The 57,671-nt window shown below is 58.6% G+C and carries 50 protein-coding genes and 1 riboswitch (1 of these 51 running past the window's edge); of the genes, 26 read left to right on the forward strand and 24 right to left on the reverse strand.

Going from position 1 to position 57,671, the window contains the following annotated elements:
- Positions 1-162: 162 nt before the first annotated feature.
- Positions 163-402, reverse strand: a complete 240-nt coding sequence (locus RBT76_09155) for a hypothetical protein (protein ID MDX9857945.1) — start codon at positions 400-402, stop codon at positions 163-165.
- 259 nt (positions 403-661) lie between these two features.
- Between RBT76_09155 and RBT76_09160 the strand changes: the two genes are divergently transcribed.
- Positions 662-2,386: an NAD-dependent malic enzyme gene (locus RBT76_09160; protein ID MDX9857946.1), complete on the forward strand. Its 1,725-nt coding sequence runs from the start codon at positions 662-664 to the stop codon at positions 2,384-2,386.
- Positions 2,387-3,013: 627 nt separating this feature from the next.
- Here RBT76_09160 and RBT76_09165 read toward each other — a convergent pair.
- Together RBT76_09165 and RBT76_09170 are read right to left on the reverse strand one after the other, a co-directional pair.
- Positions 3,014-5,701, reverse strand: a complete 2,688-nt coding sequence (locus RBT76_09165) for a GEVED domain-containing protein (GenBank protein MDX9857947.1) — start codon at positions 5,699-5,701, stop codon at positions 3,014-3,016.
- Positions 5,702-6,206: 505 nt separating this feature from the next.
- Positions 6,207-7,220 carry an NAD-dependent epimerase/dehydratase family protein gene (locus RBT76_09170; GenBank protein ID MDX9857948.1) on the reverse strand — a complete coding sequence of 338 codons (1,014 nt, stop codon included), beginning with the start codon at positions 7,218-7,220 and terminating at the stop codon, positions 6,207-6,209.
- Positions 7,221-7,313: 93 nt separating this feature from the next.
- On the opposite strand from RBT76_09170, the gene RBT76_09175 reads away from it, so the two are divergent.
- From RBT76_09175 to RBT76_09185, 3 genes are read left to right on the forward strand one after another with little or no spacing between them, the layout of a single operon-like run.
- Positions 7,314-7,559 carry an SxtJ family membrane protein gene (locus RBT76_09175; GenBank protein MDX9857949.1) on the forward strand — a complete coding sequence of 82 codons (246 nt, stop codon included), beginning with the start codon at positions 7,314-7,316 and terminating at the stop codon, positions 7,557-7,559.
- Between the two features lie 4 nt (positions 7,560-7,563).
- Entirely contained in the window at positions 7,564-9,300 is a 1,737-nt protein-coding gene (locus tag RBT76_09180; protein ID MDX9857950.1) for a carbamoyltransferase, read from the forward strand.
- Between the two features lie 45 nt (positions 9,301-9,345).
- Entirely contained in the window at positions 9,346-9,504 is a 159-nt protein-coding gene (locus RBT76_09185; GenBank protein MDX9857951.1) for a DUF5989 family protein, read from the forward strand.
- A 21-nt stretch (positions 9,505-9,525) separates the two neighbouring features.
- Here RBT76_09185 and RBT76_09190 read toward each other — a convergent pair whose 3' ends face one another.
- Entirely contained in the window at positions 9,526-10,896 is a 1,371-nt protein-coding gene (locus RBT76_09190; GenBank protein MDX9857952.1) for a DUF418 domain-containing protein, read from the reverse strand.
- A gap of 128 nt (positions 10,897-11,024) precedes the next feature.
- On the opposite strand from RBT76_09190, the gene RBT76_09195 reads away from it, so the two are divergent.
- On the forward strand, positions 11,025-12,068 hold the full coding sequence (locus RBT76_09195; protein ID MDX9857953.1) for an SGNH/GDSL hydrolase family protein: 1,044 nt from the start codon (positions 11,025-11,027) through the stop codon (positions 12,066-12,068).
- Positions 12,069-12,077: 9 nt separating this feature from the next.
- Here RBT76_09195 and RBT76_09200 read toward each other — a convergent pair whose 3' ends face one another.
- The 3 genes from RBT76_09200 to RBT76_09210 are packed head-to-tail and all read right to left on the reverse strand — an operon-like array spanning position 12,078 to position 14,693.
- Positions 12,078-13,247 (reverse strand): aminotransferase class V-fold PLP-dependent enzyme, encoded by a 1,170-nt coding sequence (locus RBT76_09200; protein ID MDX9857954.1) that lies wholly within the window; start codon positions 13,245-13,247, stop codon positions 12,078-12,080.
- Positions 13,248-13,275: 28 nt separating this feature from the next.
- A complete protein-coding gene (locus tag RBT76_09205) occupies positions 13,276-13,695 on the reverse strand; it encodes a hypothetical protein (protein MDX9857955.1) in 420 nt (139 codons plus the stop codon).
- Positions 13,695-14,693 carry an SDR family NAD(P)-dependent oxidoreductase gene (locus RBT76_09210; protein ID MDX9857956.1) on the reverse strand — a complete coding sequence of 333 codons (999 nt, stop codon included), beginning with the start codon at positions 14,691-14,693 and terminating at the stop codon, positions 13,695-13,697. Before RBT76_09210 ends, RBT76_09205 begins: the two co-directional genes overlap by 1 nt.
- 52 nt (positions 14,694-14,745) lie before the next feature.
- On the opposite strand from RBT76_09210, the gene RBT76_09215 reads away from it, so the two are divergent.
- Entirely contained in the window at positions 14,746-15,096 is a 351-nt protein-coding gene (locus RBT76_09215; protein ID MDX9857957.1) for a hypothetical protein, read from the forward strand.
- Between the two features lie 58 nt (positions 15,097-15,154).
- Here RBT76_09215 and bshB1 read toward each other — a convergent pair whose 3' ends face one another.
- The 3 genes from bshB1 to RBT76_09230 all read right to left on the reverse strand — a co-directional run bounded on the left by bshB1 (position 15,155) and on the right by RBT76_09230 (position 18,683).
- Complete coding sequence (gene bshB1 / locus RBT76_09220) at positions 15,155-15,886, reverse strand: bacillithiol biosynthesis deacetylase BshB1 (protein MDX9857958.1); 732 nt, start codon at positions 15,884-15,886, stop codon at positions 15,155-15,157.
- 71 nt (positions 15,887-15,957) lie between these two features.
- On the reverse strand, positions 15,958-17,217 hold the full coding sequence (locus RBT76_09225) for a hypothetical protein (protein ID MDX9857959.1): 1,260 nt from the start codon (positions 17,215-17,217) through the stop codon (positions 15,958-15,960).
- 11 nt (positions 17,218-17,228) lie between these two features.
- A complete protein-coding gene (locus tag RBT76_09230; protein MDX9857960.1) occupies positions 17,229-18,683 on the reverse strand; it encodes an outer membrane protein transport protein in 1,455 nt (484 codons plus the stop codon).
- A gap of 623 nt (positions 18,684-19,306) precedes the next feature.
- On the opposite strand from RBT76_09230, the gene RBT76_09235 reads away from it, so the two are divergent.
- The 5 genes from RBT76_09235 (at position 19,307) to greA (ending at position 26,836) form a co-directional block, all read left to right on the forward strand.
- Positions 19,307-21,652, forward strand: a complete 2,346-nt coding sequence (locus RBT76_09235) for an SLBB domain-containing protein (GenBank protein ID MDX9857961.1) — start codon at positions 19,307-19,309, stop codon at positions 21,650-21,652.
- Between the two features lie 397 nt (positions 21,653-22,049).
- A complete protein-coding gene (locus RBT76_09240; GenBank protein MDX9857962.1) occupies positions 22,050-23,111 on the forward strand; it encodes an aminotransferase class I/II-fold pyridoxal phosphate-dependent enzyme in 1,062 nt (353 codons plus the stop codon).
- A 79-nt stretch (positions 23,112-23,190) separates the two neighbouring features.
- On the forward strand, positions 23,191-24,762 hold the full coding sequence (locus RBT76_09245) for a sugar transferase (GenBank protein ID MDX9857963.1): 1,572 nt from the start codon (positions 23,191-23,193) through the stop codon (positions 24,760-24,762).
- An 11-nt stretch (positions 24,763-24,773) separates the two neighbouring features.
- Positions 24,774-26,237 carry a capsule assembly Wzi family protein gene (locus RBT76_09250; protein MDX9857964.1) on the forward strand — a complete coding sequence of 488 codons (1,464 nt, stop codon included), beginning with the start codon at positions 24,774-24,776 and terminating at the stop codon, positions 26,235-26,237.
- A 122-nt stretch (positions 26,238-26,359) separates the two neighbouring features.
- Entirely contained in the window at positions 26,360-26,836 is a 477-nt protein-coding gene (greA, locus tag RBT76_09255) for a transcription elongation factor GreA (GenBank protein MDX9857965.1), read from the forward strand.
- A 39-nt stretch (positions 26,837-26,875) separates the two neighbouring features.
- On the opposite strand, the gene RBT76_09260 is transcribed toward greA, so the two are convergent.
- A complete protein-coding gene (locus RBT76_09260; GenBank protein MDX9857966.1) occupies positions 26,876-27,046 on the reverse strand; it encodes a hypothetical protein in 171 nt (56 codons plus the stop codon).
- A 185-nt stretch (positions 27,047-27,231) separates the two neighbouring features.
- Here RBT76_09260 and RBT76_09265 point away from each other — a divergent pair, with 185 nt between their 5' ends.
- The gene (locus RBT76_09265) at positions 27,232-28,221 is read left to right on the forward strand and encodes a cysteine synthase family protein (GenBank protein MDX9857967.1); all 990 of its coding nucleotides are present in this window, start codon (positions 27,232-27,234) and stop codon (positions 28,219-28,221) included.
- A gap of 94 nt (positions 28,222-28,315) precedes the next feature.
- Positions 28,316-29,473, forward strand: coding sequence for a PLP-dependent aspartate aminotransferase family protein (locus tag RBT76_09270; GenBank protein MDX9857968.1), 1,158 nt, complete (start codon positions 28,316-28,318; stop codon positions 29,471-29,473).
- Between the two features lie 22 nt (positions 29,474-29,495).
- Here the strand turns inward: RBT76_09270 and RBT76_09275 are convergent, their stop codons facing one another.
- Positions 29,496-30,035, reverse strand: coding sequence for a hypothetical protein (locus tag RBT76_09275; GenBank protein ID MDX9857969.1), 540 nt, complete (start codon positions 30,033-30,035; stop codon positions 29,496-29,498).
- Positions 30,036-30,608: 573 nt separating this feature from the next.
- On the opposite strand from RBT76_09275, the gene rsgA reads away from it, so the two are divergent.
- The 3 genes from rsgA to RBT76_09290 all read left to right on the forward strand — a co-directional run bounded on the left by rsgA (position 30,609) and on the right by RBT76_09290 (position 33,373).
- Complete coding sequence (rsgA, locus tag RBT76_09280; GenBank protein MDX9857970.1) at positions 30,609-31,679, forward strand: ribosome small subunit-dependent GTPase A; 1,071 nt, start codon at positions 30,609-30,611, stop codon at positions 31,677-31,679.
- A 747-nt stretch (positions 31,680-32,426) separates the two neighbouring features.
- Positions 32,427-32,576: a hypothetical protein gene (locus tag RBT76_09285; protein MDX9857971.1), complete on the forward strand. Its 150-nt coding sequence runs from the start codon at positions 32,427-32,429 to the stop codon at positions 32,574-32,576.
- 218 nt (positions 32,577-32,794) lie between these two features.
- The gene (locus RBT76_09290; GenBank protein ID MDX9857972.1) at positions 32,795-33,373 is read left to right on the forward strand and encodes a DUF1579 family protein; all 579 of its coding nucleotides are present in this window, start codon (positions 32,795-32,797) and stop codon (positions 33,371-33,373) included.
- Between the two features lie 145 nt (positions 33,374-33,518).
- On the opposite strand, the gene RBT76_09295 is transcribed toward RBT76_09290, so the two are convergent.
- Positions 33,519-34,139 carry a hypothetical protein gene (locus RBT76_09295; protein ID MDX9857973.1) on the reverse strand — a complete coding sequence of 207 codons (621 nt, stop codon included), beginning with the start codon at positions 34,137-34,139 and terminating at the stop codon, positions 33,519-33,521.
- A 281-nt stretch (positions 34,140-34,420) separates the two neighbouring features.
- The gene (locus RBT76_09300) at positions 34,421-35,686 is read right to left on the reverse strand and encodes a hypothetical protein (GenBank protein ID MDX9857974.1); all 1,266 of its coding nucleotides are present in this window, start codon (positions 35,684-35,686) and stop codon (positions 34,421-34,423) included.
- A gap of 273 nt (positions 35,687-35,959) precedes the next feature.
- On the opposite strand from RBT76_09300, the gene RBT76_09305 reads away from it, so the two are divergent.
- From RBT76_09305 to RBT76_09320, 4 genes are all read left to right on the forward strand, one after another.
- On the forward strand, positions 35,960-38,020 hold the full coding sequence (locus tag RBT76_09305) for a thioredoxin domain-containing protein (protein MDX9857975.1): 2,061 nt from the start codon (positions 35,960-35,962) through the stop codon (positions 38,018-38,020).
- A 49-nt stretch (positions 38,021-38,069) separates the two neighbouring features.
- Positions 38,070-38,489 (forward strand): OsmC family protein, encoded by a 420-nt coding sequence (locus RBT76_09310; GenBank protein ID MDX9857976.1) that lies wholly within the window; start codon positions 38,070-38,072, stop codon positions 38,487-38,489.
- Between the two features lie 60 nt (positions 38,490-38,549).
- Positions 38,550-38,948 carry a DUF302 domain-containing protein gene (locus tag RBT76_09315; GenBank protein ID MDX9857977.1) on the forward strand — a complete coding sequence of 133 codons (399 nt, stop codon included), beginning with the start codon at positions 38,550-38,552 and terminating at the stop codon, positions 38,946-38,948.
- Between the two features lie 235 nt (positions 38,949-39,183).
- Entirely contained in the window at positions 39,184-39,387 is a 204-nt protein-coding gene (locus tag RBT76_09320; GenBank protein MDX9857978.1) for a zinc ribbon domain-containing protein, read from the forward strand.
- Between the two features lie 160 nt (positions 39,388-39,547).
- Here RBT76_09320 and RBT76_09325 read toward each other — a convergent pair whose 3' ends face one another.
- The gene (locus tag RBT76_09325; protein MDX9857979.1) at positions 39,548-40,318 is read right to left on the reverse strand and encodes a class I SAM-dependent methyltransferase; all 771 of its coding nucleotides are present in this window, start codon (positions 40,316-40,318) and stop codon (positions 39,548-39,550) included.
- Between the two features lie 184 nt (positions 40,319-40,502).
- Here RBT76_09325 and RBT76_09330 point away from each other — a divergent pair, with 184 nt between their 5' ends.
- The 4 genes from RBT76_09330 (at position 40,503) to RBT76_09345 (ending at position 46,048) form a co-directional block, all read left to right on the forward strand.
- Positions 40,503-40,931, forward strand: a complete 429-nt coding sequence (locus RBT76_09330; protein MDX9857980.1) for an NfeD family protein — start codon at positions 40,503-40,505, stop codon at positions 40,929-40,931.
- Positions 40,932-40,952: 21 nt separating this feature from the next.
- Positions 40,953-41,894 (forward strand): SPFH domain-containing protein, encoded by a 942-nt coding sequence (locus tag RBT76_09335; GenBank protein MDX9857981.1) that lies wholly within the window; start codon positions 40,953-40,955, stop codon positions 41,892-41,894.
- Positions 41,895-42,101: 207 nt separating this feature from the next.
- A complete protein-coding gene (gene amrB, locus RBT76_09340) occupies positions 42,102-43,553 on the forward strand; it encodes an AmmeMemoRadiSam system protein B (protein MDX9857982.1) in 1,452 nt (483 codons plus the stop codon).
- A 167-nt stretch (positions 43,554-43,720) separates the two neighbouring features.
- Positions 43,721-46,048 carry a hypothetical protein gene (locus RBT76_09345; protein ID MDX9857983.1) on the forward strand — a complete coding sequence of 776 codons (2,328 nt, stop codon included), beginning with the start codon at positions 43,721-43,723 and terminating at the stop codon, positions 46,046-46,048.
- A 19-nt stretch (positions 46,049-46,067) separates the two neighbouring features.
- Here RBT76_09345 and RBT76_09350 read toward each other — a convergent pair whose 3' ends face one another.
- Both RBT76_09350 and RBT76_09355 read right to left on the reverse strand, forming a co-directional pair.
- Positions 46,068-47,465 (reverse strand): sodium:solute symporter family protein, encoded by a 1,398-nt coding sequence (locus RBT76_09350; protein ID MDX9857984.1) that lies wholly within the window; start codon positions 47,463-47,465, stop codon positions 46,068-46,070.
- A gap of 10 nt (positions 47,466-47,475) precedes the next feature.
- Complete coding sequence (locus RBT76_09355) at positions 47,476-49,986, reverse strand: TonB-dependent receptor (GenBank protein MDX9857985.1); 2,511 nt, start codon at positions 49,984-49,986, stop codon at positions 47,476-47,478.
- Between the two features lie 91 nt (positions 49,987-50,077).
- Positions 50,078-50,173: riboswitch (TPP riboswitch) on the reverse strand.
- Positions 50,174-50,339: 166 nt separating this feature from the next.
- On the opposite strand from RBT76_09355, the gene RBT76_09360 reads away from it, so the two are divergent.
- Positions 50,340-50,624: a metalloregulator ArsR/SmtB family transcription factor gene (locus RBT76_09360; GenBank protein ID MDX9857986.1), complete on the forward strand. Its 285-nt coding sequence runs from the start codon at positions 50,340-50,342 to the stop codon at positions 50,622-50,624.
- 23 nt (positions 50,625-50,647) lie between these two features.
- Positions 50,648-51,484 carry an arsenite methyltransferase gene (gene arsM, locus RBT76_09365; GenBank protein MDX9857987.1) on the forward strand — a complete coding sequence of 279 codons (837 nt, stop codon included), beginning with the start codon at positions 50,648-50,650 and terminating at the stop codon, positions 51,482-51,484.
- Positions 51,485-51,561: 77 nt separating this feature from the next.
- On the opposite strand, the gene RBT76_09370 is transcribed toward arsM, so the two are convergent.
- The 7 genes from RBT76_09370 to RBT76_09400 all read right to left on the reverse strand — a co-directional run.
- Positions 51,562-52,350, reverse strand: coding sequence for a GNAT family N-acetyltransferase (locus RBT76_09370; GenBank protein ID MDX9857988.1), 789 nt, complete (start codon positions 52,348-52,350; stop codon positions 51,562-51,564).
- Between the two features lie 19 nt (positions 52,351-52,369).
- Positions 52,370-52,573, reverse strand: coding sequence for a transcriptional coactivator p15/PC4 family protein (locus RBT76_09375; protein ID MDX9857989.1), 204 nt, complete (start codon positions 52,571-52,573; stop codon positions 52,370-52,372).
- Between the two features lie 19 nt (positions 52,574-52,592).
- Positions 52,593-53,090, reverse strand: a complete 498-nt coding sequence (locus RBT76_09380) for an adenosine-specific kinase (protein ID MDX9857990.1) — start codon at positions 53,088-53,090, stop codon at positions 52,593-52,595.
- Complete coding sequence (locus tag RBT76_09385) at positions 53,083-53,904, reverse strand: hypothetical protein (GenBank protein ID MDX9857991.1); 822 nt, start codon at positions 53,902-53,904, stop codon at positions 53,083-53,085. The genes RBT76_09380 and RBT76_09385 overlap by 8 nt, the downstream gene beginning before the upstream one ends.
- Entirely contained in the window at positions 53,901-55,907 is a 2,007-nt protein-coding gene (locus RBT76_09390; GenBank protein ID MDX9857992.1) for a peptidylprolyl isomerase, read from the reverse strand. The genes RBT76_09385 and RBT76_09390 overlap by 4 nt, the downstream gene beginning before the upstream one ends.
- 417 nt (positions 55,908-56,324) lie before the next feature.
- Positions 56,325-57,395 carry an HmuY family protein gene (locus tag RBT76_09395; protein MDX9857993.1) on the reverse strand — a complete coding sequence of 357 codons (1,071 nt, stop codon included), beginning with the start codon at positions 57,393-57,395 and terminating at the stop codon, positions 56,325-56,327.
- A gap of 51 nt (positions 57,396-57,446) precedes the next feature.
- Positions 57,447-57,671, reverse strand: the final stretch of a protein-coding gene (locus RBT76_09400) for a TonB-dependent receptor (protein ID MDX9857994.1). 2,010 nt of this gene lie beyond the right edge of the window; 225 of the gene's 2,235 nt are visible here — the last part of the coding sequence; its start codon lies beyond the right edge, outside the window — the gene reads right to left on this strand; the stop codon is at positions 57,447-57,449.

Here is a 57,671-nt window from a genome sequence, read left to right on the forward strand (position 1 = left end):
AGACGCAGTCTTGTCATTCCCGCGTACGCGGGAATCTATCTTTGACTCGGATGCGGTTGAGTCGCCGTGAGATCACCCTGGGCCAAGACGTCGGATGGATACCCGCTTTCGCGGGTACGACAAATCTGCGATTTGTTAGTAAGTGAAGACAGTCGAAGACTGTCACTCCTTTGTATCCGGGAATCCATCTTCTCCGGTCTCTCCGATTATCGAATACCAGAGATCCTCCTGCTCAGGATTCCTCTCCTCGATCAACTCAATCTTCCACGCGCGGTTCCACTTCCTCAGCTGCTTCTCCCGCGCAATCGCCTCCCTGATTTCCGGGTGCTCCTCCCAGTAGACAAGTTGACGTACCCCGTATTTCTGTGTGAAGCCACGGACGAGGCCGTTGCGGGAGACCATGAATCGGAGACGAAGCGAGTATCGGAAGGACATTGCGAACGGGCAAAGAGTGTCTTGATTTGAGATATCACGTGTCCAGAGATGCTGACGACGCACAGTCAGCTCGTTTTGACCGCCGGTGTCAGCCTGAACCCGATTTCTTGACGTGGTGCCCTCGAAAAACCGGTGTTCGTGCGGGATGTCTTGACATGGACAACTAGCGCCACTATGTTCTGCCCGGGCGGCCCCGGTGGAAGGGCGCCACTAAGGAGTGATTACCATGAAACGCTTCGAAATGCGGGTCGACCCTCTGACGCACGAGATTTACTACGCCGTCCCGCATACTGGCCACTTGCTGGTGTCCGATCCTCTCTTGAACAAAGGATACGCCTTCACCAGAACGGAACGGGCTGAGTTTGAGCTGCTCGGCCTTCTCTCCGAGCAGATCGGTACGCTTGAACAGCAGCGCAGCCGCAACTACAACATTGTCCGATCGCGGACGAACGAACTTGAGAAGTACGATGAGCTGATCGCCCTGCTGGATCGCAACGAGACCGTCTTCTATTCGCTCTTGACTCATCACATCGAGGAGATGCTTCCGATCGTGTACACGCCGACGGTCGGTCAGGCCTGTCTGAAGCGGTCGCATATCATTCGGCGGTGGCGGGGCGTTTATGTTTCGCCGTCGAATGTGGATTCGATCGAGCAGATCCTGGTCAACATCGGTCTGCCAAACATTTCCCTGCTGGTCGCGACTGACGGCGAGCGGATTCTCGGCCTGGGGGATCTTGGTGCCGACGGCATGGGGATTCCGATCGGCAAGATTGCCCTCTATGTCGCGGCGGCGGGCATCCATCCGGCGTCGACCCTCCCGGTTATGATCGATGTCGGTACGAACAATGAGCGACTGCTGGCCGATCCGATGTACACGGGTGTCCGCCATCCGCGTCTGACCGGGAATGAGTACTACAGTGTGATCGAGCGTTTCGTCCAGGGCGTGCGCCGGGTCTTTCCGCGCGCCTTGCTGCAGTGGGAGGATTTTGGCAAGCAGCATGCCGCCACTCTGCTGGAGCGGTACCACGATCGGATCTTGAGTTTCAACGACGATATTCAGGGGACGGGCGCCACCGCGGCGGCCGCGCTGCGTTCCGCGTTCCGAATAGCCGGACGACCGTTGGCGGACGAGCGCATCGCCATTCTCGGTTTCGGCCAGGCCGGCAGTGGTGTGGCCAACGCCCTGGTTACGCTCATGACTCTGGAGGGCGGTCTGTCGACGGCCGAGGCCCGGCGCAAGATCTTCGCCGTCGATCTCAATGGCCTGTTGCTGGAGGGAGACAAAGCCGATCACTACCAGGATCGTTTCCTGCAGCCGCGTGAGGCTGTCGCCGGCTGGCAAGTGCCTGCCGGCCGCAATCCGAACCTCGAGGAGGTCATCCGCCACGCACGCATCACGACACTCATCGGCCTTTCCGGGCAGAAGGGAGCGTTCAACGAGAAGATTCTTGCGGCGCTGGCGGCCAACTGCGAGCGGCCGATCGTGCTCGCCCTCTCCAATCCCACTTCCTGCACTGAGACGACGCCGGAGGCCGTAATGGCCGCTACCGGCGGCCGTGCACTCATGGCTACCGGCAGCCCCTGTGCGCCGGTCGCCGCGCCCGACGGCCGCGAGACGGCCATCTCGCAGTGCAATAACCTCTACGTCTTCCCCGGGATGGGGCTGGGAGCGATCGTCTGCCAGGCCCAGAAGATCACTCATCGGATGTTCCACTCCGCCACGTGCGCCATCTCCGACATGGTTTCGGCCGACCTGCAGTCGAAAGGCTGCCTGCTGCCTCCGCTGCAGAACACCCGGGAGGTGTCCTTCGCCGTCGCGCTCGCCGTGGCGCGGCAGGCGCGCGAGGAGAGTGTCGGCATCATCGCTTCCGATGATCACCTTGCGGAGTTGATCCGCCGCGCCATGTGGAACCCGCACTACTACCCATATCGGCGCGAACGGACGAGCTGACCCGGAGCGTTCAGCGGAGTCGCCCGGTTCCCGACGGCTCCGCTTCCTTCCGATCGAATTCATGATTTGGTGAGCCTGGCGCCGGTCGGGACCGGTTCATGGGAAGCGGGATCTCTCAAACCTGTCCCGGTGGATAGTGCGCCGGCGGTCATGACCTGCCCCCCATGTTTCGGTCCAGATTGAGAGATAGTAGCCCACCCCTCCGGGGTGGGTTCACCGTGGCCGTAGTCGCCCATAGTCTGCTATGGGCTCCCTGATTTGACCCTCCTCCTCTCCGTCATGGCGCGTTTGTTTCACCGGATCAATCCCCCTGCACTTTCGCTACACCATCGATGGAGATAACTTCGCTTCCCCCTATGTAGAGGTACTGCGGCGCCGCATGGCCGCCACGCCACCAAAAGAGGAAAACAAAAAATGGGGGCCCCCTAAAAATGACAAAACGAACCTATTTCGCCATAAGGTCCACCCGATCAAGCTTGTACAATGATTTTTTGGCCGACCGGCGCCCCCACGACTTCTCCGTCGGCCCGCACCCGATTGGGTACCGAGCGGCAACAAAAACCGCCCGCTCTCTGCTGAGAACGGGCGGCCGTATTGTCCTTTACCTATCGCGAATCGACAAACGAACTAAAACGGACAGACCGGCGGGTTTCCACCATGGAAGAGGAAGCTCGCCAGGTACACGACATCGGCGATGTCCACATCGTCATCACCGGTGCAATCACCCGCAAAGTACGGAGCCGGAGTGGGACCGTAGTTGAACAGGTAATTGATCAACAGCATGACATCGGCCATGTCCAGGATCTCGTCGCCGTTGGCGTCGCCGCAGACATAGCTGTCAAGGACCAGCGTGTAGTCTTCGACTTCACCATAGCTGGTGTTGCCGCACGGAGCCGGGGCGTTGTAGTACCCGTCAAACATGCGGACGCGCATACGAGTCGGTGCCTCGACAGAGCCCACCGGTGGAACGAGCGTGGCCGTATAGGGGCCCGCACCCGGTGAACCGGCCATGGCAATCGTCTCTCCAGCGTCGTCGAAGTCGAAGTCGTTGTTCCAGTCGATAAACAGCCAGCCCTCATCGGTCGAGTAGCCGCTGCCGACTTCGACCGTCGCCTGGTAGGTGCGGCCGATGTACAGCGTCGTCTGGAGCGCGGTGAAGTCGCTGTAGTTGCTGGCGCCGGACGCGTTGTCGATATCAACCAGCTCAACACGGCTGATATACTCGTACGCAGCCGAGTTCGACTGAGCCGGGCAGTAGCAGCCGCCCGCATAGTAGTTGACATCGATTGTGATCGTGTACGGTCCGGTCGCGCCGGGCTCCTGCAGAACCGGGTAGTAGTACGTCCCGGCCTTCAGACAGCCCCAGGTGATCTCGACGTTTCCGTCGGGAGCAAACGTGTACGAACCGCCATACGTGAAGCCGTCAGCAAGACCGGTGCACGGGCAATCCAGCGCAAGGTTCAACCAGGCGTTTTCGAACGCCGGGGTGGTCCCCTCGTACGACAGCGTCACGCTTGCGTCACCCGTCAGCGTGAAGGCTTCCCAGACATGGTTGCCCGGGAACGAGGAGCACTGGTTCGAAGCGCCGGTATTGTCGCCGTTGATAACAGCCGGGAAGGTCGTCTGGACGACGGCGTCTTCACAGTTGTCGTTCGGCGGAGGCGTAACGACCGATGTCGAAATCACGCCGGTGCCGAAGTTCGACGAATAGCCGCCGACTTCGATCAGGTACTGCTGACCGCCGATTACGGGCAGAGTGATCTCCGACTGCAATCCGCAGGCGTCATCGTTGCACGCCAGCTCAACCGGCAGCGGACCGCAGCTGTACCCGTCGTACACGGCCATCCTGGTGTCGTACGATGAGCCGCACAGGCTGATCGTCGCCGTACCGGATATGCTCGGCGTGTAGACGTACCAGACGTTCGGCGACGTCATACACACCCCGCCGCCGTCGTTGCCCGCGGCCACGGTCGTGAACGGATAATTGGTGACCTCACCGATCGCTTCCGCGTCGATACAAAGGTCGTTGGCCGGAGCGCCCGCCGCCTCTGCGAACGTGATGTCAAAATCCGGAACGCAGTCCGGGGACGGCCAGGTGTCTACCATGATGTAGTAGGTACCCGCCGCAAGGTTGACGGCATAAATGGACTTCGGCGTGCCGCCCGAACCGGTCACCGTGCCGAGACACGTGGACGCATCAGGCGGACAGGCGTCGTCAATCAACATGCCGGACCAGGTCGTGCCTTTCGGATCGAACGTGATGTCAAGCGTCACGTTTGCCGGTACCTGGATCTCGATAATGATGTCCTCGCCGCCGTCGTAGGAACCCAGACAGGTCTCCGAGTAGGTGTTACCGCGGCCGCAGGTGAACTGGTTGGCAATCGTGTACGGATAGCCGCCGGGAGCCGGCAAAGCCACCGTCAGCGGGGCCGAACATTCATCGCCGACGCCCGCGATCGGGCACGGATCGGTCGAACAGCTCAGGGTTTCATCCCAGGTGCCACCCAGCGCCGCGCAGTCCACCGCAGTCTCGTCGGAGCATGTCGGCGACAGCGGATCACCATAGCAGCACCGACCCACGGGCGGCGGATCATCGTTGACATTCACAAGGTCAATTACCGCCTGCGCGCCGTCGGATCCGACATAACGCCAGGCCAGCACCACATTGCTCTCGCCCGCATACGCCGCCAGCGGCACCGAAACTTCGTACCAGACGAAGCTGGTGAACACGCCGAGCGCGGTCTCATCCCAGAGCATGGTCGGGAAAGTGGCGCCGCCATCGGTCGATATCCACAGCTCGACATCGTAATTGTCGTACGGGCTGACCGACCAGTAATAGCTCGTGAATACGCCAAAGTCGACCCGAAGGTCGGCCGGATTGGTGCCCACAAAGCTCATCACCGGGGTGGCAAGCCACTCATCCTGGGCGGCCAGCGCGGGGTCATACACCACCTCCGCACCGGCAAACCCGCTCAGAGAAGCGCTGAAGGTCTGGTGCCAGGTGTAGTCACCGGAGTTGGTCGAATTCAACGTCCAACCGGCCGGCGGTACTGCCGTCTCAAAGTCTTCGCCGAGGATTGTCGATGCCGGGATGGACCGCTGCACATCGGCCGTCTTCGGCGGGGCGACTTTGCCGTCCTCAGTATACAGATCCAGGTCCTTGATCAAATCACCGGTACCCGGACGCTGAAAGAGAGGATTCACCGACCGAGGGCCGTTATCTGCCGGCTCCTTGTCGGCGTAAACGACAGCTGTCATTCCCAACACCAGCGAGATTGCCAGAAGAAATGTAGCTATCTTTCTACAGTTCGTCATAATTCTACCTCTCGTTCTCGTTCTCTTTCTGTCTACCTGTCATCTTGTCTTTCTAAAATCCGAATTCTTCTGCGAATTACCACGTCTGATTTCGTATGAAAGGCTCGACGCCCACACCCGCACGGGCGATACTTGATCAAGAGTAATTCGTTGCGAATCAATACGTTCCACGTTCTGGCCCAAACGCACACAGGGGAATTCCCGGCTCGAGACAAAGCTCAGCGCCGGCAAATGACCAAAACATTCGCTCAAGTGGAGTACGTAATTCTGAATGAAAGAAGATCCGTTAATCGCTAAGCGTAAAGATAGCCGCCGGTTGTCATATGTCAAGACATCTATTGACAAAATCTCAACTTTTTTGGGGGCGTCTTTTCCTGTCAAAAACCAGGATGCTTCCCCCCCACCAAAAAAAGGGACCTCCCGATCCACGCATTGCAGGAAATCAGTCAGAATGGTAAGGTCGCCACCTGCCAAAGTGACAGTAACAAGTCTCCGTTGCAGCGCCTCACATCGTCTCGGAAAGGTAATCTTCAAGAGATATCAGCAGAGCCCGAGGCCGATAGCCGAGTTCTGCACGGGCCTTCGCGGAAGAGAAACACCAGTCATAATCCAGCAGCCTGACCAGGTCCGGATAGAAGCCTATGCGGCTGCGCCCAGCAAATCGGCACCATAACTCGGCCGCGCGGGCGGCGAACCCGATAATGGTTCGGGGAATGCGGACAAGGTGCGGTGTCCTGCCCAAAACATGGGAAACCTGTAACGCCAGTTCGCGGGCGGGGATGTCGTCCCCGCCAAGAATGTACCGCTCTCCCGGTCGGCCGTGCTCCAGTGCCGCCACAACTCCGGCAGCGACATCGCGAACATCAACAATATTGACAAGGTTGGGAAAATCCGGCAGCCAGAGACGGCGGAAGTGCCGATGTATCCGCAGGTTACCCGGTCCTCCGGTAGCGCCGGAGAGGATTATCGACGGATTGACAATGACCAGACTGGGCGAACCGGCATGAGCGGCCGCTGCAAGCAGCTCCCGCTCAGCCGCCCGCTTCGTCATTATATAGGGGATCCGAAGATGGTCGAGATTGAACTGCTGGTTTTCATTGACGGGGTCCATATCACGTGCTCCCGCCGGAGCATCCTTTCGAGATCGTGCTCCCACCGCCCCCACCGAAGACACGTGGACGAATCGGGGAACGCCGGCGCGCCGGGCCGCCTCGAACATCAGCACGGCCCCCATCGTGTTGATGCCGGCGAACTGCGTCAGCCGATCGGCACGAAAATCGACCCATGCCGCGCTGTGGATGATCGCATCGATACCCTCGGCCGCGCGACACAACGCCGGACCGTCACGTAGATCCGCCAATCTCTTTTCTATCCCAAGCCGGTCCAGGGTATCCGTATCGGATTCTGCGCGAGCGTGGGCGACCGGCTGAGCCCCCCGCGTCAGCAATTCACGGACGACATGGGAACCGAGCGTGCCGGCCGCGCCGGTCACCAACACCTTCTTCCCGGGCAGATTCATCGAACGTGCATCTATCCTTTCGGCAAACCGGGCCCGCCCGCTATATTCGGATAACTCATAGTGATTGGCATGTAGCTACAGAACGATTAAACGATGACGAAGGTTCTTGCTCGACTGTGGAGTGGCTGGAAGCGGGTCGCGCGGGCGATTGGCCGGGCCAATACGATCGTCCTGCTGACGCTGTTTTACTCGCTGATCCTCTCGCCGTTGGGAGCCGTGATGCGGCTGTTCGGCTGGAATCCGCTGGAGTCCGGAAAAGCCGCCAAACGGCGATCCACCAACTGGAAGCCCGTCTCGGACGGCTCGCCCGATCTCGAGTCGCTCCGTCGGCAGAGCTGATGCCATGAAAATCCTCGGTATATCCTGCTTCTACCATGACGCGGCCGCGGCTATTGCGGTCGACGGCAAGCTGGTCGCCGCCGCCTCGGAAGAACGTTTCAGCCGCATCAAACATGACCCCGAACTGCCGGTACAGGCAGTCGGCTACTGCCTCGCACGGGCTGGTCTCCAAATCAACGACCTTGATTACATCGCCTTTTACGACAAACCGTTCACCAAATTCGAACGCATCGTGACCGGCTACATGGCCACGCCCTTTCGGTCGTACCGGGCATTTCTTGCCGCCATGCCGGTGTGGCTCCGACGGAAATTGTTCACCGAACATGTAATCCACAAGGAGCTGGGGTACGACGGCGAAATGTTGTTCGTGCCGCATCATCTCTCACACGCCGCCGGAGCTTTCTTTTCCTCGCCCTTCGAGTCGGCGGCGATACTGACGATCGACGGTGTCGGTGAGTGGGCGACCGCATCGTATGGAATCGGCGACAGAACCGATATCAGGCTGCTGGCGCAGATGAACTATCCGCACTCCGTCGGATTACTCTATTCGGCCTTCACCTACTATCTCGGTTTTCAGGTGAACTCGGCCGAGTACAAGGTGATGGGGCTGGCGCCGTACGGAACACCGAGATTCTCCGACCTGATCGAGCGCGAACTGGTTACAATTCACGACGACGGTTCGATTCACCTTGATCTGAAGTACTTCACGTTTCACCACGGCCTGCGCATGGTCGGACGGCGTTTTGAACAGCTGTTCGGACGACCGCGCCGAAATCCTGAGACCGACACTGATCAGTTCGACGCGGACGTTGCGGCATCGATACAGGCGGTGACGGAAAAGATCGTGCTGCGGATGGCAACCCATGTGCGCACGGTCACCGACATGAGTCGGCTGTGCCTGTCCGGCGGGGTCGCTCTCAACTGCTCGGCCAACGGCATGCTGGAACGGCAGGGACTCTTCGACGACATCTACGTGCAGCCGGCATCCGGTGACGCCGGCGGAGCCGTTGGAGCCTGCCTGTATGCGTCCCACAAGCTCGGTATGGCCCGCACCGTACCCCAGCCGTTCTTCTCACTGGGACCGTCATTTGACAATGCAACGATTGAGAGCTTTCTCGATCGCTGCCGCGTGCCGTATGCTGTGGGGCCGGACGATGAGTTGGTCGATCGTGTGACCGATGCGCTTTGCTCCGGCAGGATCGTGGCGGTCTTTCGCGGCCCAATGGAGTTTGGGCCGCGGGCTCTGGGATTCCGTTCGATACTTGCCGATCCGCGCGATAATGCAATGAAAGCTAAAATCAATGCCGCCGTGAAGTACCGGGAACCGTTCCGTCCGTTTGCGCCCGCCGTGCTCGCCGAATGCGTGTGCGAATATTTCGACTGCACCGGCGAATCCCCCTACATGTTGTTTACGTACGCCGTGCGACAAGAGAAACGATCGGTGATCCCGGCCGTTACCCATATCGACAATTCGTCGCGGATTCAGTCAGTCGCGAAGGAAGACAACCCCCTGCTGCACAAAATACTGACCGACTTCAAGCAAAAGACAGGAGTCGCCGTCCTGCTGAACACGTCGTTTAACCTTCGCGGCCACCCCATTGTCCACACGCCGGAACAAGCGCTTGAGACCTTCTGTTCGGGCGGTATTGACCTGCTGTTGATCGGCCGGTATCTTGTAGATAAGCGGAATATGGAGTCGGCGTTGATCGACTCCTTCCGAATCGAAAAGGGGCTCGACTAAAGGCTTGGCGCAAACAGATCGAGGCGGACGACCGTGACCAGAAAGATGCGAAGACTCCGCATTCTCTCCGAGATGTGGTATTTCCTGAAAACCTCCAAGCGATGGTGGCTGGGACCGATATTCGTGTTTCTAGTGCTGCTGTCCCTGCTCGTTATTTTCACGGAATCATCAGCGCTGGCGCCGTTTATCTATTCGCTGTTCTGACGCAGGCGGTTGAGCCGGCCGTCAGGTCGCAACCGGCCCGACCTCACCGCTGACCAGCCGCATCGGCTGCCGTTTCTTGTACGTCAACGAGCGCCACAACCATTCGAACGGACCAAACCGGAACTTCGACAGCCAGAGCGGGCTGTAGAACAACTGCACACCCCAGATTGCGAACACGAGCAGCCACAACTCGGCACGATTGAATTCTCCAAAGTAGCCAAGTCCCCATCCGTAGAAGAGGAACGTCCCGACAAGCGACTGTATCAGGTAGTTGGAAAGCGCCATTCGACCCACCGCCGCGAGTCGCGCCCGCACGCCAGGCAGCATACCGAGCCGACAGATCAGCATGACCAGCCCGACATGCCCCAGCACTACCAGCAGGCCGGCGATATAATCATAGCTCATCCCGACCGTAAACATATACACGTGATCAAACTCATGCCTCACCAGCATCTCCGAGCCATACCACGAACCGGGAAGACCGATTCCGTAACCTATAATCATGCTCCACAGGTAAAATCTCGTGGATCGCGCCGCTGAGAACACACCCAATTTCATCAGCCCCATGCCGACAAGCATCAGTCCGGCAATACGCCACACGATAAAAAACGGATACGCAAACAAATGCGTCTGAAGCACAACGGGAAACTGCCTTGCGATAATCTCCCCGTAGCCGGATCGCATCGTTTCGATCTCGCGCGCCAGTGTTTCCGGCGACGGGTTGAACCCCTCGGCCATCTCCGCCCAGCTGTCCATCATCTGCCGCTCCATGTCAGTCGGCGTGCCACCGGCATCAAGTGCGGCCTGCCCGCTTTCGGCCAGACCTTTGACCCAACCGATTATGACCCCCGCACCGGTCATTGGAACCAGCCCAAATGACGTCACGATCAAACCGAAAATCACCAGGAAGCGTGCGGACTTGCGCCGAAACAGATAGACGATCATGCCGCAGATGGCGTAGGGAAACAGAATGTCGCCGAACCAGAGAAGGTAGGCATGCAGGGCGCCGAACAGAAGCAACCACCACTGTCGGCGGAAGAAGGCGCTCCGCATGGATTCGCCTCGCGCCTCGGCACGCTGATATATCAATATGATGCCGGCCCCGAACAACATGGAAAACAGCGCGAGAAACTTCATCGAGAACAGCACGTACGACACCCGCCACGAAGCAAAGTCGAGCCCGCTGAACCCGCCCATCACCGGCGGGTTCTGCATGACCGCTACCGACATACTGAACAAATCGATGTTGATGACGAGAATGCCAAGCAGCGCGAAACCACGCAGTACGTCGATCGACGAAATGCGATCGGTCAGCGAAACCGGCTCGGCCAGCGATACCGACGGTGTGGACCCGGCATCGCCATCGCCTGCCGGCATATGATCCGTAGACATAACCATGTCCCCTGTCCCAGACGTTTTACGGCCCCGGTCCGATGGCGCCGACGACCGTCGGTGCCACGATCAAAGCTATGAAAAACTTAAGCCTGACAGCAAGTGTTTGCGATCTCTATATTGCTACCATGAGTACGCGAACTCATTCACCCGCTGTAAAACTCCTGGGCGCCGTGTTGGCCGTGGTCCTGTTTGTCAGCGCTCTTGAAATGATCGTGCGAGCGGTCGGCGTAGAAACGACGTTCCAAAACCGCTTCTTCGTACTCAACCGGGCACTGGACTACCCCGATGTGTTCGAAAAGGACCGCCACCTGTTCTGGCGTTTCCGTCCGGACCGGACAATCACGTCGGAGTTCTTCCAGGGAAAGACGTACAACATCAACAGCCGGGGACTGCGCGGACCGGAACTGACCGCCCCCAATGTGAAACCACGCCTGCTGGCAATCGGCAACAGCTGCACGTTCGGGTGGGGCGTAACCGAAGACAGCATCTATGTCCGGGTACTCGGACGTCTCCTCGACGGTCGGTATGAGATCGTCAACAGCGCGATCCCGGGGTATTCGTCGCTGCAGGGGAAACGGTTCCTCGCCCGTGACCTCCTGCCTCTGGAACCGTCCGTGCTCCTCGTCTTGTTCGCCTGGAACGATCACTGGGCCGCGGCCAATAGCATCGCCGACAAAGACCAGCAATTTGCACCCCAGTGGATTCTCAACATACAAAATCTGCTCTCGAGGCTGGAATCCTACCGGCTGTACAAGAAACTGCTTCTGTCCGCAATCGAACCGAGCCCGGATTCGTTGTTCACTCCCGGTGACGTGACTTACCGCGTAGACCCGGACGATTTCTACACGAACCTGCGCGATATCTGCGCGCTCGGCCACACACATAACATGCGCGTAGTCTTCCTCACATCGCCGATACCGTCCCTGGAGACATACTACGCGCCCGGCATGCGCTCACCGATGCACGCGTTCCATGCGCGATACAATGATGTGATCAGGAAAATCGCCCGCGATACGGGCGCCGAACTGGTCGATATCGCCGCCGTGTTCGATCAACATTCCGACCTCTTCGACGATGCCGCCATGGATCCGATCCATTTCAACGCCAAAGGTCACGCGATCGCGGCACAGGCGATTGCCGATGTATTGCGTACAGACGATGTAAGATAGTCCAGCCGCCTACCAGGCGCCGCGCGCGAAAGCATCGAGGCGATCGATCAATCGATCGATATCGCTGTCGTCGTTAAACAGATGCACCGACACGCGAATGGATCCCTCGCGGTGAACCAGCACGATCCCGTCTTTCACCAGCCGTTTCTGAAGCGTGGCGAAATCGTCGCAGGTGAACGTGAGAATTGACGACCGGTGTTTCGGCTCGAGCGACGAGGTGATACGGTAAAACGAATGTTCCTTCAGCCAGGCGGCGAGACGGTCAATCAACTCGTAGTTGTGCCGCTGGATATTGGCGATGCCGAGCGATTTGAAGATTTCCACCGCCGCCTTCATGCCCATCAGGTTGAGCACGACATAGTAGCCGAGTTCGAATTTGCGCGCCGCCTGATGGTACGGTTTGTCGAAGTAGAACAGATCCGAGAAATTCATCCCCCAGTCAACTCCAAGCCAGCTCATGAACGGCGGCTTGATGGAGTCAAACACGCGGTCCGCGATATAGAAAAAGCCGCATCCCTGCGGAGCAAGCATCCACTTCTGACAACCCGAACTGAACACGTCGATCCCCAGCGCCCGTACGTCGATCGGCTCCGTTCCCATTCCCTGAATACCGTCAACGACGAAATACAGGTTGTGCTTTCGACACAGCCCGGCGAGTTCCGCGAGATCGTATTTGTAGCCGTTGAAAAATTGCACCCACGAAATCGCAAGCATGCGCGACCTCGGACCGATTGCTCTCTCTATGGCCGCGCTGTCGACCCGTCGGTCGGTCGACGGGATCACCTTGATCGATAGATTCCGTCGCTCGGCCGCGGCTCGGGCGACGTATGCGATGGCCGGGAACTCAATATCGCACATCAATATTTCGTCGCCGGGGCTCATCGGCAGTCCAAACATGGCCACGTTCAATCCGTGCGTCGTGTTGAGCCCGATTCCAACCTGCCGCGATTCAGCGCGGATCAGTGCCGCATAGTCGGCACGAAGCTGATCGGCCGTCGAGAAAGCGTCATGGGAATCGTCCTGACGGCAATCGAGTCGAAGTGCGATGTTGTCGTCAATCGCCCTCTGCACCGTAGTGGCGAAGGGGCCGTACGATGCGCTGTTGAAATAGACCGAGTGCTGAGTATGCGGGAAGAGCCGACGGGCATCGGCGAACGTGCGGGCGAGTTCCGGTGTCATGGTTTCTCCGAATGGATCGACAGTGTTCTCACAACGAGTAAAGCCAGGCGATAATCGTCAGCGTACCGGCGATCTTGATCAGGTACGCAAGCAGTTGATACAACAAAAACGGCATGGGCAAACGGACACGCACGGAGAGACCGAGGATAATCGGCGCGGCGCCGATTGTAAACGCATAGAGCGCCCCGGCAAGCCCCGCACGCAGTCCGGAAAACGGCAACGCAAAATAGAAAAACGCGTACGCGAGCAGCGGGATTCCGACATAAAACAACACTTCCATGACGAAATTGATCCCCCACCACACCCAGCCTTCACTCTCCACCAATTCGGCAGGGAGCGTACGGGCGAGTGCCAGCCGCCGCTCGATCAGCTCCAGTATAACCGAAACGACAAACAAGTAGCCGCCCCCGGCGGCCATCGCGTACAACAGCAGTTCATACGACAGCATTACAGCCAACCCTCGCGAAGGTACCATTGGTAGGTTTGCCGCGCCCCCTCGGCGAACGGAATCTCGGACTCGAACCCGAGATCGACCCTGGCGCGCGACGTGTCGACTTCCCACGACGCGAGCAGCTCTGCCGCCTTTTCTCGTGTCAGCATCGGCGCGGCCCCGACAAGCCTGAACAGAAACTCCGAAATCGCGGCAATGACACGAAACAGGAACGCCGGCACAGGCAGCGGTACGGTTCTTCTTCCGCACGCCTCGGACAGGATCGCCGTCAACTCGCGAAATTCGTATGACCGGTTCTCGCTGATGAAATAGACTGCGCCGGACGATGTGTCCGCGACCACCGCGCGATACACGCCGCGACAGAGATCATCGGCGTGAACCAACTGCAGTTTCCGGGAAACATCTCCGATCGCCGGACGAATCCGCCGGTAGACGGTCTGAAAGAAGGTGAATATCTCCTTGTCCCCCGGACCATACACACCCGGCGGCCGTATCGAGACGACATTGAGTCTGTCCGCGAACGACACCACGGCACGCTCGCCGGCCAGTTTCGATCGTCCGTATATCGTGATGGGGTGCGGCTTGTCTTTCTCGCTGACCGGGCGGCCGTCGATCGACGGTCCGGCGGCAGCCAGCGACGAGATGTAAACCACCTTGCGGACGGCTCGGTTGTGCGCCACAATCGCCCTCAACAGGTTCTTCGTGCCGTCCTCGTTGACGATGAAGAATGTGTCCTGGGTTTTCGCCTTCACGACGCCCGCGTTGTGGATGACGTAATCGACACCGGACACCATCGCGGGAAGGCTTTCCGGATGATTGATATCGCCGTAGCGCAGCTCGATATCAAGACCGTGGAGCAGAGTCAAATTCGCGCCGGAGCGCACCCCCGCGATAACCCGGAACTCCTTTTCGAGGAACAGGCGACACATCCGGGAGCCGATGAACCCGTTGGCGCCGGTTATCAGAACCGACAACTGCGGTTGCGGGGCACTCATGCGACGAAGGTAGCGAATTGGACTGGTCGCAACAAGTTCTTATATTGCGGGCATGAATTTCGGATACCGATTGGTGACCGACGCCGACGGGCGAATACAATACAAGCAGCGTCCCGGCGGCAAAAAGCACTTCCATGTCGCCGTGTTCCTCGACGAACCGCCCGAGTTACTGGCGCGCATCCGCATGGTCGAATACCGCCTCCACGAAACGTTTGCCCGGCCGATCCGCCACAATGACGACCGCGAATCCGGCTTTACCGAGTCCTTCTATACGTGGGGGAAATTCGCCGTGGCGGTGGTTGTCCTCTATCTGAGCGGTCAGCGCGAACGCTATGAGTTCTACCTCGACTACTCACTGCCGCCCGACTGGGGACTGAACTATGTCCAGGTGCCGATCGAATGAAGCTCCGCGGACAGTGTGATCGACCCACCGGCGCGTAGGTAGACTTCTCCCCGCCCGGTTACGCCTTGTCCTCGTCCTGCCCTTCGACAAGACACATGAGATCCTTGATCTGCAAAGGCTCGACCGAAACAAACCCCTGACCATACCGGCAACGCGCTGCCAGTCCGAACGATCGTGACATGGCAGTGAGACTGTCGATATAGTCCTTGCTCTTCTGAGGGTTCATGAACTGTGACTCGTGTGCCTTCAGCGCGCGGATCCACCGGTCGAAATGCTCCGTGATATCGACAACGATAGTCGGCGTGACTCCGTGCGGAAGAAAGTAGTGGAGAATGCGCGTGACCAGATGCCGGTCGCCCGGTACGTCCGCCTTCTGCAGGGCCGCGAGATTTGCGGCGTTGATCGTGATGACGCCTGCCGCCACGTGATCGGGGTGCGACTGCCGTCGCCCGTGACCCACGTGCGGATACGGACACAAGATCAGCCTCGGTCGCGCCAGTCGAATCACGGCGGCCAGCGCCTGCCGCTTGTCATAGCTGTCTTCGAGACGAGTATCACCCCAGTCAAAGGTTCGAAGGACGTCCACACCCATGATCTCGGCCGCATGCTGCAGTTCGCGTCGACGAAGTTCTGCCGTGCCGCCGGTCCCCATTTCACCTTCGGTGAGGATAACGATGCCGCAGCGGTAGCCGCGCGACACGAGATCGATCAGTACCCCCCCGGTACCGACTTCCACGTCGTCGGGATGTGCCCCGACCGACAAGACATCATATCGTTGCGAATCGTTCATATCAGCGTCCCAAAAAAAGCGCCCGGAAGAAACTCATTCCCTCCGGGCGCCCGCATAACTGAGAAATCGCGTTATTCTCCGAAACTCTCCGAGTGGAACTTCAATATCTCACGCATCAGATCGTACACGACTTTGCCGTTGGTGGCCGGGTAGCCCTCATAACCCTTGTACGGGTATACTTCGGGCGCGTACCCTTTATCGCGAAGCGTCTGGATCCAGGAGACGGTCTGCGCCCCGTAGTTGAGCGACGCCTCGGTCGAATTCGCAATCCAGATATTTACGCCGGAGAGGGGTTGAGCAACCGAGGCGTTGTCGTGAAGCGTCTCCAGGTTGTTGGCCAGCCACTTATCCCAGATCGGGGCGTAAGGATTGCCCGTGCCGTCAAACGGCAGGTGGAAATGCATGTTGTCAACGTCACCCTCGATCAGCGCATCGATGAGTGTGGTCGTGTCGGCCAGCTGGAAGCGGGAGGTGATCGTCTTGGTGACGAGGTCACCGATGTCGCCCGTCAGGTTCAGCGTATAGTACAACAACGTGTCGTGCGGCGAAAAGGCGAGCGAACCGCCGATAAACATCCGCGTAATGGGGTCGGCCGAGCCGACGTTAAACGCGCTGCGGAAATTAGCCGGCGTCAATCCCTCGTTCGCCACTACCTGCGCCATGTACGGGATCAACCCCCCCGTTCCGGTCGAGCCGTCGAAATCGAGCGGTCCATCGGTTACCGAAATCGACCCGTAAATACCGGGGTTCTGGATCGCGGCGCGAAACGCCCCGTACGCTCCCTGACCCACGCCGCCGATTCCGATCTTCGACGGGTCGTTCATGAAACTGGGGAAGAGAAAGGCAAGTTTCTCGATCATCTTGTCGCCGAGCACACGGTCATAAAAACCGGCCGCGTAGCTGTTGCCGTAAAAGAAACCGTCGAACGTGGCGTCGTTGCCCACCATGACAATCGTCATGGGCTGAATCTCACCGGCCTGAGTCATTTCGGTCACCAGCTGCAGCAAACCGTGTTCGAGATAATAGGTGTCACCGCCGCCCTCCGGGGCCAGAAGAACGAGAGTCGGGACCGGGCGGGTAAGCGCCTCCGGCGGGAAATATGTCTCCATCGGCAATTGAGCCGGGTAGTTGCGAATCTGGAAAAGCAGTTCAGGCTCAATCGCGAACGTCACCGGCGTTGTGCTGTCGGAAAATACGCGGTCCTGAGGATCGACTTCCCACTCGAATGCGTCGGCCCGAACCGGCACATTGCGCCCCCGGTCGTCACAGCCGGCCAGCACCACCAGCACAAGCATCAGCGCCGCCACCGCAAATCTGGTATATGTGTACATGGCCTGTTCTCCTAAAACCGGTAGTTGAACGAGAGGATCGTCTCGAATGTCTCGGCTTTGTATTCGCCCGGGAAATTATCGAACACTCCGTCGTCGTTCACGTCCTGCAATGAGTTGATGTCGATATCGGGAGCGTGGATGTAGCTCGATGCTATACCCAGTTCCCACTGCTGAATCGTGAAAATCGCGCCAAGATTGAAACCCCACTTGTCGCCGGTATCGACCAGCTGCGGACGGAACCCCGACGGATCCCGGTCGGCCGATTGATCGGCGGAAACGCCGCCCAACAGCGTCAGATAGTCGGCATACTCGTAACTGACGCCGGCTGCCACTTTACCGACATTGTTCCAGTCATCCGCCAGAGTGACGTCGGATTCGAAGAAATCAACCACGGTCGGGTCGGCGGCCAGTCCCTTGGTATCCCAGTTCGAGTAAACAAATTCAAGTCCTTCGTACTTCGACCACAGCGTGTACGACGCGTCGACCGCAACCGTCAGTTTCGGCGTCACGTCGTAGGATACACCGAAGCCAACCGAAGCCGGCAACTTTATGGTCGCCTCGAAGTCCGGCTGCATGGAGATCATATTGCCGTTCACCCAGATATTGTCTACCGAACCGAGCGTGCGGCTGTTTAACGTGCCGTCCAGCGGCATGTAGTACATCTGGTAGGTCGACCCATCAACCGTGATATCAAACGGCAACGATCCGGTCAAAGCCACTCGCAGCTTCTCATTCACCTGGTACAGAAGCCCCGCCGTCAGTCCAAATCCCCAACCGTAACCGTCATTCTGGCTGAACTGAACAATCCGGTCGCGCGGGCGATCGCTCAGCGGCGCATCGGCGGGATTGGCGCGGAAGATAATGTCGTTGAACGCAAGGTCGGCACGCAGCAACTGAAGACCCAGCCCCACCGCCATCCGGTCCTCGGAAAACCGCCGGGCGAAGGTCAACTGGAATGCGACCACGTCGAGATTGCTATAGTAATGATCGAGCGGGAGATCGTTGAACAGACTGTCGTTATATGCCAGCGGCATTTCGTACAGCGTCCACTCGATGTTGTTGTCAAATGGCTGGTACATCGAGAAGCCCACCGCCATTCCGCCCCAGTAGGGCGTCTGCAGAATTATGCCGGCGGCGGGATTGCTGAGAATCTCGTGCTTGTTGTACAGCGACTGATCGTTGATCATTCCCGATTCATACACGCCGCCGTAACGGTAGTCGGGGATGAGTTCATGTCGATAATGAAGAAAGCCGACTGTTCCGCCGACGAGGTTGTCCCACACGAAGGCGTGTCCGGCCGGATTGTAATACGCAGCCGTCCAATCATCGGCAATAGCCCGGAAAGCGCCGCCCATGGCCCTGGCCTTGCTACCCAGCCCGGTTACGTCAAATCCGCCGGCCCAGACGGACGACGTGACCAGCAGGAGAACCAGAGCTGCGACGGCGAGACGTCTTAAGATCCCCATTCTACTCTCCATACAATATCCTGAATGCGAATAACTTCCCAACCTGACTAACCCGCAAGTCGGACATGCGCCGATCCGCTCGGCTATACGCCCAACCGCCTCCATCACTAACCGCGTCGATAGCCTCCGACGCAGGAAAAACGATCCGGCAAGTTACTATACCTGTCTACCCTTGTCAAGCCGGAATACCCTTTTCCGAACCGGATCGGTCTTAATAACCTGCTGAAAGTTATTCAGTTAGCGATGACCATTGATATGACGAAGGGACCTCGTGATTGTAAAGAAATTAATGAACCCCCCTGATGCATAACTTAAGAAAACTATAATGTCAGATTCCATCTACAGTTACAGCCGCCCTGCTACCACAAAGCGGTAGCTCCCTCACACTCCCCTGATTCATACGACGGAAAATTCTTCCGTCGAACATGGCATTTTTTCCGGACCACCCCGCACACCGGCCCTCTTTTGATCCCGTCTTCACACCGTCATGTGCTTGCCCTCCAGTGGCATACGAGGAACTCACCGGCTCCGGCACAGCCATTGCTAAACCCCTCGCAGGAAATACAGGGCGACACATCGAACTCGATACCGCCCTGATCGCGGAACCATAGGAAGGTGAAACGATGAGAAAAATTCTTCTGTTCCTGCTGCTGGTGATCATTCTGGTCTCCCTGGACTGGTTTGTGAAACTCCGCGCGCAGGATCTATCCACGTTGACACCCGCACAACGCGAGCGGCTCATTCGTGAATTAGGCTCCGGGCAAACCGCCACACCGCGCCCCTTCTCCAGCGAAAACGCCACGTACGCAAGCCCGACCATATACGATTCCGTACCGTCACCGCACGGACCGGTATCGAGCGTCCCGACACAAACGTCCAACGATGCGACCGCTCCGGACGCCTCCGATCAACTGCAACCGTTCGATCAACTTCGTCCCTTCGGGACGGAGTTGTTCGGCGGGCCGGCCGAAGCCGTGCCCCCATCCGACATCACAGCTTCCCGGGATTACGTCCTGGGTCCCGGCGACAATGTCATCATCTATCTATGGGGTCGGGCCGAACAGGAATACAACCTGACGATCGACCGCGAAGGATCGGTGTTTATTCCAAAAGTCGGAACCGTCCCGGCTTGGGGCAAGACCGTGGAAGAGTTTGAGTCGTACGCCAGACAGCGCTTCTCGTCGGTATACAGTGAATTCGACTTGTCCGTATCGCTGGGTCGCATCCGCTCGATCCGGATCTATCTGACCGGGGAGGTACGTCGCCCCGGCGCCTATACCGTATCATCACTCACGTCGCTGTTCAACGCCCTGTACCTTGCGGGCGGACCGACTGAAAGCGGCAGTATGCGCGCAATCCGCCTGATGCGCGGCGGCAAGGAAGTCGCCGCAGTCGACCTTTACCGCTTCCTTCTGCAGGGTGACAACGGCGGCGATGTGCGGCTGCAATCGGGCGACGCCATCTTCGTGCCGGTGGCCGGCGCCCGGGTCGCGATACGCGGCCAGGTTCGCCGCGAAGCGGTCTACGAACTCGCGGGAAATGAAACTGCCCGGGAGTTGTTGACACTCGCAGGCGGCGCGACCGCACAGGCCCATCTCGACCGGGTCATGCTGGAACGGATCAACGACGCCGGCGAGTGGGAAGTCATCGACCTCACCCTCAATGAAAATCCGTCGGACAGCGCCGCCGACATGGCGCTGATCGACGGCGACCGCGTCACCGTCTATTCCATCTTCGAGGCCAAGCGCAACATGGTGGCCGTGTTTGGACACGTCAAACACCCCGGCTATTACGAGCGGCGCGACTCGACCACCGTCGCCGATCTGATCGCGCGCGGAAGTCTTCAGCCGTACGACGTCTACTACGACCGGGCCAACCTGTTCCGGCGCTACTCCGACTGGCGCATCGAAGTCGTCCCCGTCAATCTCCGGGCCGTTCTCGACGGCGACAGCTCACAAAACATCATCCTGCAGGACAGGGATTCCCTGCATGTCTACGCCATTGACGACGTAACGTGGGACAAATACGTGTACATCGAAGGCGAGGTGGCTCGACCGGGACGCTATCCGCTCTATACCGATATGTCGATTCAGGATTTGGTTTTTCTTGCCGGCTCATTCACCCGGTCCGCCTCAACTCTGCAGGCGGAACTGGCGCGATTCGACAGCCAGGGACAGGTATCGCTCGAGACGGTCAGCCTCGCACGCTCGATAACCACCACGCGACTGCTGCAGGAAGAAGATCGGCTGTACATCCGCCGCATTCCCGAATGGCAGCTGCACCGAACGGTCGTACTCGAGGGTGAAATCCGGTTCCCCGGCGAATATGTACTGGCCGACCGGTCGGAGACGCTTTACCAGATTCTGATGCGGGCCGGCGGATTCACTCAGCACGCCTTTCCCGTCGGAACTGTTCTCGAGCGACAGAGTATCGGTCAGTCACTCGAGCGGCTTCGCGTGCCCAAACTGCTCGAGCGCTCGAACCCGATCGCGGTGGACAGCCTGGGCAACCTGCACGCCGAGGTGCTGTTTGACTATGAACCCGAATCCGTCAACCGCATAATCGTCGACATGAACACGATCATCGACAGCGACGGACGTATCGGCGACGTCGTCCTTGAACCGGGTGACCGCATCTTCGTACCCTCTGTGCCGTCCGGCATCTCCGTCATGGGGGCGGTCGGCGCCAACGGAACGATCAAGTACGCACCGCAAATGAAGGTAAAAGACTACGTCGAACGAGCCGGCAATTTTACGCCCCAGTCGGACAAGGGCAATACCCGCCTGATCCGGGCAAGCGGCGAAGTATACGCCGGTGGCGGCATTCTCGGAAAAACCGTCAATCAGGGTGACGTCATCGTTGTCCCCAGCAAAATTGAAAGAGACTCTAATTGGCTCAAGACGCTGACGACCGCCATTACGGCAACTACCGGCGTCTTGACGACCGTTCTGCTGATAGAAAGACTCTAATCGCAGCGTTCTTCTTTTCTCACCTTCCTGGCCGCCGGGGCGGCATGCAAGCCGCCCCGGCGGTTTTTCTTTGGGAACATTTTGTCCGCGTGTGAGGAAAGAAAGCCCCGATCCGTCCGCATCGCCCCCTCCCCGGGGCCGGCCCGATTCACACACAACCACATCATTATCAATCGATTAGCTCCCGTGTTCAGAAATCAAACAGATCGGCACCGGGCTTGCAATGCGAACACGTAGGAAGAACCGTTAAGTCGACCGGGAAGTCACACGCGGAGGTTACCATGGATCGGTACCAACACCCCATCGGCCGGGCACTCACTGCCGCCCGCTGCGAGCTATCCGCACACCGCCTGCCTGCTTCCCGCCGGGATGTCGAATCAACCGAAAGGATTTCGTCATGAGTGTCGTCAGCACCATCAGCGACGAGCGCATCCAGTCGCTCGTCACCGCGATTACGCGTTCAACCGTGACCTCACCCGAAAGCATCATTCCCTTCGCCGAAATGTCCGATGCATTTACTGCCCTGTTCCGCCTGTCTCACCATAGTGCGGCCGGGGTACTGGTGGCGGGCCACGCCGATCCCGGCATCGCGCTCGCAACCGATCGCGCCGGCATGACCGTCCAGGAACATCTCGGAATCTCTCCCTTTGCGGCCGATCCCGATGGTCTGGCGTCGCTGTGCGCGACCGGCCGGGAAACCGTCTATGTGGCCAATCCCAACCGTGTGACCGGCTCGAATTTCGGCCGCGCCGATCTGGAATTCCTCGCCCGTGCCGTACCGCGCGGTCTGCTGGTGATCGACGAGTACTATTTCGACTTCTTCAACATCAGCGCTGCATCCTTACTGGCGTCGCACGACAACATCGCGATTGTGCGCTCGTTTACAGCCGCCTTTGGTATCGCCTCGTCCCAATCCGGCTACATCATGGCGTCGCCGGCGCTCGTAAGACGACTCGATGACTTCCGTCGCGCACAGACCTTCACCGTCACGCTGTACCGAATCTTGTCTACGACGATTGAAAACAGCGAAGCGCGGGCGCTCCGCGTCAAAATGGTCAACGATGAAGCCCTTCGCCTGTCCGGCGAACTCAACGCCATCGGCGTCCAGAGCCGCATCTCTCCGGCAGACTTCCTGCTGCTGCGGGTCGCCGATCCCACCCGGTTCGGCAACGCGCTCGCCCGTGCGAAAATCGACATGCGCAATCTCGACGGGTACCCGGAACTCAAAAACTACGTACGGTATACCATCCAGTCACCGCTGAACAACGACTCCCTGCTCAACGCCATTCGCCGCATGCCGCTCGACTACTATCGCATCGATACGATCGACAAACGACTCATGCGGCTGCGCACGGGAAAACAGGAACGACATGCCGAGGCGTTCGATTCCGAGCGTGTCGTCGAGCGATCCACCGCCGCGCCGCGCGTTCGGGAAGACGAAACCGTTTTCCAGCGGTGATGATGGAACGCGGAACTTTGAAAAAGCGGTCTAGCCGGACAGGGATTGTCAGACAGATGACCGAAGTGGAGAAACAGACATGAGCGTTTCCACAACGACGGACAATCAGCCTCGGATGCAGACGCCCGATTCGGTGCGCGCCCGAGAACCGATACGTCGATTGCCTGCTCGCCGCATCCACCGCTGCGAACGGACCGGCTCATTAGACTCCCGTACGCTGGTGGCCTCGCGGGCCCGCCGGCGGCGCGAGCGTACCCCCCGACTGCTGCTGAGTCCCCAGCTCGTCCGCGCGCTGAGCGGCGATGTGATGGATATGGCGCTGGCTGCTCTGCTGGCGGTGACCGTGCTGTCGTCAGTCACCGATAACCCGGCGTGGTTGTTTTTTGGACCGCTTGGATTCGCCGCGGTTCGCTGGACCATCGGACGACTCACCGGCGCACGGCGTCTGCTCGGACAAGTCGGACTCTCCCATTCATTGTGGTCGGTACTCCGGTTCGAAATCAAAGCGTCCGTCGGGACGCTTGCTGCGGTGTACTGCCTCCAGCCGCCGATTCCGCCGATCATGACCGGCGGGTTGCTGCTGTTGAACGCCTGCGTTCAGGTGGCGCGATGGTACCTCGGGACCAGATTGATCGCACACGAGCGGCCTGGCGCGCAGCCGGTCGGGGCCGCCACACGGGTGTTTGTCATTGGCACCGGACCACGCGCCCGCCAGGCGGCCGATATTCTCCTCGACTCGCTCGACAAAAGCTTCACGATACTGGGCTTTCTCGATCATTCCCACGACCGGCTCTGGAGCTACCGTGATATCCCGCTGGTCGGCACTCCCGATCAGCTTCGAGTCAAAGTCGGCGGGGGGCAGGTCGACGCGGTGGTGCTGGCGGTCGAACCGGATCAACTGGCTGCAACCCGACCCCTGATCGCCGAGTCCGAACAGATGGGCATCCCGGTGTGCATTCTTCCGGACATTTACACCGCGACCATCGGGCAGTATAACGCCGGTGAAATCGTGGGGCGCTCGGCCCTTATCCTTCGCGCCACACCCGAGAGCCGGGTCGCACTGCTGGCCAAAAGCGTCATTGACAAACTGGGAGCGGTAGTGGGCATTATTGTCTCCGCCCCGATCATGCTCACGTGCGCCGCCCTGATCAAGTGGGAAAGCCCCGGACCGATCCTGTTCAAGCAGGTGCGAGCCGGCCTCAACGGCAGGCCGTTCCAGCTCTATAAGTTTCGCACGATGTGCGAGGATGCCGAACGGATCAAACACCGCCTGCAGGAACGTAATGAAATGTCCGGACCCGTATTTAAAATTCGAAGAGACCCGCGCATCACCCGAGTCGGAGCAATTCTCCGCAAGTACTCGCTGGACGAACTCCCGCAATTCTTCAACGTCCTGATGGGAGACATGTCGCTTGTTGGACCTCGCCCGCCGCTCCCGCGCGAAGTGGTCGGATTCGACGGCTGGCAGCGACGAAAGCTCTCGGTCAAACCCGGACTCACCTGCCTGTGGCAGGTGAACGGGCGGAATGAGATAGATTTCGAAGAGTGGATGAAACTCGACCTTCGCTACATCGACACATGGTCGCTTTCTAATGACCTGCGCATCCTCGTGAAAACGATTCCGGCCGTCCTCAAAGGGTCCGGCATGTAGACGGTGACGCCATGTCCTCATTCCGGTTAAACACGATCACCCGCTCGATACTCGTAATCGCCCTCACGCACCCGTCGATCTTCGCCGGCGTCCTTCCCGTCGGCCAGCCGGAGTACGGCGTCGTCTACGACCGATGGGAACGCGTCGAAGCGCTGAGCGACTCCCGATTCGACTGGCAACTGGGACCCCACGCGCTCGACAGCGGATTCCTCCTCTCCGGGCCGTTTGACGGGTTCGCCGACATGTCCGACGATCGGCTCAGTTTGTTCACGCTGGCCGGCGGCAACTACGGATTTGCGCGAAAAGAACCAGGTACCGGTTTTGAGTTTCTCCGCGCCGGATTGGCAGGACAACCGAACCGCCGGCTGTTTGTGTTCGGGTCGTTTTCGCTCGATGAGGCGCTGGCCGAAGACCCTGCCTACCACGGCAAAGTGTGGCGCGGTTTTGCCGGCGACGTCGAAGACGCCTTCGTGCATCTCGATGCCGGTCCGTTCCAGGCCACTGCAGGACGGTTCGCTTCCTTCTGGGGAATCCGGAATTCGCTGGTGCTGGCCGAAAACAGCCGTCTCGATGGTATCGGCTGGCGCTACCGCTGGGGACCGTTGACCCTCAGCTACAGGCTCGCGCGGCTGGATGGTCTTTCACCCCTGCGGGACGGCGTGGCCGAATTCGAAAACCGCTACTTCGCGGGACACCGGCTGGACGTGCATGTGTCGAACGCCGTTCGCATCGGGGCGTTTGAAACTGTCATTTTTGGCGGCCCCGGCCGGCAAATCGAACTGTTTTACCTCAACCCGCTGATCTTCTTCCACGGCTCGCAGTTGAATGAAGGAGCCGACGACAACACCGCCCTCGGATTCGACTTCACCGTGAAGCCCATGCTCGGACTGAAGCTGTACGGCCAGCTGTTTGTCGATGACTTTCAAATCGAAAAGAAACAACAGGGTGATCAGGAAACCGACCAATACGGTATCGTCCTCGGCGCCTACGCGGCCGATCTGGTCTCCGCCACCGACCTGAGGTGCGAGTATACGCGCGTGACCAACTGGACCTTCAACCAGATCCTCTCACGCAACCGGTACACACTCGACGACCGGCCCCTTGGCGCCGCGCGGGGAAACGACTACGATGAACTCACCGTCTCGGTTATTCGCTGGCTGAACGAGAACCTCACCGTCCGCGGCAACGGTTCGTTGCTGCGCCAGGGACAAGGCCGGGTCACCGCCGAATGGACGGCGCCGTGGTTCGATGTCGACGGTGACTACAGCGAACCGTTTCCGACCGGGATAGTGGAACGCACGGCGGCCCTGTCGGTGGGCCTGCATGGCTTTGTCGACCGTCGCTTGTTTGTCGATCTCGATGGGGGGGTGCGCTTCATCCGAAACCACCGTCACATCGACGGCGATCACACCACACAGCCCTTTGCCCGCATCCGCATCTCTGCCTTCTTGTCGACCATTGTCAACCTGCACTGAACGTATATCCTACCGGCACACACCGGAATTGTCTACCGGACGTGCACGGCCCCCACGCCGGAAACCAGGATCGGGCCGATACCGGTTGCAATCAGGGCGTAGATCGTTATATTAGACCCACTATGACAGAACGGATCTACATGTCCAAAGACGGGCTCCGCAAACTGGAACAGGAGCTCAAAAAACTGAAATTCGAGGATCGCCCGGAAATCGTGGCCGAAATAAAACGCGCCCGCGAACACGGCGATCTCTCCGAAAATGCCGAGTATCACGCCGCCAAAGAACGGCAGGCGCACCTGGAACGGCGGATCGCCGAGCTCGAGGACAAACTCTCCCGGGCACATTCGATCGACACCGACCAGATCCCCTCCGACAAGGTCTACCTGTATGCCAAAGTGGTCGTGCGTGACGAGCGGGACGGCGAGGAAATAGAATATACAATCGCCCCGCCCGATGAGGTGGATATCGATAACGATATCATCTCGGTGAAATCACCCATCGGGCAGGGCTTGCTCGGTAAAGCGGTGGGAGAGACCGCGGAAATTCAGGTACCGGCTGGCCTGCTGAAGTATACGGTGGTCAGAATATCACGGGATTAGGAGCCGGCCGGAGGATGTCGCACGACGGACGAGAAGCTGTCAACGATCGTCATCGTCATCAGCGAGGTCAACCGGGTCTTCGTCGAAATACTCTTCGTCGTCGAACCCGTTACCGGCCGCCATGTTGGCACACTCAAGCGAGCAGAAATATTGACCGCCCTGCTTGACCGGCTTGCCGGATATGGTCTCTTCACAGAATGCGCATTTCATAACGCATTACCTCATCACAAGGTTAACCCAGCCGGACCGGCGCAGCCGGACCGGCCACCTGACAGATCGGGTCGGCTCCCGATCAAGCCTGACATGAAAACGAATTTCGAAGCTGAAAAGCAAAACAAAAATACTGGCGTTGCTGTTATTTCTCACACTCTGTCACATGCGGGGTAACACCAAAAATGACCAAAAAGTTCTATGTCGACGACATCACCCAAACCGTTGGCGAAACCCCCCTCGTCCGGATCCGGAAAATGACGGCCGACCGGGGAATACGCGCGACCGTTCTCGTTAAACCCGAATATCTTAACCCAACCGGGTCGGTCAAGGACCGAATGGCTATCTACATCCTCAATGAGGCCGTCAAGTCCGGCACCCTCAAACCGGGCGGAACCATCATTGAGGCCACCTCCGGCAACACCGGTGCTGCCGTGGCCATGTTTGCGGCGGCCCATGATTACAAGGCCGTCCTGACCATCCCCGACAAAATGTCCAAAGAAAAAGTCGATGCCCTCAAGGCCTTTGGAGCCGAAGTGCATGTCTGCCCGACTGCGGTCCCGCCGGACGATCCCAATTCCTACTACGAAACCGCCAAGCGGATCGCCCAAAGCCGCCCCGATGTCTTCATGCTCAACCAGTACCACAATCTGGACAATATCAAAGCCCATTACATGACGACCGGCCCGGAGATCTGGCGGCAAACCGCTGGCCGGATCGACTGCTTCGTCGCCGGTGTCGGTACCGGAGGAACGATGTCCGGCACCGCGAAATTCCTCAAAGAGCAGAATCCGGCTTGTGAAGTCGTCGCTGTCGACGTCGAGGGGTCCGTTTACTACGACTATTTCAAAACCCGGCGTATGCCCGAAGCCCACCCGTACCTCGTCGAAGGTATCGGCGACGACATGCTCTGCGAGGCCCTGGATTTCTCGGTCATTGACGAGATGTATCAGGCCAACGACAAGATCTCGTTTGTCTTCGGACGGGAGCTGGCTCGCCGCGAAGGGATTCTGGCCGGCGGATCCGCCGGCGCTGCCGTCTGGGCGGCCCTGGAACACGCCAAAAAACTCGACAGCGGCAAAACCATGGTCGTTATTCTGCCCGACGCGGGCGCGAAATATATCAGCAAGATGTACAACGACGACTGGATGCGGGAAAAGGGATTTTTGGACTAGCCCATCGCACATGCTTTCCACTCCATTGCGGCCGGGCCGGTTCGCCTGACAGCCGTTTCACGTGGCTGCGGACATAAACCTGATAGGACACTCCATGCGCGATTACCTGAAAAAAAAGCAGTTTGAAACACGTGCCATTCACCTCGGCCAGGTTCCCGAGGACGGCACGCGGTCAGTGACCACCGCCATCTACCCCAGTTCCACCTACCGGGTGGAGTATCCCGGCGATGAGTCCGGGTACGTCTACTCGCGTTGGGCCAACCCCACTCGTCGGGCGCTGGAGGAGACGCTGGCATCGCTGGAGAACGGCACCCGCGCCTTCGCCTTTTCGTCGGGACTGGCCGCGATGAATGCCGTGTTCGGTCTGCTGCGTCCGGGCGACCACGTCGTCACCCTCACCGACCTCTACGGCGGCACGCGGCGGCAGTTCGAACGCGTATTGCGCAATTTCCAGATCGATTTTTCGTATGTGGACGGTCGCGACCCGGCCGATTTCGAAAAGGCCATCACCGATAAAACCAGGTTGTTCTGGCTGGAGTCGCCGACCAATCCGCTGATGAATCTCATCGATATCGAGCGCGTGTCCGCGATCGCCGGGCGGCACGGTATTCGGACCGCGGTCGATAATACGTTTGCAACCCCGTATATCCAGAAGCCGCTCGATCTCGGCGCCGATATCGCCCACCACTCCGCGTCCAAGTACCTCGGCGGCCACTGCGATCTCATCGCCGGCGTGCTGGTCGTGAAAGACAGCGATCTCGCCGAAAAACTCTACTTCCAGCAGTACGCGGTCGGCGCGCAGCTCAATCCGTTCGAATCGTGGCTGATGCTTCGCGGACTGAAAACCTTGCACGTCCGCATGGAACGGCACTCGGTCAATTCGATGAAAATCGTCGAGTACCTCGAAGGCGAGCCGATGGTCGAGCGGGTGTATTACCCCGGTATCGATGGACAGCCGATTCCCAACGGCATGAAGTTGCCGGGCGGTATGGTATCGTTCACGATCAAAAACGCCGACTTCGAGCGCGTGAAAAAGTTCGCCATGTCCACCAGGATCTTCGTGCTGGCGGAATCGCTGGGCGGGGTCGAGTCACTGATCAACCACCCGGCCTCCATGACCCACGCGTCCATCCCGAAAGAAGTGCGCGAACAACACGGCGTGACCGACAACCTGATTCGCCTCTCGGTGGGAATCGAGGCGGTTGATGATTTGCTGATCGACCTGCGCGGGGCCTTTGCCGCTATCAAGTAAACGACCGGCAAATACGGCCGCCTTACCAGTGGATGTCAACCGAGCGCAACGCAATACGGCGCGATAACGACTCCATGCCGCTAAGGATCCCCCGAAAGACCTTCGATCCGGTCTCGGTGGATCCGGCGCGCTCGACCCGCGCGATCAACTCTGTGTCCGCGTAGTCCAGCCGGTCGACATTCCGTCTCATCGCCTCAACGAGCTGGCCGAGCCGCGCTCGGTCCACGTCCCAGAAACGCACGTGTTGCCGTATCACCAGCGCGGTGGCCAGTGTCGGCAACGCCGCCGCATCGAGTTCGACCGCCGGCGCGGGCTCGGTGACTATACTGCGGACCCGTAATAGCTCAGAGTCTTCAAGCGGGCGCCCCGATCGTTTAAAGAAGCGGTCGTCGAATACAAAGTCGGGGTGATGGTCGCCGATCGCAAGCGCCACGAAATCATACAGCAATTCCACGCCGTAGAGCGCAGCTGTAACATCCCGCAGCAGCAAAGCCCCGGTGGTTTCGAAGATGAGTCGTAGAACAACCGACGGCCGATCGGACTGATTGTGCATGGCGGACATGGTCCCTCCTCCCTGAGTAGCAGTGGTTCATATCGCTTCTGCCGCTTCTGTATTATACGCGCTGCCCGCTTCTGTCGTCAGCAAAAACCAATGCCCGACCAATATTCGAACCGCCGGCGCATCAATTGCATCACTCGGCAAACCGTCATCAGGTGTCGTTTAGAGCGCTGACAAGCGGAGCCTCTTCGTCACCTCAACGCCTTCCGCCTCCTGCCCTGAGTTACGAGAGATTTTGTTGACAAAAACCGCGTTCCTGCCGATATTTCCAGTGATTGTAATCACACTGACTTTTTTGCCGGGAAAGGAGGAACGTACATGCAAGCCGCTCGTGAAAGAGATGCTCTCGACGTTCGCCCGTCCCGGCCGATCGACTGATTGTCATTGACGATTAGTTCCTCTTCGCGGTCTGCCGTCTCGGCAGACTTTTTTTGTGCGTCATTCTCGGCCCGACGTTGCGCCGGAGCATCTCAATAACCCTGAGAAAACAATCGGGCGATATCCGATCCTCGGTATCCATCTGAATCGGGAAACCGGACGTCGCCGCAATAACACCACTGAATGGGATAGATAACCATGGATTTGCATATACTGGGGTGGACTGAGGAATTCCAGTCTTCCTTTGAGTCCACCGGCCTTAGTTCCGCCCTGCCCGCGCGGGTTGCACGGCAGGACAAACAACGCTACCTGTTGTTGTGCGAACACGGCGAGCTCACTGGACACATTACGGGAAAGATGCGTCACCAGAGTGCCGATGACGAGGATCTCCCGGCGGTCGGCGACTGGGTGGCGATCGAGCCGCGGCTGTCCGAGCTCAGCGCCACGATCGTGGCCGTGCTTCCCCGGCGAAGCGCCTTCCGGCGAAGTGTTCCTGACACACGGAAGGGTCCGGCACGGGCACAGGTGCTGGCCGCCAACATTGATACCGTTTTCCTCGTGTCCGGACTGGACAGCAATTTCAGTCCGCGCCGAATCGAGCGATTCGTGCTGCTGGCGTGGGAAAGCGGCGCGACGCCGGTGATCGTGCTCAACAAAAGCGATCTGTGCGATGATATCGACGCCGCAGTCGGTCAAACCCGCGCAGTGGCCGTCGGTGTCGATATTCACGCGGTCAGCGCCGCGCATCGCGATGGGCTCGAGCAACTCCGGCCTTACTGCTCGGTTGGAAAGACGGTGGCGTTTCTGGGCTCGTCGGGTGTCGGAAAGTCGACCCTGATCAACAGCCTGCTGGGCGAAGAGCGCCTGAAGACAACCGACACGCGGGCGGTCGACGGCAAGGGCCGGCACACCACTACGTCCCGCGAACTTGTCCTCCTGCCGGACGGCGGCATATTGATCGACACGCCCGGCATGCGCGGGTTGCAGTTGTGGAGCGACGGCTCCGGGGTCGAGGCGACCTTTGGCGACATCGAGGAATTTGCCGCCCGATGCCGGTTTCGTGATTGTCGTCACTCCACCGAACCCGGTTGTGCCGTGCAGGCCGCGCTTGAAAACGGCGAGCTGTCGCCCGACCGGTTCGAGAGCTGGCGCAAGCTGCAACGCGAAATTCAGTTTCAGATGCGGCGGCAGGACATTTCGGCCGCGCTGGCCGAGAAAGCGAGGTGGAAAAAGATCGCCAGAAAAATACGCGACCTTTACCGCGACTGACATCCTGCGCAATGCCAGCGGTCAGCTCCTGTGCCTGCTGTATCTCATGCGTGCTGTTTCCTGTGCGTGGCGTTGTGCGTGATGTATCTCGTGCCTGCTGTTTCCTGTGCGTGCGGCTGTGCTTGGTGTATCTCGTGCGTGCTGTATCCTGTGCGTGCGGTTGTGCGTGATGTATCTCGTGCGTGCCGTTTCCTGTGCGTGGTGTACGTCCCCGTGCACCACGCACACTTTCCCGTAGGGCGGTTCTGTCTTGGAAACCGCCACTTGATCTTCGATCCCACCACGGCGGGTGGGCGACACGAACCCGCACGCGCGCGAAAACAAAAAAATCATTGTACAAGCTTGATCGCGTGGACCTTGCGGCGAAATAGGTTCGTTTTGTCATTTTTAGGGGGCCCCCATTTTTTTGTTTTCCTCTTTTGGTGGCGCGGCCGCCATGTTGCGCCGCAGTACCTCTACATAGGGGGAAGCGAAGTTATTTCCATCGATGGTGTAGCGAAAGTGCAGGGGGATTGATTCGAGGAAACACGTGCATCGCGACGGAGAGGACGAGGGTCGAATAAGAGAACCCATAGCAAGATGGGCGACCCAGGCCGTATTATGCAGAGCGCCCGTACCCGCGCCCCACGTTACCCGGCTCACGACGACCACGCCGACACCACACTTTCACAACAAACACCGAGGTAAAAGTGGAAGCTCCCCCTTTTACGAACAGCCCCGCGCAGACTGAGAAATAGGGAGAATATCATGAGTGGCACAGCCAACATCAACGCACCATACGCCATCGGAGTATCCAACGGCGCCGTACTATCCGTCGATGGAAAAGAAAAGAAAAATGAGGACCCCCTAAAAATGACAAAACAAAGCCATTTCCTTGTAAGTCACACGCAGGCATGATCGTACGACGGTTTTTTGCGTTCTTGACAGCGGGTTGATACCGATTCGGCGTTCGGCGCCGGTCCGCTGATAATGTGATATCACATGTTGCCCGACGGACTAAATCGGACTTGACAGGACCACAATCGGCCCCTATTGTCACTGGCGAAGCAGTAGTCTCATTCAGTCAAAGCAATACCGAAAATATTCCATCAACACCTTCACACAGGGAGTCCGTCATGAAAGCACGTTGGTCTGTCATGGTACTGATGATGGCGCTAGTCGCGGTGTGTGCGATTGTCGCGGTTGCCGATGATGTTCCGGCGCAGGGCGAGGGTGGGATGCCCCCGATGGGTCCGCCCGAGGAAATCAAAAATGCCGCCAAGATCATCGGCACGTGGGATGTTGCCACGAAGATGAAGATGGACACGGCGCAGGTGGAATGGATGGAGGCGCCGGCAGTGGTCACCTTCTCGTACTTTCTGGACGGCGGCGCCATCCGCATGGACTACGAGATGGAGATGATGGGTATGCCGTTCAAAGGGTTCAGCATCTCCACCTATGACCGTGAAACGAAGCAGTGGCAGGAAGTCTGGGTCGACAACATGTCGTGCCGCCTGAGCATGATGACCGGCACCGAGGAAAACGGCGTGCGCATCATGACCGGCACCGACATATGGCAGGGGCAGGAGATGTTGACGAAAAACACCTCCTACAACTTCACGGATACCTCGTTCGACTGGACAATGGAAAGCTCGGTTGACGGCGGCAAGACCTGGTTCACCGGCATGACCGCCACCTACACCAAGCGCAAATAGTCTGTGTAAATCGCGGCACGGCGAGTTTCGTGACAACGCCGGAGGTGGTGTAAGCCTCCGGCGTTTTTTGTTTATCCCGAGATGTCCCGCCCGGAGGCGGGGGTGTTTTTGCGATTTGACGGCACTGCCGACCGCCGGATATCCCTTACGGCATGGAGAGAACGCCGATACTGATCAGGCTGATCAGCAGCGAGGCGATCGCTATCACCAGCTGAAGGGTGTCGACAGTCGCGGAGTATTTGGCTGATCCGAAGACCGGTTCGCGACCGGACGACGAGCTGGTCCGTCGTTTCGCGCTCTTGCGGTACGTCAGATAATGCCAGATCGCCTCGGCCAGCCGCTTGTACGGAAGAAGCGGTATCGATGCGACCCCGGCGGTGATGGTCGTGAAGACGATCGCAGTCCAGAGCGGGGGCGGTTCGGCCCAATAGTCGAAATACCACGGGTACACAACGGTGGCGGCGGACATCGCGCCTATCAGCAGCACCCACCCGACATACGGGACTTTAGCCAGCCGCATGACGTATCCGACGGCGAGCGGAATAACGAGCAGGATAGTCCCCCAGTGCACGAAGATGTCGGCGGCATGATACAGGATCAGCGAGGACTGCAGATAAACAGTGCCGCCTACTGTGGCGAGCATGAACCAGACATACCCCATCACGGCGCGTTTGAAGCGACGAACTCCTGTTTGCGGAGCGGAAGCCGAGGAACGCGCGGAGCCGGAGCGCCGGGAGGCGGGCAGGTATTTCGTACGGGTAGCCATCTACCCGACATTATCGGAAGCACGGGAGCAGTATCTGAGATCAAACTGAGATTTCGCTATGCGCTTGCCGGGCAATACAATACAGAGGCGGTTCGCCGGCGTCACGGAGCGCGCTTGAACACGAGCGGCGGGAGGGCGCTTGGTTCAGGATCGGGCGCCAATACGTACTTTCAGCACTCGGACGAAATCGCCGTCGGACTGCAACCAACAAGAGCTTTCAATGGCAGTGCGGCGACGCAGAGCAACACACCGAGATATGAGCCGGACAGAACCTCTTGTGCTCATTGTTGTCCGTTTGGTCCGAGCTTCATGACGTGCATCTGCGGTCCGGCATCGAATACGACCAGGATACCACCATCGGCCGCTTCGGCGATGGCCGGATAATAACCGATCTCGCCCTGCGTGTACGTTTTCTGCCAGAGCATAGCGCCGGTTGACGTAAATCGCGCCACCATGATCTTGCCGAATAAACCGCACGTATTCGGATTTTCGGAGCCGACCACCAACAGGTCACCGTTGGCGGCGACGGCGATATCGAGGCAACTGGTCCGCAGCGCCGAATTGTCGGTCACCTCCCAGAGCTTGTTGCCGCTTCCGTCCACGGCGATGAGACAGACATCGCTACCCCCGCTCCCGGGAGTCCATCCGCCCATGACGTAGGTCTCTCCGTTGCGGACGACCGACATGGCTACATCCATTCCCGGTTTGCCGAAGTCCCGTTCCCAGAGCAGGTCGCCATCGGCATTGGTCATGAGCATCTTCATATCGGTGGCGTTGGCATCACCGAGGTTCGAAACCTTGGCCAGCACATACCCTCCATCGGTCGAGCGAACCACACCGCGGAAGTCCTGCTGACCGGTTTCCACGGCTGAGCGCGCCCAGGAGACGTTGCCGGAGGCGTCCGCTTTCACCATCCGTCCATCGGCTTGTGTGGACGGGTACCGTCCGATTGCCACGAACCCCCCGTCGTGCGCCTCGGCAAGTGCGGCATTGGAGTTCATGAAAAACCACCCGAGCGGGGCTCGCCAGAGCAGAGTCCCATTGGGATCGACCTTGTTGATGCAGATATCGAAGCTTCCGGTGGACATAAGCGCGGCAAAGGCGAAGTTGCCGTCGCCAGTCTCAATCAACGAGTAGGGATAATCGCCTATCCCGCCGGGGCCGGCGTATGTCTGCGTCCAGAGCACGCGACCCTCAGAGTCAAACCTGTACAACACGATATCTTGTGTCCGTTCATCTCCCGCATGGTGCGCCCCAAGGACCATACAACCGTAGTCGTCGGTCGGTAGAATGTCGCGTCCGAGATAGAACCCGCTGGCCGCGGGGTCAATCACGAAGTGCCAGGTCAGTCCGGCGGTACCATGGGTGCCGGGATCATCATTTGGGTTGTCATTTGGATCGGGATCGGAGATATCAGGGCCGTCATGTGGTGTGAGCTGATCGCTGCCGGGGAGGGTGTCAATCGATGTGGGTGATTGCGATGAACAGGCCAGTATCGTGGCGAGGGCCGCCGACAGGCACAAAAGAATACGAATGGCATTTGACATGGATTTCCCTCCGCGTCTGAAGCGTTGTTCGGGATCCGACTATAAAATATATACACGAGAGCCCATTTTTCCTTCCACTTTTTTGTGTACTTTTCGATTCACGATCAGGCGAACAACGTAACCGTGTGAGTGTTGAGTACCAAAGCGCGGTTTTGAAGCCGATGACACAGCGGCCTTGACGGCCGGAGAAACCCGGGCCTGATTCGGTCATGGGCATGGCCGTCTTAGTGACACGTGCAGCACCATTCAGTGAGAGAGTGGAAGGACCATCTTATGTCAGCCAGTTTGTCCGGTAACCATCCGTTTACCAATCACTTAATCGGTGAGAACTCGCCGTATTTGCTCTCCCACGCGCACAATCCGGTCAACTGGTTTCCGTGGGGGGAAGAGGCTCTCACGAAGGCACGACAGGAAACGAAGCCGATTTTCCTCTCAATCGGCTATGCGGCCTGCCACTGGTGTCACGTGATGGAAAGGGAGTCCTTTGAGGATCCGCAGATGGCCGAAGTTCTTAACGAGCATTTTGTGTCGATAAAAGTCGATCGTGAACAGCGTCCCGATCTGGACCACATTTATATGTCCTTTACGCAGGCGCTTACGGGAAGCGGGGGCTGGCCGATGTCGGTTTTTCTGACGCCCGATCTTAAGCCATTTTTCGCCGGCACATACTTTCCGCCGCAGGACGGTATGGGACGACCGGGATTTCTTCGTGTGATTTCTGAGATTGCGAAGGCCTGGTATGAATCGAGACGCGATATCGTGGAATCGTCAGAGGATATTTTCTCGAAAATCTCCACCGCTCTGGCGGTGAGCGCCCCGCCCGGCGGCCTGAGCCGAGAGATAATCGGTCGCGGCGCCGAAGGGTTGCTTGGCCAGACCGATCCGATCCATGGCGGTATCGGAGGCGCTCCCAAGTTTCCGCACGCAACCGAATTATCGCTCTTTCTGCGTTACTACCGGTCCAGCGGAGACCTTCGGTTCCTTCAGGCCGCGGAGAAGGCATTGATGGGGATGGCCCGGGGCGGCATTTATGACCAGATCGGCGGCGGGTTTTCGCGCTACTCGGTGGACCAACGGTGGCTGGTGCCGCATTTCGAGAAGATGCTCTACGATAACGGCCTGCTGGTCGCCACGTACGTGGAGGCCTACCAGATAACGGGTAACCCGTCTTACCTTGAGATCATTCGAGGCACTCTCGACTTCATTTTGCGGGAGTTGACTGATCCGGGCGGCGGATTCTATTCGGCGCTCGATGCGGACAGCGAGGGCGTGGAGGGCAGGTTTTACGTCTGGACCAAAGCCGAAATCGACGCGCTGCTTGGGGAAAAATCCGCGGATTTCTGCGCCTTCTACAACGTAACTGAGCGCGGAAACTTCGAAGGACACAGTATCCTGAATATCGACACGACCTCTGACCGGATACGGCAGGAGAGTCCGCGACCAGACTTCGACATGTTTCTGGCTGAGTGCCGCAACATTCTCTTCGAAGCCCGGTCCCGGCGCGTGCGACCACTTACCGACGACAAGGTTTTGACGTCGTGGAACGGGCTCGCCCTTTCCTCGCTGTGCCGGGGATATCAGGTCAGTGGGATGGACCGCTATCTGGACGCCGGCCGGGCCAACGCGTCGTTCGTGCGGGACGAGCTGTTCCGGAACGGCGCGCTCATCCACTCCTGGCGGGATGGGAAATACAGCGACGGCGAATTCCTGGAGGACTACTCCTACTACGTTCGGGGTCTGCTGGACCTGTACGAGTCCGACCCGAGCCGTGAGAATGCCGGATGGCTAACGTTTGCGGGCACACTGGCGGAACGGGCAATTCGCCTGTTTCTGGACGCGTCGGACCGGTTCTGCCTTCGCCCCGACGGACAATCAGATCTTATCATGCGGCCGCGCGACGAGCACGACGGCGCGCTTCCAGCCCCGGGCTCCGTTATGATGATGAATCTGCTTCGTCTTCACCGGCTTACCGGAGTCGAATTGTTTGGCCAGAAGGCCGATGCGGCGATTCGGGCGGTTTCCGGAACAATTGCGCGGATTCCCAATGCGATGGCATCGGCGCTGGCGGCAGTCGACATGTGGCTCGGCGACAGGATCGAATTGGTAGTGATCGGTGAGGGGCCACAGCGTGGCGCGATGCTCGGGGAACTCTATCGCCGGTATTTGCCCAACCGGGTTGTTGCAATCTCTGCCGATGGGTCTGCTGAGCTTCCGCTTTTCGCCGGCCGATCGGTTGCAAACGGCGACTGCAAGGTGTATGTTTGCAGGAATTCGGTCTGTGATCTGCCAGCAGGCACGACGGAGGAACTCCGCGAGCATATGGGGCGGTTATAAGGCCAGTACTGGACACGGGGAGACAGCCGACTGACGGCAGGGATGGGATATGGTTACGGTGAAGATGGTTTGGAAGGGGGGGGTGGCGTTTGAAGGAACCGGTTCGTTCGGGCATACGCTCCGCACCGATGTAGCCAAATCGGCGGGCGGAGACGAGTCCGGGTTTCGGGCCACGGAATTGCTGCTCTTTGGAATGGCGGCCTGCACGGGAGTCGATGTCGTGCGAATCCTCAAAAAACAACGGCAGGAACTGACGTCAATGGAAATCGAAGTCAACGGCTACCAGAACGACGAGTATCCCAAGCCGTTTCATACAATAGAGATAACGTATCGCGCCCGCGGCAGGAATCTCAGCGAAGATAAGCTGGCCAAAGCGATCGAGTTATCCGAGAGCAAGTATTGCGTGGTGAGTCAGACCGTAGCGCGAGAAACCACTGTCATCACGAGATTCGAGATCGATCCGGAATAAGGCTGAATCAAATCGGTGACGCTCTAATCTAATCGGAGAGGAGTAAACACAGGTATAGCCATGGCCGATAGAGAAACTGAACTGGCGTACTCGCTGGGCACGGTCAAGCCGTTCGCTGATGTTGTGGCGACGCTCGAAGACAAGGTGGCCGAACATAAGTTCCGGGTGCTGGCGGTACACGATGTACAGAAGACCCTTGCCGAGAAGGGGCTCACCCGCGGGCCGCTGAAGATTATCGAAGTCTGCAACGCGGTGTTTGCACACCAGGCACTGCAGAAGGATGTCGATGTGGCCATGTTCATGCCGTGCCGCTTCACGGTTCATACCGACGGAGCCCGGACATACATCACGCTGGCACGACCGACCATGATCGCGCAGATGATGCCGGGTATTGGGCTGGAGCCTCTGGCGACCGAGGTCGAGACGACCCTGAAGAAGGTCATGGAAGAAGTTGTGTAGGTTGTAACCCGTGCTGCCCGGAGCCCGTGGATAGACCTGGAAAGAGGCGATGAAAAGCAGAATACAAAGAACCGCCCTGTATACGATCGTGGGTGGTGCGCTCGGGTTCGGGTTGTCCATGGCCTACCGTTACCTGGGCTCCACCTGAATGATCATGTGCAACCCCTGGATTCCGATGACCGCCGGGGCGTTGTTCGGGGCCGTGTCGTCCCTGTCCGATTAGGAGTGCGAGAGTATGCCGTTGTTTGAATATCAGTGCGCCGAGTGCGGCCACAAGTTTGAGGAACTGGTCCCCAACTCGGAGACCAGAGTATCCTGTCCGCAGTGCAAGTCGGCGGAGACCCGGAAGCTACTGTCCGTGTTTTCGTCCTCGATGGGGTCATCCGGTTCGGCTGCGCCGAGCTGCGGGGCTCGTGGCTGTGGCAGCGGGTTCTCCTGAGCGAGCTAGCTGAGCGCTCACGGTCGTGAGCACACAGAGTGCACTCCGGAACCTATTCGCCGCCCGCGGAGAAAACACAAATCGGTACCACGCACGATTGTGTCCACCCTCCCGATTGCCTATCGCAAGTGAGCGAGCGGCCGTTCACGTACCTCTAAGTTCACCGTTTCTTCCGCGCGACCACGCATATCCGGTAGCAGTCTCTGGTTGGTTTCTCGAACGTCCGGCATCGATAAATCGCACGCACAATAAACCCGGCTTCGCGCAGCAACTTCCGGATAATACTGTTCGGATACGCCCGTTCGGTATGAACTTCCGTGAAGCGGTCCCACAGTCGGCCTTTCCGGACGAAAAACGTTGCCTCGCAGTCAGCGGATTGGGTCCGCTCATCGTAGGAGTTTTTCCATACCCACGCCAGATCGTCGCGGGCGTCGGCGTAGACATGCCCGTCCCAGAGCACGGTCAGTGCTTTCGGGGTATTCATATCGAAAATGAACCAGCCGCCCGGTCTCAGGTGAGCATGGACCGACACAAACGCGGTTTTCAAATCTGACTTCGTGAGCAGGTAATTCAACGAATCGTAGAACGAGGTGACCAGATCGAAACCTCTGCCGCGTCGCGTGTCATTCGGCAGCGGTATGCTGAACGTCGGCAGATGGCGGCGATATAGGCGGGTCCCGGTGCCGGCCAGTTTTTTCCGGGCCAATCGCAGCATATCGGGGCTTTGGTCCACGCCGGCCAGGCGCCACTTGCGGCGCGAGAAAAACGCGAGCGCGCTGCCCGTACCACAGCACAAGTCGAGTGCGTCCTCTACCGCGATATCGAACCGATGCGTCAGGCTCACGGTATACTCGGCCATTTCGATGGAGAAACGGTCGGCTCCCATGGCGTCGTATACGTCGGCGAACCGCCGGTACAGCTTCCGGTTCATTTCCCTCCCGCAGGTAAAGGGGGGTTAATTCGCATGACGGTGCCCCGTTTTTGTTGACATTTCAAGACTTCACCGGCTTTCATTACGCGACGGCACCGTCTGAATAAACGACGGGGTTTATGGTATACCAAGACAAAAGTCCGGGGGATTGCGTGAGTCGTTTCCCCTCACACGGAGTTGGATCATGCCGACAATGTTCTGGATCTGGCTGGCGGTTGCCGCCATCTTCCTGATAATCGAACTGGCCACCCCCACGCTGATTTTCATAAGCTTCTTCGCCGGTGCGGTGGCCGCCGCGCTTTACAGTCTCGGCTCGCCGGCCGGCTACTACTGGCAGCTCGGCATCTTCGTCATCGTCTCGGTGGTGCTGCTGCCGATGATGCGCCGACTGGCCAAGAAAATCACCAAGGAGCCGGCGCAGTTGTCGAATGTTGACCGCATGATCGGCGGCGAGGCGTTGGTGGTGAAGGCGATCGATCCCGATGCTGACGGCCAGGTGCGGTTTGAAGGCGAAGTGTGGGTGGCCCGCGCCGACAGGCCCATTGCCGAACATGCCCGGGTTGTAATCACCGCCGTCTCCGGCGTCAAAGTCCACGTCCGACCGAAAGAATAGCGTGCTGCAAGAGGAATAACGATGGATCCAGTTATCATATTTATCGTTGTCGCCATCATCCTGGCGATCATACTCGCGATATCCGCAATTCGCGTAATCCGCCCGTATGAGCGCGGGCTCGTGGAGCGTCTCGGGCGGTTCCAGCGTATACTCGACCCCGGTCTCAACATGGTGATGCCGTTTGTCGACGTTGTCCTGAAAGTTGATATGCGCGAGGTGGTGCTCGATGTTCCGTCGCAGCTGGTTATCACCCGGGATAATGTCAACGTCGAGGTGGACGCGATCATTTACATTCAGGTGACCGATCCCGCCCGGGCGCAGTACGAAATCACCAATTACATTATGGCATCGACCAAGCTGGCCCAGACGAACCTTCGCAATGTGATCGGGGAACTTGATCTCGACGCCTGCCTCGCATCGCGCGACAGCATCAACCTGCAGCTTCGCGACGTGATGGATCAGGCCACCGACAAGTGGGGCGTGAAAGTCAACCGGATCGAACTGCAGCGAATCGATCCTCCGGCGGACATCACGGACGCCATGTCGCGGCAGATGAAAGCCGAACGGGACAAGCGGGCGGCGATACTCGACGCCGAAGCCGTTCGTCAGGCGCAGATTACCAAGGCCGAGGGCTCCCGGCAGGCGCAGATTCTCGAAGCCGAAGGATTTGCGGAGGCGGTGCGGCTCAAGGCCGACGCGGAGAAATATCGTCAGGTGACGGTCGCCGAGGGTGAAGGGCAGGCAATCCTGACCGTGTTCAAGTCCATTCACGACGGCCAGCCGGACGACAAGCTGGTCACTTTGAAGTATCTCGAGATGCTTCCCAAGCTTGCCCAGGGCGACGCGAACAAGGTCTTCCTGCCGTACGAAGCGTCGGGGATCATCTCGGCACTGGCGGCAATGGTGGACGGCGCCAAGTCCGGGAGTCCGGGGCGGGCAAAGACAACCTCGGCAACATCATGACGCCGGGTTTGTCAGCTCTTAGCAACGCATAGATTCCTGCGCGGGGCGGCCCGTGGAGACCGCATGCCCCCTTGCCAGCTGGACAGGTCATGCAGCCATTTCGGATTATGCCGATTAATACGGGAACAGATGCTCCTTACACTCGTTTGACAAGCGAGGCAAAATACTCTACCTTTGGAGCCGCGAGAGCACGAGGAATCAATCGGAATGGAAGCGCCTGTAACCAGAATACGAAAACCCGCCGTTGCCGGGACCTTCTACCCCTCGAACGCCGTCGAACTGACCAAGACGATCGCCGGGTTTTATGCCGAGGTCGACAAGGCAGCGCTTGACGGCAGCCTGGTTGGACTGGTTGCACCGCATGCCGGTTACCCCTATTCCGGTCGGGTCGCGGCCAAGGCGTTCAAGCTGCTCGAGGGGGAATCGTTCGACACGGTTGTGGTCGTCTCCCCGTCCCACACGGTCTTTTTCAAGGGGTGTTCAGTATTCGAGGGCGACGGTTACGAGACGCCGCTCGGCGTGGTATCCATCGACAAGGAGCTTTCCGGCAAGATAGCCGACATCAACCCGCTGGTGTATCTGTCCAGCATGGGTCACGCCTCGGGAACGACGCGTGGCGAGCATGCACTCGAGGTGCAGCTTCCCTTCCTGCAGATCGCGCTGGGGAAGTTCAAGCTCGTGGCAATAGTGATGGGCGACCAGGAGGAAGATTCGATCCGGGCTCTGGGGGAGACGCTGGGATCGGCGCTGAAAGGCCGCAATGTCCTCGTCGTGGCCTCGACCGATTTATCGCATTTTCACACGGAGAAGCAGGCTCGGCGGCTCGACCGCGCGGTGCAGGAGGCAATCGAGAAATACGATCCTGACCGGTTGATCGAAACGCTCGAAACCGGTAAAGGCGAAGCCTGCGGTGGGGGTCCCGTGGCTGCGGTCATGCAGGCCACACGGCGGCTTGGCGGGCGGACCGTCCGTTTCCTCGATTACTCGACATCGGGAGAGACCACCGGTCAGTTCGACGAGGTTGTGGGTTACCTCTCGGCGGCGATCATCACCGCTGAGAAGCCGAGGCAGGTGCAATCCGAGATGGGAATGTTGAAGGCGCGACCGCGCACAGCGGATGAGCTGACCGATGACGACCGTGCGACGCTTTTGCGGATTGCACGTGACGCTGTTCGAGCCCGCCTTGAAAATACGGAATACACACCTCTGCCGAACGCTCGACTTGATTTCGAACAGGGGGCATTCGTCACGCTGACTACAGACGGCAGCCTCCGGGGCTGTATCGGGCAGATCCGCGGTCGCGAGCCGCTGTACAAGCTGATTGCCGACATGGCAATCGCTGCGGCATTCGAGGATCCCCGTTTCGAACCCGTTGCCGAATCCGAATTCGACCGGCTGGAATTCGAGATTTCGGTGTTGTCGCAGCTGGAGCGCGTTCGTGACATCAATCAGATCGTGGTTGGGCGCGACGGCCTTATGATCAAGCTCGACTGGCACTCCGGGCTTTTACTGCCGCAGGTCGCGACGGAACACGGCTGGGACGTCACGGAGTTTCTGGAGCAGACCTGTCTCAAGGCCGGTCTCGGTAAAAACAGCTGGAAGGACAAGTTCGCGGAGATCTACAAGTTCTCTGCCATCGTCTTCGGCGCATCCCGCTAGTCCCTCGCAGACTGAGTACGCGAGTCCCCAGCGACCTGAGAACTCGACTGCAATAAATCGACCGGTTAGACCATTTTTTCACAACCCGGTCTCGGCAAATTTCGTATTCGAAACAGACCGGGGTGATCGACACCCCGCAGCCACTGTTCGCCGGGAAGGGTCTGTCCATGATACGACACCGTTTCTTGATTATCTCCCTGCTATCGCTGTCATTGATCGCACAGGAGTTGTCCTGGACGCGCGTTCTGTCCGCAGAGTTCTTTTATACCTTTGCGTTTCTCGTACTGTCGCTGGCCATGCTCGGTCTCGGTATCGGGGGACTGCTGGTGAGGCTTTGCAGCAGCCTCGACCGACCAGAGCGCCTGTGGGTGTACCTTTCACTTACGGCTGTAGCCTCGATGGCGGGTCCGCCGGCGGTCTTCGCGCTCGGACTGAAATTTTCGGCACTGTTTGCCGGCTGGGAGATGATCGGGAAGTTGGTCATCGCGATCGTCCTGCTCAGTTCTTCCTTTCTGTTCGGCGGCATTGCGCTGGCGATCCTGTTCAAGCACAATCACCAGGACATGCCGCGCCTGTACATGGCTGATCTGCTGGGGGCGGGCGGCGGTGTAGTGGTGGCGCTGTTCATGATGAACCAAATCGGCACGCCGCAGGCGGTATTCCTGCTGGTTATCCCGACGCTGACGGCGGCGCTCCTTGCCGCTCGCGGGGCGTGGAGAATAACGGCAGTGCTGCTGGCCACCGGCGCGATAGCGCTCAGCGTCAGGGGTGACCAGGTGCTCGAGCTATCACGACCGGAACCGGCTCCGGTTATTTACAAGCATTGGGACGCGACGGCCAAGATCAAGGTATACGGCTTCAGCGAGGATTATCGCGGCCTTAATATCGACAACATCGCAAACTCGCCTGTCTATCGTTTCGACGGCGTCTGGGACCGGCCGGATTCGTTGCGGTACGAGTTTGGAATCGACGTTTCCTGGCTTATAGGACAGTTCGATTCGTGTACGTTTCTGTCGCTCGGGGCAGGGGGAGGATCGGATGTCCTCCAGGCGTTGCAGGCGGGAGCCACTGAAATTCACGCCGTGGAGGTTATACCGCATGTCAACCGGATGATGCTCGAGGACGATTTATCGGGTTATTTCCAACCGGCTACTGGAAACGACGCTGCAGACTCTGATTCGGCGACGAACGACAATCCCGCGCCGACCAGCGCCATGTCTCTGGCCGAGTTCTCCGGCTATATCTATCGCGATCCTCGGGTGGTGGTGGCAACCGAGGATGCGCGCGCCTATGTGCGGCGTTATCCCGGAAAGTTCGACGTCATTTACTCACTGAGTTCAAATACGTGGGCGGCGCTGGCTTCGGGATCCTTCGCATTGGCCGAGAACTACTTGTTCACCACCGAGGCGTTTCGCGACTACTGGTATGCCCTGTCCGACTCCGGATTTCTTACGATGGAACATCAGTTCTACATGCCACGCATGGTCTCGGAGGTGGTCGACGCGCTGGCGGCTGCGGGAGTCGACTCGCCGCGAGATCATTTCGCGGTCTATAATCTTCCGGCCATGCGCCGAAACCTGTTGTTGCTTTCTAAACGCCCCCTTACCGATTCGATCCGATACTACGCGTTTGGGGCTCTGACCCCGGACAGACACGAAGCATTACATCTCTTGTATCCGGCGGCTGATTCGCTCTCCGAAAATCTCATCAACCGGGTCGTTCGCGACGGTTGGCGCGCACACGCACTGGACGCCGACATCGATCTCTCGCCGGCCACCGACAACCGTCCGTATATCGCCCAGATGGGGCTGTGGCGCAATTTCGATTCTGCTGCACTCGACAAAGTGCTTCCGTACGAGTTTTTTGGATTTCCCCTCTCCACCCTCATCATCGTGGTGATCCTCGCGACGGTTATCGTCCTTGTGATTCCTCTCAATCTTTTGCCGTACGCCCTGTCAGCGAGAAAGCTGCGGGCGGCCCCATGGCTGTACTTTTTTGCTATCGGCGCGGCTTTCATGGCTATCGAAATTGTCTTGATACAGAAATACACGCTGTTTGTAGGTCCGTCTGTTTACAGCATTGCAGTCATCCTGCTCTCACTGTTGCTCGGATCGGGTATCGGATCCCGCTTCGCCGATCGAGTGCCTGACGCGTTGCCGTTTCTTGGAATCGCCGCATGGCTGTTCCTTGACGTGCTCTTGTTCGAGTGGATCTCGTCGGCGCTGGCAGGCACACCAATGTCTCTGCGCATGTCTGTCACGGCCGGGATGGTTCTTCCACTGGGCTTTCTCATGGGCATGCCGTTTCCGAAGGGTACGCTTCGCGTTAAGGATCTGATCGACTGGGGATTTGCCGTTAACGGCGCCGCCTCCGTGGTTGGATCCACCGTCATCCTGCTGGTCGCGTTCAACTACGGCTTCACAGTATCGCTGCTTCTGGCCGGCTCCGTTTACCTCGTTGCGTTTGGCCTGTTTTCATTGAAAAGGGCATGGTGACGGGGTATGTGGTCACCTATCACACGGCGCGCATCGGGAGGTTGTCCGCATGCTCTCCTCGGAACCACCAGACGAGAAGCGAGACGGCAAGACCGGGGAAAATCGGCTCGAGGCCGAGCCAGTACGTGCCATCCGTTGTCCAGTATTGCGACAGATACCACGCCAATGCGGTCCCGCCGCTTAAAACGATGCTGGCCGGCGCCGAAGCCGCAGTGAAACGACGCCGGCCAACATGCGAGAAAAACACCGGCGCAAGAAGCGCCGGTGTTCCTATTGATCCAAACAGATACCAGATTTCCACCACCGACCGGAAGTACAGAGCCAGCCCCACGGCCAATGCAACCGACACGACCAGCCCGATTCGGGTGTAGCTAGTGGTGGCATGGCGGCTCTCCAGCCCAAACGTTCGCTCGACGATATCCCGTCCGAATGTGGAGGCCGCCAAGAAAGAGTACGAATCGATGGTCGACATGATGATTGACATCATCGACAGTGCGAACAGCCCGAGCAGGCCGCTGGGAAGGACCAGCTCGGCCAGCGCGGGATAGGAAGATACCGGGTCGGCCAGGTCGGGCAGCAACGCGCGGGCATAGAGGCCGCACGCGGTCGTCATGAAGTCAAAGACGGCCCAGCAGGCGATCGAAATGAAAATACCGGTGCGCGCGGTAGTCGCCGATTTCGCGGCGTAACACCGCTGATAAAACGCCGGCTCAATCAAAGTTGAGAGGGCGATAAAGTACCAGGTTGCGATGTACCAGCCGGTGTTGCCGCCGTGCCAACTCAATGCCTCCGTCGGCACGCGCGGCACGATGAAATCGATCGTGCCGTATGTCGTAATCAGCAGGCCCAGCAGGACGGCAAACCCCACGTACATCAGGGCGAACTGAAACAGGTCGGTGCGAATAACCGACTGAAACCCGCCGAGGTAAACGTAGCAGATGGAGAACAGCGTGCCGCCGACCACGCCGAGCCAGTACGGCCACCCGAATAGGTATTGGCACAGCACTCCCAGCATGAGCACGTATGCAGCCGGTACGGTCATCAGGAAGATGATCACGGCACCGGCGGCGGCGGTGCGATTACCGTATGCGGACGCCAGTCGCTCCGGAATCGTGAGCACTTCCGATTGTCGCGCCTTTTTTGCGAGGAAGATCGCAAAAAGCGCGGCTGCAACGTAGTACGGAAGCCCAAACACGAGCCAGGTCGACAGGCCGTGCTGATAGCTGAACTCTCCGACCCCCAGGATGCCGCCGTACCAGGTGGACACCAGCGACGCGACAAACGCAGGCAGCGTCAAGGTGCGACCGCCTACAATCAGTTCGGCTGCGCCCGCAGTCCGTGAAAGGCGCGTGCGAAACCCCAAATAGAGAAGGGTCGCCAGGTAAGTAGCTATGAGAGCATAATCGAGTAGCTGCACCGTGGCTCCGTCAGAACAACTGCCATTTCAGTTCGGCGAAATACGACCGCTCCGGACCGACAAAGTACTCGCCTTCGGTAATGAGATCGTCTCTTTCTACAACTACGCCGGGGTCGGTCGCGAGACCGTAGCTGTAGCCGTATCCCGACGCGATATAGTCTTCGTCAAAAAGGTTGTCTATCTTCATGGCGATTGTAACGTCACCCAGACCGAAGGCATTGCGAATCGTATAGGCTGCGCTTATTGCGGCAGTCGCGTATTGATCGATCGCCAGCGAATCGATGTTTAAGACCTCGACGTACTGCTTGCCGACCAGGCGCATGCCGATCGCGCCATAGAATCCGCCGTGTGTGTATCCGATCCTGAGATTCGCGATGTACTCCGGAAAACCGGGGACAACATTGCCGCTGAAGTCGATAGAGTCGCTCACGCCGGTCGGCGAATCGTCGAAGTAATACACATCGAACGTGTTTTTGAATTCCTCGATGCGATTGTGGTTTACGGAGAAGTTGCCCGTGATATCCAGCGACGGATGCGGTTTCGCCGTGAGCGTCAGCTCCGCTCCGCTGTGTACGGCGCGGTCCGCGTTGACGGTAATGGCCAGACCGTTTTCGGTACGCCCGCCGTACGGGATAATCTGATTTTCGAAATTCATCCAGAAGAGATTCAAGCCAATCCCGATCGATTCGGACCGATACACACCGCCCACTTCCAGGTTGAACAGTCGCTCATTTTCCACGAGCGGGTCACCGAATATAAACCGGGTCGAGTCGTCATCAACCGACACAACTTCCAGGGACGGCAGGATGGTCGGGTCGTTGGCGTCATAAATCGAAGCGTCGGTCGGCATGCGCGACGAGACCGCAAGATTCGAGAAGACATCGACCCGGTCGCTGACCGCATAGCTGACACCGAGCCTCGGGGAGAAAAACACCCAGTCAACGTCGTAGTCCAGCCCCCGGTACATCCCCATCGGTACCTGGTCGAAGCGGTAGTCCTGATACCGCACCTGCGCAACCGCCTGCGCGGAAATCCGATCCGTGATACGATAATATTCCTCGGCAAATACGGAAACGGCCCGCTTCCTGCCGAAGTATTGGTAGTACTTGTACTGCGGGTCGATATCCGACGCCAGATGCTGCGCCCAGACCATCAGACCGTAGTGATCCGAGTCAAAGAAGTAAAACGAACCCCCAACCGAGTGGCGTCCACGGTCATGACTGATATCGAGTCGCGGATTCCACCCGACCTGGTTCTTCTTCACCCATTGCTGCCGCACGATGTCACCTTCGTCGTAGGGCTCCCCCGTATCCGGATCGTCGCTGATAACTGAAGGATCGACACCGTACTCGGCGAACGTCTCGCCGGTTTTCAACTGCTCGTAGTAGCCCGTCCCGCGGATGTAGTACAGGGTATTGTGCAGGGTCATTCGCTCGTTGAGCGTATACGCGTTGTGCAGGTGGTAATGAGGCTGATTGAAGTTGTCCGTTTCGTTGCCGTAGGTGAGCGGGTTGTGGCGACGGTCGGCCCGGATGTCGTCCAGAGTAGAACCGTAATACGACAAGTGCGTCTTGATCGGACCGCCGTAGATATACAGCTCCGTGGTCATATTGGGATCGAGCCGTGCGAGCGAGAAGTAATACGACCAGCCATTGTACCAGCTTCGATGGCGATAGCCGCCGGTCTTCTGCCGTGAAAACCGCCCGCCGAAGTGCCAGGCGCCGTCGACCAGTCCCGATGAATATTCCACGCTCTGCTTGTAGATATCCGACACGCGTTTCCCGTCGTGCGTAAGCTCACCGTACCCGGTGGTGACGGTCGCCTGACGGGGACGCGCCAGCGCATTGGTTACGACGTTAATACTGCCGCCGAAGGAGCCGTCACCGTACAGCGAGTTGCCGACCCCGCGTTGAACCTGGATGTCAGAGATGTTGGCGGCGAAGTCAGGAAGATCGACGAAATAGGTCGCCTGGTCCTCCGGATCGTTCAACGGCACACCGTTGATATATGTAGTCACCTGTTTGTCGGAGAAACCTCGGATCAACGTGTAGGAATATCCCAGGGGCGAGCCGCCGTCGGTGAAGGTGTGAAGATTCGGGGTGGGTTCCAGGAGTAGTGGAAACTCGCCCACCGTGTAGGTTTTCTCGATGTCGTCTTTGGACACATTTGAAAAGGCGATCGGCGAGACACCTGCCTCGGCGCGCTCGGCTCGCACGAGAATGGCGGATCCGCGGTAATAGCGGAGGTCGAGCACGACGGTGTCGGGAAGGCCGGTCAGGGCAAACTGCCTCGAGTGGTACCCTACCGAACTGAATGTCAGGCGGGTGACGCCGGGTGGGAGGTCGATGGAGAAGTGGCCCGACGAGTCGGTCAGCGTACCGATTCCGGACTGATTCGCGGCTACCGTGACGCCGGGCAAAGGCTCGCGATCGGTATTGACGACCGTACCCGCTACCGGGGCAGCCTCGGGGCTGCCGGCAAGGAACGCCGACAGCAGCAGAAGGGTGAACATGTACCTCATGACAGCAACCTCGCGTTAAACGGTTCGCGTTTGTGCAAGATTCCGTCCTGAGTCGATAGGTGAGCCTGCGGGAGCGCAGACAGGGGGATGTGAAACTACATCTCCGTTTCCCTACGCCGGTATTACCCGGATCAGGTCGAGGGGGTATGATCTCAGGCGGTGTTTTACGCCACCCCCAACGGAATTTCTTTTATCGGGAGTAAGGTAGGGCCGGATGGGGCGGAAGCGCAAGGGGTTTTCCTGAGCCTGTCCATACCCGCTTCGGTGCCGACAGGCAAAAATCTTCGTCACGAAAGGGAACCTTTCCGAACCCATTGACGTATAGATATATGTCTATTGATATGGAGGTTCACATGGATGATGCCTGCTGCTCGGTCTTTCATGCCCTGAGCGACAAGACCCGCCTCGCGATACTCGGAATGCTCAAGAAACGGGAATGCTGCGTCTCCGAGATCTGCGAACCGTTTGATATGTCGCAACCCTCGATCTCGCATCACCTTGACATCCTCAAACGGGCGGGGCTGGTGGAGTCGGAGAAGCGCGGCCGCGAGGTCTACTACCGGTTCAACGGCGACGCGATTGTCGAATGTTGCGGCAAGCAGTTCAAGGCGCTCGACCTCGTCATTTCGAAAAAGTGACCAATCACATAAAGGAAACCACTATGGCAACCAAGAGATCGTCCGAAGAAATCAAGGCCGCCGTCCGTGAGCACTACGGTAAAGCCATCACCCAAAAATCGGGCTGCTGCGGGCCCAACGTGCAGTCGCTCGATGCCGACGCGCCGGGCCGTTTTGTCGAAATGGCCGGATACAGCGCCGAAGAACTCAGGAATCTGCCGGGGGATGTCACCACGTTCGGGTGCGGCAACCCGGTCGCATTGGCCGGAGTAAAGGAAGGCCAGACCGTGCTCGATCTTGGCTCAGGCGCGGGTCTCGATTTGATACTCGCCTCGAAGAAGGTCGGCCCGAGCGGCAAAGTGATCGGGCTTGATATGACCCCGGAAATGATTGACACCTGCCGACGCAATCTCGAACGCGCCGGCGTGACCAACGGCGAAGTGCGATTCGGTGAGATGGAGGCGATGCCGGTCGCGGACGGCGAGGTTGACTGGATCATCTCCAACTGCGTCATCAACCTCTCACCGGACAAAGAGAAGGTGTTCGCCGAGGCGTTCCGGGTGCTCAGACCGGGCGGCAGGATGCTGGTTTCCGATATCGTGACGATCGATTTGCCCGACCAGTACCGCGACGATTTGGCTGCGTGGGCGGGATGTATCGCCGGGGCGGTCGAGGAATACGAATACATCGGCCTTGCCCACAACGCGGGATTTGTCGATGTCGAGATTGTCGACCGCATGGTGTACGGCGAGGAATCCGTCGATGCACTCGCGAATGACTCGTGCGGCTGCGGCGGCGGTCGCACGGTGAATGACGCCTCGATGAAGAAGTACGCCAACCGGGTGGCGTCGGTGAAACTAAGCGCCCGCAAGCCGGCCTGAGCGGAGTTCACGCTAACGTGTCGTGCGGTCGGGCAATTCCGCCTGACCGCACCGGATTTGATTCCGGCCCGGTAGCCTTACCGCTTGCGGGTGAAGAAGCCCTCTTCGTATTCGTGAGTACGGACGAAGCCGAGTTTCTCATAACATCGGATCGCCGCCTGATTGCCCGCCTCCACATTCAGCGCCACCCGTCGGCCGCCGGCCAGAAGGTCCTGAGTCAACTGCGACGTCAGGACGCTGGCGTAGCCTCTTTTTCGGTAGGCCGGTTCCGTGGCGATTCCGCCCAGCACCGCGATGCGATTGGCCGCGGAGTCGACATGGACACCGGCTATCGACCGCAGTTTGCCGTCCATACGCACCGCCACGTACCTCCCGGTATCGAGCATGCGTGACGCAAAGTAACCCTCGGGGTAGGCTGTATCATAGAGGTCGCGAACCTGCGGCTCGTGCGACCGATCGAGCCTCAGGATTTCGGCTCCGGGCTCGAGTGAGTGTTGAGACGGCACAAACTCCCGCACCGTCATTTTGTAGTGCGGGCCGAACGGCGTGCACTCATAGCCGCGGGACAGAATCGGCAGGGACGGCTTCTGGAAGTGGCAGTAAAACTCCACCGGGAGCAGGTCCACGAGTTCATCGAGCAACTGGTCGAACCGGTCCGATAACCCGAACGCGAGCACAGTGGGTTTGTCCAGTCCGGTGTAGACGAGCACGCAGTCAACGATATGGGGGCGATCGGCGTACAGCGAGGCCCACTGGCAATAAGGAAAGTGGAAGTCATCGAGATCGCCGATATGATACGCAAAAAGGACCGGATCCTTCTCGAAATGGCGCAGCAGCCGGTCCTTGTCGTCGGTGAAGACAATCATTGCGGTGGAGTTGTACTCGCTATTTGCCGTCCTTGATCTGATTCAGCGCCCCGATCACTTCGTCGAGCTGGTCGAGGCGGAAAGTCACGCCTTTCTTGGTCGGCAGCCATTCGTCTTCCTTGGAAAGGAAATAGATGCGAAGCGACACCAGTTGATGCCCCTTGTATTCGCTGTCTTCGATAATCAATTTCTCTGTCTGGGACCGTTCTAGTTCATATCGCATGGGCGAACTTGCCTTTCTCTTATCGTTTGTAGCCGATTTTTCGGAGGAACTCTCTCCGCTCGACTTTGTCCTCTTCGGACTCGATTCCCAGCGGCGTCTCGCCGTCGACCACACCGATCACACCCCGTCCCTGCCGGGTGTCGGCGACTAACACCTGCAGCGGATTGGCGGTGGCGCAGTAGATACGCGTGACTTCTTCGACCTGCTTGATCCGGTTGAGGACGTTGATCGGAAATCCATTCTTCATGAAGACGATGAAGGAGTGACCTGCGCCGATGTCAAATGCCGCTTTCTCCGCCATGCGGACCAAATCACGGTCATTGCCGTCGGACCGTACCAGCCGTTTCTGCGACGCTTCGCAAAAAGCGATTCCGAACGAGAGGCTCGGTGACGAACCGATCAACGCTTCGTACAGATCTTCAATCGTCTTGATGAAGTGCGAATGCCCCAGAATTACGTTACAGCCGTCGGGAATCGCCACGGCAACGACATGGATCTTCAAGGTGTTGTCAGTCATTGTCCTCCTCCTCGACAAACAAGGTATCGGGTATGGGGGTATTGATTTCAGGATTCCGGTAGTATTCCTGACCGGCAAATGACACACCGAACAACAACGCCGCCTTGCCCTTGCCGGATATTTCGAATCGCTGCGGCAGCCAGATACCATCCGCGGTCGGGCGCTGCACGAGTGTCATGTCGAGCCTGTTGAGCTTGAACATGGTCTTTTTGACCAGTTTCGCCGGCGAAAAATCTACCTGCACCAGATGAAATGACTCGCTGTCGAAGTACCACGTACCGTTCAACAGTGTGTCCGCTTTCTCACCGGCCTCGACCTGAAAGACATGGCAGTGGTAATCTCCCGATGGTTCGTCCTGGGTGCCTCGGTACGTGATCGTATACAAGGTCCGCATCTCAGGAAAGAACGGCTTGACCATCGGATAGGAGATGTCGAATGCTTTGCGGCTCTTCTTCTTTTTTCTCCGATCCTCTTCGGCTTTGCGGAGTTCATCGTCGCTTTTCAGTTCGTTGTCCTTATAGTACGCCAGGTACTCCTCATGAAAGAGGACCGTGTCAGGCAGATACTTGAGGTATATTTTCTTGTCGAACCGCTCTTTCTCCACAAAACCCTGATCGTCCTTCATCTCGCCTTCAGCATAGACGACGTCAAACGTAACGGTCGACAGGGCATTGCGCTGATCGAAATGGACATCAAGAATGCGCTGAATCAGTGCATCGGTATCGACGCCTGAACCATTTTGTGAATGCAGGGTAGTCAGCATTGACAGAACAGCACACGCGACAAGCGCCGCACATATGAGCATGCGTTTCATTTCGGTCCCTCTTGGATGATGACAGACTGGATGACGTCGCCGCGTTTGATGCGATCGACGACATCCATACCTTCGACTACCTGCCCGAATACCGTATACCGGGCTTCGAGGTGCGGTTGAGGCAGGAAACAGATGAAAAACTGCGAGCCCCCGGTGTCTTTACCCGACGTTGCCATACCGACCGAGCCGCGGCGGAACGGTTCGTCGGAATCCTCGTTGCGGATCGCCCAGTCCGGGCCGCCCCATCCGTCGCCGCGCGGGTCGCCTCCCTGTGCAACAAACCCCGGAATAACCCGGTGGAACTGCAAGCCGTTGTAGAATTCCGAGCGTGCCAGTTCGATGAAATTGAGGACGGTGATCGGCGCGACGTCAAAGTACAACTCGATATCAACCTCGCCGTGATCAGTTACGATGATAGCGTGCGGATTCAGGCGATACTTCTGCAGCGCTTTCAGCACATCGGCTTCGCTGAGTTGCGCCTTGATCGGGGTTATCTGGTGGTCACGATCTTCCCCGACGACGGTTTTGTATACCCTCGCCGCTTCCATCCGCACGACGTACGACGGGTCAAGAATTCCGGCAATCAGGATCTGCATTGCGATGGTATCCTCACCGGGGACCGGACCGAACAGATCACCGGTGACGTCGACTATACCACGGCGAAGTTCGTCCGCGGAACCCGCCGGATCGGCGATCATTGTCCGCAAAACCGAAAGGTACTTTCTGAGCTTTCCGGCACGAATGGATTCCAGTCCCATGTACTTGACGACATAATCAGGGTCATTGAGGGCTTCGTTGATATAATGCTCGGTGTTGCTGATATCGACCTTTACCAGTTGTTCGTAGGCTGCAACGCGCACGAGCGGATCCGGGTGTTCAAACAGCCCGCCGAGCCGACTCTGCACCCCGACGCCGCCGATCAGGCCGTACCCCCTGGCCACTGCCGCCTGCACGACCGGGTCCGGCTGGTCGTTGCGCAGCGAGTCAAGCAGCGCAATGGCACCGTCACCCTCTGCCTTCGCCAGGAACTCCGCCACTGCGGCTGTGACATAGGGCGACGAGAATCGAGAGAGCACGCGTCGCACGTCATCAGTCGACTTTTCTTCAACGCGAACTGCGCCAAGGGCAGCCAGCAAGTCGAGGACCAGCTTTTCGTCTTGTTCCTGACTGAGGCGGCGATAAAGCGCCTCGTATGACTTTCGGGAGTCGATGCGGCCGAGCCCGCTAATCGCCTGCGACACGACATGCAGATTCGCGTCGTTAAGGGCAATCGCATGATAGTGCTCGGCGCGTTCTGCCTTCATCGTCGAGAGAGCCCGAAGACACAGCGAGCGAATATAGGGATCGGGGTCGGAGAGGTTCTCGATATAGATCTGTTCCCCTTCGGGCAGCCCCAGTCGGGCGAGCGCATACAGGGCCGCCTCGCGGACCGACAGATCCTGCTCGATTCGATAGTGTGCCGCCAGCGCCGATCCTTTGTATTTCGCCCGCATATGAAACAGCGCATAACACGCCGCTTCGCGCACCTCAGGCGCCGGGTGCGTGAGGAATGTCTCCAGAAGATCGGCTGTGGTCGACATCGAGGAATCCGCCAGCCGCCCGGCTGATTCCACAGCAGCCGACGTGACCGCGACCGGGAAGTCCCATGTCTTGTCCAACAGCTGGTCGGCATACCGCTGCTGGCCGGTCAGGCCGATTCCAAATGCAGCCGCGCGGGCCACAATCATGGCGCTGTCATCGAGCATGTCGAAGAGCAACCCCGCGCTCTTGGAGTCGGCGGTGCGACCGATCGCCAGCGCCGCCTGACGGCGTACATCACCATGCGGCGAATTCAGGTACGGTCCGAGTTCGGCGCTGCTGACCCGCGTATCGCCCATGTGAATGACCCGCGCCTCAAGCTCCTGGGGCGTACGGTCTCTGAGCGTATCATAAAAATAGTATCCCAGAACGGCCAGGACGAGCAGGCCGAGGAAAACCGCGACTATTTGACGTGTTCCTGACATAGCGAACGGGGAATCTACCTCCGGATCGAAGGAGCGTCAACCGTTTTGGCCGAACAGGTTGACAGTTGCACCTGCCGCGTTAAGCTAAGCCATTGCGCTACAGAGTGGCAAACATAAAAACACCCCCGGTGGTCAGCCGGGGGTTGGTCTGATATACTGGGCCACTGTATCTCTGTTAGCCCGAGGATTACAGTGCAAACGCCGTGCCTTTGTCCGATTCTCTTGTGAAGGTCATCGTACTATTGTGACGGACAACTGATTACCGGCCGAACGCGGTTCGGCCTCATGCAACCACCTGCAGTATTGTTCACTTATTGAACAGCCCGTTTCATGCATATCCTGAGACCGGCGGTGCCGGTCACTGCAGGTCGACCGCCCGGTTGCCTGCGCGACACCCTCGCGTGCTGTCGCGGTGTGCTACTGCAACTCGGCCCATTTAAACGTGTAGTATCCGCTGGTCAGGCTGCCGTTGATATCAGCATACCAGCCAATGATTTCCATTTTGTATACCGCGTCGGCCGACTTAATCAGATAGACGTGGCTCTTGCTGGTCAGGGTGTGAGTTGTGCCATCGTAATCGTACCACAGTTCAGAATCATCGGTCAGCGACCCGTTAAAAACGGAACCGATGAAGTCCGGAAACAACGCGGCAGTCGCCGGCACCGATGCAAACGAGGCGATATCGGTTTTGTCGGTCAACTCGGTGAATGCGGGAAAAACCGCGCACGAGCCGGCGCCGTTCGGCCCGCTGTTCTGCGCGATCTCGTACGAAGCAAATCGCAGATCCCATTCAGTCGAGGCTGTGGGGTTGGATGGCGTAACCTGCGTTCCGCTCGAGAAGTCGAAATACGCGATACCGCTGCCTACGGTGATTGATGCCGTCTGTACGGCGCCGCTGAGCGTGCGCGAGTTTGCGGTCGGTTGGTAGTAGTAGGAGATCCAGACTGTCCCCATGTTCGGCGGCGCGCCGGCACCCACCAATGAGTCGATCTGGAACTTTACGAAATTGTCACCCTCGGCGTCGACCATCGCATACACGTACCGGGTCATATCGAGCTGGTGCGTCACGAAGTTGTACGTGTAGAAGCTGTCGATAATATAGCGCTGCGCATCTTCCTCCCAGCTCACGCCCGTGGTATCGGACAGGACGACATCGGCGAACGCCTTCGCCGTTCCCATGTCGTACCCGGCCACACTCTCGGCGCCGGCGTCGCCGCCGTTCAGGTTGATATTCGAGCGCCGGAACATGATATCCCAGCCGGCCGCCTTGGTTTCGGAGAACGAGAAGGTCTTGGGTGTCGTGTGCGACGATGCGTTCAGGGTAGTGGTCCAGGTTCCGGTGGCGGCATCAAACACCGACGTATCCTGGAAGCCGGCAGATCCCGACGGTCCGGTCGGTCCGGATGCCGAATGGTCGTCATCGGAACACCCCGCCGCCAGTCCAAGTGCAGCGAGAGAGAAGCCAAAAAACAGCAGGATTCGTTTCATCAGTTTGTACTCCTTACATGTGCGTGATAATTCAATTGCAGTAATACCGTCCTATCGTACCGCAAGGTCATATTTCAGTCCCGCAAACACCTGGAAACCCGGCCAGTAGCCGTAGGCGACGTCCGTCTGGTCGAGCAGGTTCTCCAGACGCAGGAACGTCTCAAGACTGCCGCTCCAGCGTTTGAACAGGTTGAGATTGAGAGTCGTACGAGATGGCGCGTAGTCGTCGAAAGCGCCTTCGTTGCCTCCAATGTTGGATCGTGCCACGAAGAGCTT

The sequence above is a fragment of the Candidatus Zixiibacteriota bacterium genome (assembly GCA_034003725.1).
Classification (GTDB): Bacteria; Zixibacteria; MSB-5A5; order GN15; family FEB-12; genus WJMS01.

Excerpts from the sequence above, each read along its gene's own strand:
- RBT76_09155 (MDX9857945.1), bottom strand. The coding sequence starts at position 402 with ATGGTCTCCCGCAACGGCCTCGTCCGTGGCTTCACACAGAAATACGGG.
- RBT76_09160 (MDX9857946.1), top strand. The coding sequence starts at position 662 with ATGAAACGCTTCGAAATGCGGGTCGACCCTCTGACGCACGAGATTTAC.
- RBT76_09165 (MDX9857947.1), bottom strand. The coding sequence starts at position 5,701 with ATGACGAACTGTAGAAAGATAGCTACATTTCTTCTGGCAATCTCGCTG.
- RBT76_09170 (MDX9857948.1), bottom strand. The coding sequence starts at position 7,220 with ATGAATCTGCCCGGGAAGAAGGTGTTGGTGACCGGCGCGGCCGGCACG.
- RBT76_09175 (MDX9857949.1), top strand. The coding sequence starts at position 7,314 with ATGACGAAGGTTCTTGCTCGACTGTGGAGTGGCTGGAAGCGGGTCGCG.
- RBT76_09180 (MDX9857950.1), top strand. The coding sequence starts at position 7,564 with ATGAAAATCCTCGGTATATCCTGCTTCTACCATGACGCGGCCGCGGCT.
- RBT76_09185 (MDX9857951.1), top strand. The coding sequence starts at position 9,346 with ATGCGAAGACTCCGCATTCTCTCCGAGATGTGGTATTTCCTGAAAACC.
- RBT76_09190 (MDX9857952.1), bottom strand. The coding sequence starts at position 10,896 with ATGTCTACGGATCATATGCCGGCAGGCGATGGCGATGCCGGGTCCACA.
- RBT76_09195 (MDX9857953.1), top strand. The coding sequence starts at position 11,025 with ATGAGTACGCGAACTCATTCACCCGCTGTAAAACTCCTGGGCGCCGTG.
- RBT76_09200 (MDX9857954.1), bottom strand. The coding sequence starts at position 13,247 with ATGACACCGGAACTCGCCCGCACGTTCGCCGATGCCCGTCGGCTCTTC.
- RBT76_09205 (MDX9857955.1), bottom strand. The coding sequence starts at position 13,695 with ATGCTGTCGTATGAACTGCTGTTGTACGCGATGGCCGCCGGGGGCGGC.
- RBT76_09210 (MDX9857956.1), bottom strand. The coding sequence starts at position 14,693 with ATGAGTGCCCCGCAACCGCAGTTGTCGGTTCTGATAACCGGCGCCAAC.
- RBT76_09215 (MDX9857957.1), top strand. The coding sequence starts at position 14,746 with ATGAATTTCGGATACCGATTGGTGACCGACGCCGACGGGCGAATACAA.
- bshB1 (MDX9857958.1), bottom strand. The coding sequence starts at position 15,886 with ATGAACGATTCGCAACGATATGATGTCTTGTCGGTCGGGGCACATCCC.
- RBT76_09225 (MDX9857959.1), bottom strand. The coding sequence starts at position 17,217 with ATGTACACATATACCAGATTTGCGGTGGCGGCGCTGATGCTTGTGCTG.
- RBT76_09230 (MDX9857960.1), bottom strand. The coding sequence starts at position 18,683 with ATGGGGATCTTAAGACGTCTCGCCGTCGCAGCTCTGGTTCTCCTGCTG.
- RBT76_09235 (MDX9857961.1), top strand. The coding sequence starts at position 19,307 with ATGAGAAAAATTCTTCTGTTCCTGCTGCTGGTGATCATTCTGGTCTCC.
- RBT76_09240 (MDX9857962.1), top strand. The coding sequence starts at position 22,050 with ATGAGTGTCGTCAGCACCATCAGCGACGAGCGCATCCAGTCGCTCGTC.
- RBT76_09245 (MDX9857963.1), top strand. The coding sequence starts at position 23,191 with ATGAGCGTTTCCACAACGACGGACAATCAGCCTCGGATGCAGACGCCC.
- RBT76_09250 (MDX9857964.1), top strand. The coding sequence starts at position 24,774 with ATGTCCTCATTCCGGTTAAACACGATCACCCGCTCGATACTCGTAATC.
- greA (MDX9857965.1), top strand. The coding sequence starts at position 26,360 with ATGACAGAACGGATCTACATGTCCAAAGACGGGCTCCGCAAACTGGAA.
- RBT76_09260 (MDX9857966.1), bottom strand. The coding sequence starts at position 27,046 with ATGAAATGCGCATTCTGTGAAGAGACCATATCCGGCAAGCCGGTCAAG.
- RBT76_09265 (MDX9857967.1), top strand. The coding sequence starts at position 27,232 with ATGACCAAAAAGTTCTATGTCGACGACATCACCCAAACCGTTGGCGAA.
- RBT76_09270 (MDX9857968.1), top strand. The coding sequence starts at position 28,316 with ATGCGCGATTACCTGAAAAAAAAGCAGTTTGAAACACGTGCCATTCAC.
- RBT76_09275 (MDX9857969.1), bottom strand. The coding sequence starts at position 30,035 with ATGTCCGCCATGCACAATCAGTCCGATCGGCCGTCGGTTGTTCTACGA.
- rsgA (MDX9857970.1), top strand. The coding sequence starts at position 30,609 with ATGGATTTGCATATACTGGGGTGGACTGAGGAATTCCAGTCTTCCTTT.
- RBT76_09285 (MDX9857971.1), top strand. The coding sequence starts at position 32,427 with ATGAGTGGCACAGCCAACATCAACGCACCATACGCCATCGGAGTATCC.
- RBT76_09290 (MDX9857972.1), top strand. The coding sequence starts at position 32,795 with ATGAAAGCACGTTGGTCTGTCATGGTACTGATGATGGCGCTAGTCGCG.
- RBT76_09295 (MDX9857973.1), bottom strand. The coding sequence starts at position 34,139 with ATGGCTACCCGTACGAAATACCTGCCCGCCTCCCGGCGCTCCGGCTCC.
- RBT76_09300 (MDX9857974.1), bottom strand. The coding sequence starts at position 35,686 with ATGTCAAATGCCATTCGTATTCTTTTGTGCCTGTCGGCGGCCCTCGCC.
- RBT76_09305 (MDX9857975.1), top strand. The coding sequence starts at position 35,960 with ATGTCAGCCAGTTTGTCCGGTAACCATCCGTTTACCAATCACTTAATC.
- RBT76_09310 (MDX9857976.1), top strand. The coding sequence starts at position 38,070 with ATGGTTACGGTGAAGATGGTTTGGAAGGGGGGGGTGGCGTTTGAAGGA.
- RBT76_09315 (MDX9857977.1), top strand. The coding sequence starts at position 38,550 with ATGGCCGATAGAGAAACTGAACTGGCGTACTCGCTGGGCACGGTCAAG.
- RBT76_09320 (MDX9857978.1), top strand. The coding sequence starts at position 39,184 with ATGCCGTTGTTTGAATATCAGTGCGCCGAGTGCGGCCACAAGTTTGAG.
- RBT76_09325 (MDX9857979.1), bottom strand. The coding sequence starts at position 40,318 with ATGAACCGGAAGCTGTACCGGCGGTTCGCCGACGTATACGACGCCATG.
- RBT76_09330 (MDX9857980.1), top strand. The coding sequence starts at position 40,503 with ATGCCGACAATGTTCTGGATCTGGCTGGCGGTTGCCGCCATCTTCCTG.
- RBT76_09335 (MDX9857981.1), top strand. The coding sequence starts at position 40,953 with ATGGATCCAGTTATCATATTTATCGTTGTCGCCATCATCCTGGCGATC.
- amrB (MDX9857982.1), top strand. The coding sequence starts at position 42,102 with ATGGAAGCGCCTGTAACCAGAATACGAAAACCCGCCGTTGCCGGGACC.
- RBT76_09345 (MDX9857983.1), top strand. The coding sequence starts at position 43,721 with ATGATACGACACCGTTTCTTGATTATCTCCCTGCTATCGCTGTCATTG.
- RBT76_09355 (MDX9857985.1), bottom strand. The coding sequence starts at position 49,986 with ATGAGGTACATGTTCACCCTTCTGCTGCTGTCGGCGTTCCTTGCCGGC.
- RBT76_09360 (MDX9857986.1), top strand. The coding sequence starts at position 50,340 with ATGGATGATGCCTGCTGCTCGGTCTTTCATGCCCTGAGCGACAAGACC.
- arsM (MDX9857987.1), top strand. The coding sequence starts at position 50,648 with ATGGCAACCAAGAGATCGTCCGAAGAAATCAAGGCCGCCGTCCGTGAG.
- RBT76_09370 (MDX9857988.1), bottom strand. The coding sequence starts at position 52,350 with ATGATTGTCTTCACCGACGACAAGGACCGGCTGCTGCGCCATTTCGAG.
- RBT76_09375 (MDX9857989.1), bottom strand. The coding sequence starts at position 52,573 with ATGCGATATGAACTAGAACGGTCCCAGACAGAGAAATTGATTATCGAA.
- RBT76_09380 (MDX9857990.1), bottom strand. The coding sequence starts at position 53,090 with ATGACTGACAACACCTTGAAGATCCATGTCGTTGCCGTGGCGATTCCC.
- RBT76_09385 (MDX9857991.1), bottom strand. The coding sequence starts at position 53,904 with ATGAAACGCATGCTCATATGTGCGGCGCTTGTCGCGTGTGCTGTTCTG.
- RBT76_09390 (MDX9857992.1), bottom strand. The coding sequence starts at position 55,907 with ATGTCAGGAACACGTCAAATAGTCGCGGTTTTCCTCGGCCTGCTCGTC.
- RBT76_09395 (MDX9857993.1), bottom strand. The coding sequence starts at position 57,395 with ATGAAACGAATCCTGCTGTTTTTTGGCTTCTCTCTCGCTGCACTTGGA.